This window comes from Anabaena azotica FACHB-119 (assembly GCF_014697625.1).
Taxonomy (GTDB): domain Bacteria; phylum Cyanobacteriota; class Cyanobacteriia; order Cyanobacteriales; family Nostocaceae; genus Trichormus; species Trichormus azoticus_A.
The window spans coordinates 1-57671 of sequence record NZ_JACJSG010000010.1; the positions used below are offsets into that span (position 1 = coordinate 1).

Consider the following 57671-nt stretch of genomic DNA (forward strand, 5'->3'; position numbering starts at 1 on the left):
AGATTAACTCACTGGCTCTTTAAAACCTGCCAATTGCTTTTCATCCCCGCTCTTAGCACGAAAAACGCAACTGCGTTGCTGTTTCTCAGGGGTTTTCAAGCTAACTTTTATAATTTTGGCGATAAGACAACGTGAATTATATGATTTGGGCGTGATAAGTGCTGAAGCGCGGAAGCGGGGCGTTCTGCCCGTGCTGAGGGCTGAGTTGGCAGTAGGCTCAATAAAAAACCCCGGCTATGCAACCGAGGTGAGTAGGAGAAGTCCAAATGTCGATGAAAAATACCGATACCCTAATTTAATTTTGATGAACTAACTACACAAGAAGTATTTCTGAAAGCGGTAAGTAGTTGTATCACAACCGCGTCAAGTAAATCCTGCTAACTTAACTGCCTGAAAGGTTAACGAGAAGTTTTGCAGTTTTCTAGTTTGATAGCTCAACTGTTGTCCTTATGTCAATAATTGTAAAGCAATTGTTACGAATTAGTCAACAATAATTGACACAGAAAAACTTATATATTTTATAAATAAAACTTATATAAATACGAAAGTGAAACACCACAGCAATTGGTGAAAGGCGTAGGGAGGCGCTTCTTTATCCCCCACCATCCACCGTCACGACTGATAACTGATAACTGATTTAAATAGTCAGCAGAACAAGTGGCACAGCGATCGCATAATTACAAACTTAGCCAATGATGATGTAGGTATATTCCGATATGTCTGCGATTTATGTCATCGCCCCCTAATTATCCCCTAAGAATTGAGCTTAAGCTACCTTCCTCCCATCCCCAACTACTAGAAGGATTGGATATATGGTTGCGTTTGGGTTTGATCAGCGATACCCAAGTTAGGCAAATATGTAGAGAATTTCTGGTTTGTCGGGTAGAGTTAGAACCCCAGTTTTCCCCGGAAGAGGAACGGGTAGGCGCAACTATCACAACACCGGAAAAGCCATTAGCCCAATTACCACCACCAAGAAAACAACCAGCACAACCCAACATCCTCTCCAGAATGTTGCAGTCGTTGGGAGAGGAATTAAGTGTACGGTGGCTGTTGTTTTTGGGAGTATTTTTAGTTGTAGTTTCGTCGGGTGTATTAGCGGCGAGTCAGTGGGAAAGATTCCCGGCTTCTGGGCAGTATGGAGTTTTATTAGCTTATACTTTGAGTTTTTGGGGGTTTAGTTTCTGGGCTGGTAAACAAAATAACTTGAGATTGACAGCGCAAACATTATTAATTGTCACTCTGTTATTAGTCCCGATTAACTTCTGGGCGATGGACAGTTTTCGGTTGTGGCACAATCCTTTAGACTGGGTAACAGTAGCGATCGCCGCCCCGATATTAACATTAATCACAACATCATTGTGTAGAAATCGCACAGTTATCAACAACTTCCCTAGAGGGAGATTACCCTTAATAAATATTCTGGGGTTAAGTTATCTGCATTGGGGCTGGAAATTACCAGGATTTCCCTTGATTGCCGTTTATGCGGCAATGATTAGCACAACCATCATCACAATTTATCACAGTCGCCGCCAATCTATAGCCAATCAAGGCGAACAATCCCAGAAACAGATTATTAATATATATGCTGCTGTTATTGTCTATGGTTTATTACTCCTACTATCTCGCGCAATTTTTGTTGCGGGAGTTGATATCACCCAACTAGGTTTAGCCATTGGTATTTGTGGTTGGTTAACAACTTGGCTAGCACAGCAACAAAGAAAAACACAAACATCTCCCCCCACTCCCTCATCTCCCCCATCTCCCCCCACTCCCTCAACCCCCTTCCCCTGGGAAAAACTCGGCGGTATCCTCCTGTTCATCGGTTGGCTAGTAGCAGTCATAGAACATCCAGCCCAAGCGATCGCAGTTAGTGGTTTAATCTTATGGGTTGCAGGATTGCGCCTCTACAGGTATAATTTCCCTGGAGATTTTGTCTTACTGTTTGTCGTTGGCTTACAGGCGATTTGGTTAGGTTGGCGGTTAGTTCCTTCGGGAATGCAGAAATTAGCGATCGCCGTGGGTACGCAATTAACCCAAGCACAAAATGAACCTTGGGCGTTACTGAGTATTGCTTTATTTCCCTACTTAGTTTTCCTAGTAGTAATAACAGAAATTTTTCATCATCACCGCAAGCGAGAATTAGCCCAGTGTGGCGAGTTTTTAGCACTGCTATTTGGCACTTGCCTCACAACGATCGCTACTGTTAATCCTACCTTGCGATCGCTCAATTTATTGTTGTCCACCATCACCTTAGCCCTCGTCAGTCAACGCCGTTCTCCTGTAACGGTTCCCTTGGTGTACCTAACCCACTTCGGCGGATTATTCACACTTTTATCAATCATAGATCAGCTTTTCCCCAACCTAACTTTACCTCTGTGGGCAGGTGTTCTCATCTTGCTGATGTTGGTAGAGTGGGCGTATAGTCTAGGAACTGGATTATGGCGAAGCAGTGCATGGTATATCGGCTTGGGGTTAGCCGTTGTCAGTTTCATGTTACTGTGGAATTACTCACAAACAGCTTGGGCGAGCGAATATAACCAAGGATATTGGGGCTTGATGTGGCTAGCTACACCCCTAAGTCTTACAGGTTTAGCTAGCCGTACAACAGCCCAAAAACGCAGCACCAACAGTCTCTTCAGTATTCTAGCAGTAGGAGTGACACAGTTACTAACATTCTTTCTGCCCGCAACTAGATTGATTAGTTTGTTTGTGAGTACGGGTGTGATGTATGCCAATAGCCGCTACCTTCCCAGCCTACAAGTTGCAAGCGTGACCATTGGTTTTGGTTTAAGTTTTATTGCAGCGTTGCTGTGGGAAGGTGTACCGGGTTTACCGCGCTTGGCAATTGCGGGATGGTATCTTGTGGGTGCGATCGCCACCTTCAGTTTATGGTTAGGACGCACAGTCTTATTACGCCGTAGTCAGGAATTGGCAAGAATATATGCTGATGCGGCGGATAAATGGGCGATCGCTTTATGTGGCGGTGAATTATTTATACTGACCTATCATTCCTTGGGTGTTTACCAAGATTTTGCCCAGCCGGGGATTTTCTACCCAATTGCCACAGCCATCACTTTAGGGGCAATTACTTATCGAAGTTGGCGAGAAGCCACAGATTGGGCATTTTACGCCATTGGTTGGTGCGTCGAGTTATTGGTAGCCCAGGTACTAGGATTTGGCGAACCGGCAATTATTCATATAGCGATCGCCAACATTGGCTTAGGTTTATTCAGTCAATTATTCGGAGAATGGTGGCGAAGACGTTACCAATTAACCGAACTCCCCAGTAGTTTCCACATCTTACCCCTATTTTACGGTGTATTGAGTGTGCTGCTACGGTATGACACCTTTAGCGATTGGTCTGGGTTGTGTTCTTTAGGTGTAGCATTAGTTTTTATTGGTGTAGGACGACGTAGCCCAGACTTCAAACCCTTGGTGTACCTGGGGATAATTGGTATATCTCTCTCAGCTTATGAGATTTTGTTCTATCAAATGTTACAAGCCTCTGGCGGTGGCTTGGGTGATGGTTTGATTGCGATGGCGGCCCTTGGTACAAGTATTATGTCTGCCTACCGCATCCTCACCCCTTGGCTGAAAAACTACTCAGGACTTAGCACCCAAGAACTGCAAGTTACTGCACATCTCCATTGGTTCTGGAGTAGCGCCTTACTGATGACAGCAATTAGCTTTCCCATTCAAGTTAACCGCCTGGTGGGGTTAGGAACGGGAGCATTTTTAATTGTCTACGCCATTTTGCAAGGTAAGAATACAGCAAATTCATCGGTTGAGCGTGTCTTGGGACGCATCACCACAGCAGATTTATGGGTTTACCTGGGCTTTTTATTAGCATCTGGGATGAGAGTTTATTGGCGGGAAACTGCCGTAGGACAATTAATCACAGGTGTTTTAGTTCCTTGGAATGGTGCGATCGCCTGCGTATTTGCCTATTTCTTATATATCTTACCCTGGCAAAGTTGGGGATGGTCACAAAAACCTTGGAAACAAGCCGCCTATATCATCCCACTAATAATTTTAGGCGAAACCAGACTCGACGTTCACCCCATCACTTTACTCATAGCCGCCAGTTTCTACATCTTCTTAGCCAGAGTAGCCGCAAACATCCGGTTTACTTATATCAGTATACTGTTGATAGATTGGGCATTATTTAACTGGTTTGTTCAGTTAAGCCTCATCGATATATGGTATGTGACAGTGGTTGGTTTATCACTGCTATATATTGCCCAAGTAGATCCGCAACTGACACAGGCGGATAATAAACTAGCTCGTCATAGCTTACGCATCTTAGGTATTGGTGTAATATGTGGCTGGGCAATCCTATTTCATCAAAATGCGCCACTTATACCTGGAAGTTTGGCTTTAATTGCCATTTTCGCCGGATTAGCCTTGCGAATCAGAGCTTTTCTTTATGTTGGTACAGCGACATTCTTCATCACTAGCATATACCAGTTAGTAATTTTTAGCTTACGTTACCCGTTTTTGAAATGGGTAGTCGGTTTACTGGTGGGTATTGCGTTGATTTCCATCGCCGCCAACTTTGAAACCCGTCGCGCTCAACTAAATTCTATACTGCGTAATACTAGTAATCAGTTTCAGGAATGGGAGTAATATCAAGTTCGGATAGGGAAATTTTTGTAGTCAATAAACTGTATGCCTCAAGTGTCGATTGTCATTCCTACTTTAAATGAAGCAGTGAGTTTAGGGCGGACAATGCGCCAGCTAACTTTGCTTAACCCGCCTGCAAAGGAAGTGATAGTAGTAGATGGTGGTAGTGAAGATGAGACAATAGCGATCGCTAAACAACACTTTGAGTTATTTCCACCAGTCACAGATGTACAAGTTATCTTCTCTGTGCGTCGTGGACGTTCCATACAGATGAACTACGGAGCATCATTTGCTACTGGAGAGATTCTTTGCTTTCTTCATGCAGATACTTGGGTTCCCGATGACTTAGTTGCTGTCATCGAAAACACTCTAGCAGAACCAAAAGTTACCTGTGGCGGATTTATTTCCCTCATGAGCGGCCCTCAAACCACTCGCTGGGGTATTTCCTTACACAATTACCTCAAAACCTACTACGCACCTTTATTATTTAGACCCCATTTATTTTTCCGAGGGTTACGCCTTCTATTTGGGGATCAGGTAATGTTCTGTCGTCGCACTGACTTCTGGGAATGTGGCGGCTTCAACGAAGAATTACCCATCATGGAAGACGGTGATTTATGTCTGAAATTGGTAAAAAAAGGACGCATTACTTTAGTAAACCGCATTGTCCAAAGTAGCGATCGCCGAGTAGCACGTTGGGGTAGTTGGAAAGCCACCGCCATCTACCTCTACATCGGTATTTTATGGGGAATTGGTGTTGATGCCAATTACCTCAAGAAGTTTTATCAAGATATTCGATAAGTTGACTGTTAACTGTTTACCCTGAGCGTTCGCGTAGCGTCTCCGCTCTTGAGAAGCCGTTCGCGGAGCGTCTGTCTACGACACGCTATCGCGAACGCAGAGAAGGGTTGACTATGGACTAATTTGGTTTAACGTGAGTTCGATGAACCTCTCCCTCCCAACCTCCCTCTCCTAAAAGGCGTTCGCGTAGCGTCTCCGTCAGGAGAGGGAGGAGAAACGAAAAAATCACCAAGCCCCGTTGGGGCGGGGTGTGGGGTGTAGGGTGTGGGGTTGCAGGATCGAGACAGCCCCAACAACCAGAGGGTCAGAAACCCCGCCCTTTCAGGGCGACTGCGCCCTATGGGGTCAGAATCCTCTTAAGAGCGCCGTTTTCACTACCCCCTACACCCTACACCCTACACCCTGTTCAACGTCTTACTCCCCTCTCCTCGAAGGAGAGGGGTTGGGGGAGAGGTCAAAACAACGCTTGTCGAACTCACGTTGGTTTAGGTTCCAGTCGTAATCAAGATAGGATATTGGTGTTGTGGCTGTTAAATTGGCATCTATTTTTAAGTATAAAGCAATATATTCTGGAAGTGAAGGTGCAACTTTTAAAAAATCTTGACGATACCACTTGAAGATTTTATTACAGTAGAGTGTTTGAGATGAAAAATCATAACGCACTTTCTCAGGATTATTAATGAAGCGGCTAGCATCTTCCTCTAATTGCTGCATAACTTGCTCAGGAAAATAAGCCCCTGCACGCAGTAAAGGACAACCAACAGAAGCACAAACAATGGCAAAATGTATCCGGGGTTCTGGCAATTTTTCTCTGAGAATTTGATGTTCAATTTGTCCTAAACTGTAATACTCACCAAAGATGTAGTAAGCTTTTCTTTGAAAGAACCACAAAAAAGCCAGCCAGTTAGGAATGCCAAGGAACCGAGGCAAAATTGACTCTAGAGGATACCGTTCCAAAATTGTGGAAATAGTAAAAGCATTGTAGAGATTAATCCATAATGCTAATTGTTCTAAGTTATTGTCAGATGCAAGTTGCCAATGTTGATAATTCTGTAACCATTCACTGATTGCATGGGGTTGTTCTTGTTTCCATGCTCGATAGTTTACTCGCCCTTGTGCATCAACATATTGACGCAGCAACTTATCCCAAGGTTCAAAATCAATCATAATATAAATTCAAAATTGCGTAGGGTGGGCTTTGCCCACCATAAAAATAATTAACCGCCGATACAAGCCTATAAAACAAAAATTTTATTCAATTGAATGGCTTTATTTTTATATAAATTTATCCTTTACTTAACTTTATTTGATTTCGCCGCCTTATTATCAGCATTTGGTTCTCCTGGTGTTCTGGCTCGTGGCACAATTGGAATGTTTCACTACGACGAAACCAGAACCCTAGAAACGATTAATCTACCTGTGTTGGTGGTTTCTGGTGCTGCTGATATCGCCACTTTACCCCAAGCAAGCGATCGCATGAACGCAGAATTACCCAACTCTCAAAGGGTCTCCATCAAACCAGGTGGACACATGGCGTTGATGGAACAAAATCAGCAATTTAGTCAGGTTGTGCGGGAATTTTGCACTGTCCACTCATTAATTTAACCTGAGTTCGACAAGCGTTGTTTTGACCTCTCCCCCAACCCCTCTCCTTCGAGGAGAGGGGAGTAAGAGGGTGATTTTTTCGTTTCTCTTCCCTCTCCTTGTAGAAGAGGGAGGTTGGGAGGGAGAGGTTCATCGAACTCACGTTAATTTATATCTTGCACCATTATCTTCCACTCGAAAATCTGAGCTTCAAAACCCTTATGATTTCGTAGGGTGGGGAGTGCAGGAAGCCATGTGCTTATTGAGAAGGTGCAAGATGTCAGTTAATTTAACTGTCAACTGTCAACTGTCAACTGTCAACTGATTTAAGTCCAATACAAAATCTTCGCCTTGGGAAAGCGCTGTTGAATCTCACTTTCAAAAAAGCGCTTCATTGTCTTCATTGTGTCAGCATCGTAAACATATTTCACCCCACCGAACTTGTTGCGCTTGATGGTGCGTTTCTCCTCATCCATGTCGAGTTTGGACTGTGGATACCAAGTCTGCAACACTTCTTTTGACCCTGGTGTAAAGCGGTGGGAAATTAGCTCAAAAGTCAGGTCACAGTCCATATCCAGCGCGGTACTAATCATATCAAACAATCGACCGTATTGCATTTGCCAATCATCTATGGGCATAATTGGGGCAATTACCAAGCCTACAGGATAGCCACCACCGCCTTTTTCTCGCGGTAAAGCTAACTTACGCAATGCTTCAAGTCTTGATGTAACCGAAGCTGTACCGCCTTCAAATTTACCCGAAATTGGTGCAGCATTCACACTTACACGGCAACGAGTATGACCATTATGAGGTAGGTCAAGTAAACTATCAACCGCATCAAATTTGGATACCCAACGTAGATGTCCATCGCTACGAGTCCCAAAATAACGGATGCACTCGGCAAGGCTACCTGTCAGATGTTCAATTCCCAGAGGGTCAGTGTAACAACTCACTTCGTAAGTTGTCATCTGTCCCGGTTGCTCGTATTTAGCTAAATTCTCTAATATTTGCGGTAGGTTAGCGTAGGCGCGTATCACTGGCGGCCCCGACAAACTCCCAGCCAAGTAACAGTATTGGCAATGTGCAGGACAACCTTCAGCAAGATGGAATTGCCAATCAGCAGAGGGGGGAATGGGACTCAGTTTCAACTGACTTGGCGGTGCAGTCACAACTGCGAGAGTCCGCTTGGCGATATCATAAGTCTGTCGTTCGCTTTCACCACGCAAACCTGTCAGTCTGTTCCTTGGTAACTCTTCTATTGGTAGGTTGAGTGACTGCACACGCTTGTAAATTTGCTGTCCCCAAGGTTCATCTAACGCCGCAGGTGTAAATATTACCCGTTCAGGTATCCACAACCTTGCGGGTTTTGTAGACACAAGTTCTGCAACTGTATTCACTAACATCTTCCCTTCTGTGATGTCTGCAATTAATTCTTGAAAACTTACTTAATGTATCGCTCTAACAACTTACTTCTATTGTAAATTCTCAATCAAAATCTTTGCAGTAGAAATGAGGCGGCTTCTACTCATGTAAAGGTAGTGGTTTCTTATCATAACTCTGTGCCTCCGTGCCTCTGTGGTTCAAAATTCTTAACCACGGAGACACAAAGACACAGAGGAAAATTTATTCTGCTTCTTCTTTATTAAATAACAATAGACGGGCGGCGAGAACTGCAAAGCCTACAGCCGCGATCGCTTTTAATATCCTTGTTGGTAATAATTCGGCTACGGCTCCGCCTGCTAAGGCTCCTAGTAAACTTGTCAATAGGAGTGCGCCAGCCGCGCCAAAAAATACAGTTTTCACAGACTGACCACGACCAGAAAGTGCGATCGCTGCTAACTGACTTTTATCACCTAGTTCTGATAAAAAGACTGTAATAAAACTTATGCCTAAAAGATGCCAATCCATAATTTTGGGGAGTATAGAGTAGATAATTTGTGATCAACCGTGAAATACATCCCAAAATAGGGTGAGGGAGATGAACAACAGCAAAAATCCGGTTGATTTGTCTAAGGTTTTGGGGCTTAAGCGTTTAGATATCCAGCTACCTAAAAGTACACCTAGTAAACTTGTGGTAATTAATGCTGCTCCTGAACCTAGAAATACTATCCAGGGTGAATGCGACTCTGCACTCATTAACAACGTTGATAGCTGGGTTTTATCGCCAATTTCCGCACAAAAGATTGTTACAAAGGTTGTAACAAAAATTGCCAATACTGATTCCTGCTTTTTCGGGCTTTCCTCAACAGGCTCAATAATGACAGTAGATAAATGGGATTGGGTACTTTCTTGTAATGCTGACTGGCTCATAGTCTGAGTTACGCCTAAAGGTGTCAAAGGTGCAGAGTCAAGTTTCACAGGTAGTAATTTTTTTACTAGATGGTTTTCATATTCTTCTCATTTTCTCAGATTGTTGTCATAATTGACAACTTTTTTTGGAAATCGTGAATGTCAACAATAGTTTTGTTAGGCGTTGGGAATCATAGATATTGCTGATCATTCTGAGATAAAACTATGATGAATGCGATCGCCCGCAAAGTAACCCGATTTTTCCAGGCTAGGAACAAAAATATCTGGTGGGGATTGGTATGTGGAATTTTGGTATTGTTGCTGGTAGGCTCGCCGGTGCGATCGCAACAACCAAACCCTCAACCAGCATCATTAGTTGTAGCCACCAGAGCCATTCCCCCCTTTGTATTTGATGATCAAGGTCAACTATCAGGATTTAGTATTGACCTTTGGCGTAGCGTCGCCAAGGAAATAGGTACAGAGTTTAAATTTGTCGAGTATCCCACCGTAGCTGATTTACTCTCATCTGTTGAGAGTGGTAAAGCCAACGCAGGTATTGCAGCCATTTCCATTACTGCTGAACGTCAGCAAAAATTTGATTTTTCCTTACCCATGTTTAACGGGGGATTACAGATTTTGGTACGCAACCCAAAACTCAATAGTGGTAGCGCACCAAATATTTTGTCGCTATTTTTCTCAGTGACGCTTTTACAAGTCATAGGCTTGGCTCTATTACTCATGGTAATAGCAGCTCACATTATTTGGTTATTTGAACGTCATCACCCAGAAGCTATGATTCCCAAATCCTACTTTCCGGGAATTTTTAAAGCCTGTTGGTGGGCTGCGGCTACCTTAGCCACTCAAGCTGATGAAATGCCCAAAGGTGTTATCAGTCGAGTGTTAGCTATTATTTGGATGTTTATCGGAGTGCTTTTTGTGGCTTACTTTACAGCTGCTGCTACCACCTCATTAACTGTGCAACAACTACAAGCAGATATCAACAGTTTAGAGGATTTACGCGGCAGGTTAGTAGCAACAACAACTGGCAGTACAGCAGCCACATATTTAAAAGAAAACAGAATTTCTATCTTAGAAGTCCCCAAAATTGAGCAGGCTTACGAGGCATTAGAAAGTAAAAAAGCTGACGCTGTTGTGTTTGATGCTCCTGTACTGCTATATTATGCTGCCAATCAAGGTCAAGGAAAAGTAGAGGTAGTAGGCAGTATTTTTCGTGAAGAAAACTACGGTATCGTTTTGCCCAATAACAGCCCCTACCGCAAACCTATCAACAGCGCCTTGCTGAAATTAAAGGAAAATGGCACTTATCAGTTGCTTTACGATAAGTGGTTTAGTGTGAAGTGAAAATTATTGAATAATAATTTTTACCTCCCTTTGCAGACCCAATTAACAATAGTAGGGTGCGTCAGATGTGGAAAATCCTTGAATCTGTACGAAATTATTGGGGCTGACGCACCCTACAGTTAGTTTGATGATGACACTTGCATATGTCCTATCAACAAATCACTGTAGCGCTATCCTCCTGGGTCAATCAAATGTCATTCGTCGAATAACTGAGGTTGGAGAATCAAACATCGCTACCTTTATTTTTAGTTTTTCTTAACCTCGTTAAAAAAAGAACAAACAACATTGACTTTGCACATATCGGTTCCAAATCTACAACTCTTGGAGAAACTTGAGGAGTTCCTTAAACGAAGGACAACGCTCAGAACAAAGCTCTAAATTTAGTTTTTCGGCTAATTCAGCATTCATGTTGGTGCTATAACGAGGTTTTCTATTTTCACCGATTGACAATCTAATTAAAGACTCTTTCGGTTTTGTAATTAGGTGAGGGTTTAAGTTGGCTTCACCTTTGCCTCGTCCAACGTATTTTATAACATCTGGGTCTGACCAAAACCAAGCTTCTAATTCCTCAATTGGAATACAGATATGTTTGTTAATATTTTGAAACTTAGAAGCTGCTGATTCCAAAGTCTCTCTCAGTTTCGCTTCATCATTAAGGGAATTATTTTGCGGGTTACGATCTAAATCATGGACGATAATAAAAGCATTGCAGCCTTCATTAGACATGACTTTGAGTTTAGCTGATAGCTTTCTTTTTAAGGTGCTACTACCTTTAGATGCCCACGATTTTGTCCTAGTATTCTTGCCAAGTACACGATGTACAATTTTCCGAATTGTGTCACAGTCCGTATCGTCTTCAGCAATTAAGGCAATCAAGCAGTTACTCATCGATAATACCACTGTAAAGCCAATCGCCTAAATCTCCTTCTTCGCAAAGATAATCCACAACTTTCTGGATCTCTTCTTCATATAGTTTCCGAACATTTGTTCTTCCATTATTTCTATAGACTAAGTTGATTTTTTCTGGTTTAGTCCAAGCCACAACTTGCGGTGAATGAGTAGAGAGAATTAAATTATCCGTAAAAGTATACGTCTCAATTTCATTTAGTAACTTTGCTAGCATTGCAGGATGAATTTGTGTCTCAGGCTCTTCAATTATTGTCGTCGCATGAGGACGTGAGGAAATTATTTCCAGCAGGATTGATAAAACCCGAAGTGTTCCATCCGAGAGCAGACCAATATTGACATCATCTAACAAGACAGAAGCAAGATATTCTTCATCTTTGTCTTTGTTGCTTGCTCTTGCTTCTCCACTTAAAATAAATTTTTGTATTGTTATATTTCTTCCAAGTCCAATTCGCTGACAAACACTTTCAAGTTCATCAAGTTCTCCCATCTCTATACGACGGAATATTTTTCGCGCTAGCTGATCAGCTAGCCCAAAACTGCTAAAAGAAACGCCTTTACTTGAAACTCGTAAAACAGAAGGGCGACGTATTGATGCTTGACGGATAGGTTCTTTTCCAAGAAAGTGAACTCCCCTCAAAACAGCATAAACCCATTGCATTTCTTGAGGTAGCTTTAGACGCGCATTCTCTGGGAGATGTGATTGTCGAAGCGAGGTAGTATCCCCAAGAATGGTAACAGATGGATCGCCGTTATTGTTTAAAGTTGTCACTCCAGCTTCAGTAGTCCATAAAAGCTCTTTTTCTCCGTCAACATACTGGCAATGTTCATTCCAAGAAAATTGGCTCTCGTCAGGAGTTTCACTTGTGGAGTCATCTATATCTAGGTTATCTTTAGAAGTGGGTAGAAATATAAGCTCATACCTATATTGAAGTCGTCGCTGAGTTGGTGTGGAAATTTCGATATCCAAGATTTTAGGAATGCTATCACTATCAATTATCCGAGATCGAGCGTACCTACCAATAGCTAATGATGAGAGCGCTTCAAATCCTTCAAGGATAGCTGATTTGCCAGCCCCGTTTCGACCGACTAAGACCGCAAGTCCGTCACACAGAGATATAGAAACTTGACCGCCTAGAGCAGTCCAACCATCAATGGTAAAAGATAAGAGACGAAGCTGACTTATATTAGTCAAAATAAAGTTTTTTCTCCCATGCTGACCATCTCAGTAAATTCTAACTGATTACATCTATATTGTCTGTTCGCACCTGTACGTTAATAGCAGTATGTGCGATCGCTAGTCTCGTGCTGCTTGCAGCCCCCTTCACTCAATGTGGAGATATCTTTGTCGGCATAACCTTGTGAGTTCAGTTTTAGGCGATCGCCTTACAACACCGTCTTAGCATTGTATCAGCAGACAGCGACTTGAGGAGGATTCAACAAGTGAAGACATTAACCGTTGAATCTTGGTTGTAAACCCATTCCTTATTTATTAAGAAACTGAGTAATTAATTTTTTGCCAAGGGTTATCAGAAGCTAGGGAATCTCAAGGTTTTGCAGAGACCCGACTGCATGATCCTCTTGCTCGGTCGCTGCTAGGATAAAATTTTGGAAAATTTTGGAAAACTGAGTTTTAATTAAATAAACTTATACAGTTCTCTGTGTTGGCTATCAATCTGAATGTGAGTGAGTTGAAATTTACTATAACTAGGCGAACTTACAATCCGTTATATCCTCTTGTGCGCTATCTTAAAAGTAAAATCAAGCCACCTTTTGGCAGCTTGATTGGGGCAGTAGAAGATTTTAGATTTAATTTAATCCCCAAAAATCTGTTGTATCGAATTTAAAGGTAAGAACTAACTAATAAGATTTGCTTTAATATCCTTCAGTGGAATCATCAGTGTTAGTGGTTCTATCGGTGATGGTTGAAATTTCCGTTTTAAATAAAACTCTTTAGCTTCTTCATCTTTAGCATGAACCAAAACACACCTAATACCCACAATTTGAGATGCTGATACAATGCGTGTAATAGCATCCCTTAATAAACCAGACCCTATTCCTTTTTTTTCCCAATCAGTATCTACAGCTAATCTACCAATTAGCATACAAGGTATTGGGTCTGGTGCATTTCGTTTGGCTTTACTTGTCGCTGTTATATGAGCAACAGAAGCAGTGGCTAAACAGTAATAACCTATTACTTTATTTCCTACAGTTACTACATAAGTTCTTGCAGTATCCCCCTCTTTTTTTAAAGCCTTTTCCTTCAGCCATGTATTCAGAGCATCTGATCTGGATTTAAACTCCGATACATCATGCTCTGAAGTAATTAGCTGAGGAGCAGTAATAGTTTGAGTTTGTTCCATTAGTCCCACGGTGATTTACTCGTTAAGAATTTACGAAGTTCTTCATCCGCTTTAGGTGGTGAGTCAAGAATAGCAAGGAATTCTTGATATCTTTCCTCGTCTAATGCGAAGAAGGTTTTGTCACAGATGACACTCTCCGCTTCTCGACAAGCCGCATCTAACACAAAGTCAGTACGTGTTTTGCCTAAAAGAGAAGCAGCGTAATCAATTAAATTCCGTTGTTGATCTTGAACCCTAATGTTAATTACTTGGTTACGACCAAGGTTGTCCATTTTAGAACGGGTAACCATCTTCTAATCAGCATCCAGTGTATATATCTCTAAAAGGCGTGCTATAGGATTCCTACTTAATTTTTGAAAAGATCCGTAGATATGTAGGGTGTGTTAGCGACAGCGTAACGCACCTAGCCTGATGCTTTGGGTGCATTACAGCTTACACCTAACACACCCTACATATACTCAGATTTTTTCAGAAATCAAATCGGATTCCTATATTGCCTAATCTTTAATATAAATGATTGTATACACACTGTCAACACAATGCCATTTTTTCTGCCCAATCTTGTTTATCAAGCCCACACAGCAAAACTGCGGCGGTTAAATCGACGTTACCCAATAGCGATCGCCGCAGCCTTGAACAACAGTTACGATTAATTTTAGATGATTTTCGAGTGCGACAACTGAGTTTAAAGGAAACCCTCCTACAGGAGTGGTTTCACTGCCTTGACACCCTCTGTTTTTTTATGTATCTTCAAAGTATATACGTTAGACAAAGATTATTAAAAAGGTTTTGCTGCAAAAACACAAAATCCGGCGTGTAGATTGCTAACAAAGCGTTTGGAGAAGATGATGACAGCAGTAGTTGCTAAATGGGGAAACAGTTTAGCTGTGAGGATTCCTAAATCGATAGCTGAACAAGCAAACGTCAGCGAAGGGACAGATATAAGTTTTAGTGTCGAAGGCAACAGTATAGTAATTACACCAAAGAGACGAAAAAAATATACGCTTGATGAGTTACTTGAAGGGATGACCCCTGATAATTTTCATCCAGAATTTGCAACAGGTGATGCTGTGGGGAATGAAGCTTGGTAGTAAAGCCGCCTTACTTTCCTGATAGAGGAGACATTGTAAAAGTAGAGTTTGGCTCTGCACAACAGTTCACTGCTGAATCAATTCGACGTGTATTTACCCTCCATGATTCTGGAATGTCATTTGATGATATTGCCATAACACTAAATAACGAGCTACAACAAAAAGGGCGTGAGCAAACTGGCTATCGCCCTGTTCTTGTCATATCTCCAATTAAGTACAATCAAATGGCTTCTTTAGTTTTAGCTTGTCCTATAACTACTAAATCAAAAGGTCTTAATTTTGAAGTTCCCCTTATTGAAGGAATGGAAACAAAAGGGGTTGTGTTAGCAGATCAAATTAAAACATTAGATTGGAAAGCTAGAAAAGCAAAATTTGTTGAAACTATTGCACAAGATTTATTAGAAGAAGTACAAGCAAAGCTGGAAACATTAGTTTTATGATTCTGTAATTGTTTTGGTAAACGCGATCGCGTTTACTTATTTTCAGCTTTTGGGTTTGTTGGAGTAGACGCTGACTGGTGCGATCGCATACCATCTCACAAAGTTCAAATATCATAGTCAACAGTCAACAGCTAAAAATCAAGGCTTTTAACTATGGACTATTGACTATTGACTATGGACTATTGACTAATCCCAAACACCGACCCAACCGTTGACTTAATCGAATCCCTCGCGTCCTTAAGAGTCTGCGTAATGGGGTGTTTAGACTGCAAAAATACCCGCGCACAGTTGCGTCCAGGCATTCCCGAAATTGAACCACCGGGATGGGTTCCCGCACCTGTGAGAAATAGGTTTTCAATTGGGGTTTTGTAGTTCGCTATTTCTGGCAAAGGGCGGAAAAATACCATTTGATCCAAAGTCATATCGATATGGTAGTAATTACCCTTGTATGCACCCAATCTTTCACCCAACTCTGCCGGACTTTCCACCCGACGGGCGATAGTTGCGGTTTTCACATTTGGCGCATAGGTTGCCAATTTATCAACCACCTTATCTGCAACTTGATTCTTCAATTCATCCGTCCAACCAGTACCTCTCAAACCAGTACCTTCTGCACCAGCAATTTGATAGGGGGCGAAAAATTCAATCCATACTGTATGTTTGCCTGGGGGTGCTAAGGTGGGGTCAAGAAAGCTAGGCATGACTACATACATTGATGGGTCACTATCGGGTATCTCTCCCAAGGTACATCTACTATGGGCTTGTTCCACATGGGCAACAGAATCAGCAATTAAAATAGACCCAACTAGGTACTCATCTTTATGGGCGTGGAAGGGAAAGCGCAGGGGTTCATCTAATGCCAAATCTATCTTGAGGATGGTTTCATTGTTATTGACAATACGGCGTTCCAACCTTTCCCATAAATCTGGGTCGGCTGCATCCACCTCGCTTTTATCGGTCATTTGTAAGAATAACCGTTTCGCGTCAATATTAGAAATTACCCCATATTTAGCTCGATATTCTGTACCGCCAGCTACCCTGACACCTACGGCTTTACCATCATCAATTAAAACTTTCTCAACCTGCTGGTCTGTGAGAATTACACCGCCTTTACTCGTAACCAAATTCACCAAAGCTTTGACTAAAGCACCAGTACCACCGCGAGGTCTAGCCATACCTGGATTATGGCGCATAGCCATCATAATCGCACCGATCGCGATCGTTTTTTGTGATGGCGGCGCACCGAGTTCTGCTGCTAATCTGGCCAAGGGTGCTTTGAGAAATTCCGAGTCAAACCACTCGTTGAGAATATCTTCCGCACTGGTCAACATATTGCGGATAAAGTCGAGGGTTTTGTTGGGTGAACCAATGACTGAAAATAAGTCTTTAAGTTTGGTGATGTCGTAGTTACCAACAATATCGATGATTGATTTTGGTGGGGCGTTAAACATGGGAACCATTGCCCCTAATGCCCGTTGCCAATATTCAGTAAACTCGGCGTATTTTTTGGCATCACGTTCACTATAACGGGCGATTTCTGCACAAGTCTTTTCTAGAGATTTATGCGCTAAAAAATACTTGCCATCAGGATGAGGACAGAAAACAACTGGGTCACATTCTAAATATTCTAAACCATATTTTTTCAGTTCCAATTCCTCAACAACTGGCCCCAAATGTATAAATTCATGGTCAATGGCACACAAATTAAATTTAAATCCAGGCGCTTCTTTTGGTAAGCATTCTTCCGTTGTGGCTGCACCACCGGGAACAGAGCGTTTTTCTAAGAGGAGAACGCTATATCCAGCCTTGAGCAAATAAGCAGCACAAACTAGTCCGTTATGTCCTGCGCCAATAATTACAACATCATATTCCTGCATATTCTTAACTTATAAATAGAGTGGTTTGCTAATTCTACAAATGAGATGAACAAATGACAATCTTAATGGTATCAAACTAGTTATTAGTTAATTAAGATTCAGTAATTTCTGCAAGTGCATCTGGTATTTGCCTCACATTAGCATCGAATAACAATATTACACTTCCTTGTTGAATATCCATATCTTTAACACGAATATTAATACCATCCCAGGTAAAGAAGGGAAGGTTAAGTAATTCTTTAAATTTCTGCATTACTGCCACGACTAATTCTAAAGAAATGCCTTCGCCTTCTTGACAATGAAAACTTTCTAATCTCAGGGGCTGTTTGGAAGTGCGGGGGCGGATTTTAGCTAAAAAACCTAAAGGACGAGTTTCACCTTTCTCATGTACTAAAACTTTTCCTTGGCATTCCAGGCGACCATCACCTGGTAAAAATATTTGGATTTCCTGTAGCTGTAAATTAACAATTTCCCCATCTACATTTAAGTCGTAATTTTGGGCAAACTTCCGGGTAAAATCTGAGGCGAGAGCAGAATTAATATCCGCTTGGGTGAGTGTGACACGGGCGCTCAAATTTAACGGTCTATCTAGTTGTACCTCACCAAAAAGAACACTTAGGGGATTAATGGCAAGGGTATCTGTTTTTAGGTGAATTTCTTGAACACGGATATTTTGTTTAGTTACTAATCCTTGCCCAGCCACTGTCACTGCATTAGCTTGACCTTGAACTATTTTCAAGATATCTGTTTCTACATAAATATCAATTTGTTCTGCGGCTTCTAGCTGATTCGATATACTTCTTTCAGCTACCTGAGATACGATTTGCGCTTCTAAATTTTGCTTATCTGACATGAACTCATACTTTTATCATCTATTATTAGCTACTTTAAACTCTGAGTATCTATGAAGGAATCTATAACATGGCATAGATAGGAATTCGGTTTGTGTAGGTAGGGAATAGGGGACAGTTATCAGTTATCAGTTATCAGTTATCAGGTTATTTCCACTGTTCACTATTCCCTGTCCCCTGTCCCCTGTCCCCTGTTATACACAACCAAAAAAGTGAGATACTATTGGACAAATAATCCAATCAGGTAGATGCAATATATGCAGCTTTTTGGTATGCCAGCAGAAAAAGGCAGATGGTTGCTAATTCCCCTTGGTGCAACCGTTTTACTCTGCCTGGGAACTGTCTATTCTTGGAGTATTTTTAGAAAACCTTTAGAAAAGTTACTGAGCATTAATGCTACGGAAAGCTTATTGCCGTTTACGGTTTTGCTAGTGCTGTTTGCGGTATTAATGCCAATTACGGGTTTCTGCATCAACCGCTTCGGTACTCGTACTGTCACCGCCGTAGGTGGGGTAATTACGGGACTGGGTTATATGCTATCTAGTCTGGATGGTAATTTACAATTGCTGACTTTTACCTACGGTGTCATTGCGGGTGTGGGTGTGGGTATAGTTTATGGAGTCCCTTTAGCAGTTGTGGCTAAATGGTTCCCTGATAAAAAAGGTGTAGCTGTAGGCTTAACTGTAATTGGTTTTGGTTTGTCGCCGTTAATTACTGCACCTCTGGCAAAATCTCTCATCGATAGCTATGGAGTACGGCAGACTTTTGTGATTTTAGGCTTAGTTTTTACAGCTATTATATTAGCGATCGCCACCGTATTAAAAACACCGCCACAAGACTGGACACCCGCAGGTTGGAACCCAAATGTAGCAACAAGCGGCGGTGCATCTAGCAGCAATCAAGGGACAATGTTACAAAGTCAGGGATTTTACGGCTTATGGCTATGCTACACCATCGGCACGTTCTCAGGACTGGCAGCAATTGGGATTTCCAGCCCTCTAGCCCAAGAAATTATTCAACTAGATGCAGCCACAGCAGCCAGTACAGTCTCATTATTTGCTGTATTTAATGCTTTAGGACGGATATTTTTCGGTTGGTTCACTGACCGCTTTAGCCCTAAGATGGGGGCAATTGTTTCTTTTGTCTTAGTCTTAATTGCTTCGTTGATCATGCTGAGGGCTGGACAGGGTGCAGTAGCCACCTACCTAGTAGCCTTTGCCCTATTTTACTTTGCCTTTGGGGGATGGCTAGCGATCGCACCCACCACCACCTTAATTCTATTTTCCTCAGCAGACTACGCCAAAAACTACGGTATCGTCTTCACCGCTTACGGTGCAGGTGCTTTAGGCGGAACTCTGCTTGCTGGCAGAATTAGAGATATCTTCGGTAGTTACACAGGTTTCTTCTACCCAACAGCAGGATTAGCAATTTTGGGTATCGTCTTAGCTGTATTCATGCTAAAACGCAGCTTTTCTCCTTCCACCGTCGCCCAAGTTTAGGAACTAGTCAGTTATCAGTTATCAGTTTTCAGTTATCAGGGGATGTTCACTGTTCACTGTTCACTGTTCACTGATAACTGTCCCCTAACAAGGTATCAAAGCATCTAACCTACCCAACACCGCCATATCTTCTGCATCTAACTCTAGGCGTGTACCACTACGAATTAGTTCGGCAAAGTCTTCATTGGGAACCATAATTGTTAATGTGTACAGGCGACTATTGCCTGTATTTTTAATTAGATGAGTTCCTGTTGGGGGTACTAATAAACTATCCCCGGCTTTGATTGGGACTTTTTTGCCATCACACATGGCTATTCCTTCGCCTTTGATGACAAAAAACATTTCTATCGCCCATTGATGACGATTTGGTGGGGTTTGTCCACCGACATCAAAAATTTCTACGCAGCAAGTGAGGGAAGTATTAGCATTTGTGGAATCGAAAATAATTGCTAACCGATTTGTATCGTTGGGACTAATACGATATACTTGATAGTCCTTGGGTGATTTAATAACAGGAATTACGCAACGAGTAGCTCGCATTTATTTATCCTCTCCTGTAGCTTCAGGATGATTGAGGGCTGTGAAAATTGCTTGTGAATCACTAACAAAACCAAAGCATTGTTTAACGTTGTATAACGTTGCTAGCCAGCAATAATCGGGGGAAGTTGTCGCAGTACAATCTTGTAATAAAATGCAGTCATAACCCAGGAAGTTAGCATCACATAAAGTAGTCATAACGCATTGATCAGCGTTGACTCCAGTAAATAATATTGTAGTAATTCCCAGGTTCCGTAAAATACTATCTAACGCTGTGTCCCAAAAGCCGCTCATGCGGTATTTATCCACACAAATATCTTCTGGTAATGGCTGGAGTTCGTCTACGACTGCTGCCGCCCAACTACCTGCCATCAGTACTTTAGCACCATTTTTAGGTAAGCGATCGCCTAACCCCACCCCGTCACCTGTAGGATTGTAAACATGAAGCACATTACTATGAATATTCATTAAGTCGGGACGATTACCCCAATTTAACCAAATTACAGGCACACCAACCGCACGCAGTTGAGGCAGTAAAATATTTAAAGGTTCGATAGGTTTACGGGCTGGTGTCACATCTACGCCGATATGCGCCAACCAACCATCAGGGTGACAAAAATCATTTTGCATATCTATGACAATGATGGCGGTTTTTGCCAAGTCTAGGCGCAGAGTTTTAGTTTCTGTTGATAAGATAACGGGTTGTGGGGTCTTTTGCGGACGAGTGATATCTGCGATCGCTTGATTCACCCGCCAAGCATTCGGCGCTATACCCAATGTGCGTAAAGACTGATCCATAAAATTGCTATGCCCAACACAATTACTATTTTGTACCCTGAAATTCTCTTGAGCGTGTGATTACTTAATTAAGGTTAAAAGCTATGAGTTTCACTATCAAAAATGTTTTACTAGCTACTGATGACGGGTATACCACCTCAGATGTGCAGGTAGTAGACGGTAAAATCACCGCCATTGCCTCTAATTTAGAGGTTGTGGGTAATGCTATTGATGGGAAGAATAAGCTGTTACTCCCTGGTTTCGTCAACGCCCACACCCATTCATCAGAAATGTGGCAAAGAGGGGTAATATCTGCTTATCCATTGGAGTTATGGCTGGCTGAACTGTATGATTTTGCACCCATAGATACAGAGAAGGTATATCTCAGCGCCTTGGGTACGGCGGTGGAAACTTTACTGTCTGGGGGGACGAGTGTAGTAGATCATCTCATATTGATCCCTGGGGAAGAGTTAGAAACTATCGCCTGTGCAGTCCGCGCTTACAAAGAGGTGGGAATAAGGGCTTTTGTCGCCCCCCTAATTCAAGATGAATCCCTCACGGCTGGTATTCCCTCTGGGGAATCTAGCCAAACCCATGAGCCTTTTTTCCGTTCTACAAAAGCCACCTTACAATTGATAGAGGAGGCGGTGAGACAGTTTCATCGTCCAGAGGAAGGTGTGAATATTTTAGTTGCACCTACGGGGATTCAGTTGTGTACTGATGCTTTATTTGAGGGGTGTATTGAATTAAGCGATCGCTATAATTTATGTCGTCACTCTCATTTATTAGAAACCAAAGCCCAAGAAAAACTCGCCCAGCAAAAATACGGTTGTACTGCTGTTACCCATCTTAAACGCATTGGTTATTTAGGCGATCGCACTTCCTTAGCACATTGTGTCTGGTTAAATGATGCCGATATCGCCATCCTCGCCGAAACTCAATCTACAGTTGTTCACAACCCCTTAAGTAATTTACGCTTAGGTAGTGGCATTGCCCCCATTTTAAAATATCGCCAAGCCGGGGTAAATGTTACTTTTGGTTGTGATGGTGCTTCCAGTAATGATTCGCAAGATTTGTTAGAAGCCATCAAAATTGGTTCTATTCTGCACAACGTCACCGATTTTGATTATCGCCAGTGGATTACACCCAGACAAGCAGTAGAAATGGCATCTTTAGGTGGTGTCAAAGGATTAAATTCAGCAGATCAACTCGGTTCTATTACCGTAGGCAAACAAGCTGATTTAGTCATGTATGACCTCACCAATTTATCATTACTTCCCCGTACAGACCCTATAGGTTTATTAGTTTTAGGTCGTCCTACAAATGTTGTGAATAGTGCTTGGGTAAATGGCAAACAAATTATTGCCAATGGTCAAGTAACTACAATCAACGTTGATAAATTGCGAGAAGAGTTATTTAACCTGAGTGAATGGGTTAGTAAACGCCAATCTCAAACCGTTGGGCAAATTGAACGTCATTATCGCACAGTCATGGGTTTAATTTAACGTGAGTTCGACCAGTGGGGTTTTGACCTCACCCCCAACCCCTCTCCTACGAGGAGAGGGGAGCAAGAGGGGTAGAGAGAGGGGCAGGGGAGCAGGGGGGAGCAGGGGAGCAGGGGAGCAACCCACCCCTAACCCCTCCCAGGAGGGGAAAGGAGCAGAGGGGCAGGGGAGCAGGGGAGCAGAGGAGCAGAGAAGAAAAGCTATGGACTGTTGACTAATGACTAATGACTATTGACTATTGACTATTGACTATTGACTAATAACAATTTCTGCTTTCATCACAGTTGCTTCGTTGGTGCGTTCTAGTTGAAAACCGAGCTTTTCACAAACTCTTTGCATACCATAGTTATCAGCAAGGATTTCAGCTGTTATACGTTCGATTTTCTCATCGCGTCCAACTTGCAGCAATCGCTCTAACAATTGTGTACCTAAACCTTGACATTGATAGCGATCGCTTACTAACATAGCAAACTCAGCTGTCTTGGTTCCATGTAGTTTACTTAATCGACCAACCGCTAAAATTTGCCCTGGCGATTCCACAACCAAAGCCATTTCCCGGTCATAATCAATAAAACAGATGCGCGTGAGGCGTTCGTGGGTGATGCGATGACTCAGTTTTATTAGATGGAAGTAACGAAAATACACACTTTCTTCTGACAGTGTTTTATGAAACTCAACCAACAAAGGCTCATCTTCAGGACGAATCGGACGGATAGTTACAGGAGTACCATCTTTCATTGTCCACTGTCCTACATATTGTATAGGATAAGGTCGAATCGCTAACTTTGGTAGTTGGTCTTCTGTCACATCGGCTTCATGCAGCACAACCCGCGCATCTAAAGCAATTAATCCTTCACCACTGTGATTTAAAGGATTTGGTGGAATAGCAAGCAAAGGGTTGATATCAATCTCCTTAATCCAACGCTGTTCGACTACCAACTGACTAAACGCTACCATCAGTTGTTCTAGTCTTGCCATATCAATACTTTGCCGTCCCCGCACACCTTTGAGCGCCTTGTAAATTTTGGTGTGTTCCATCATCCGCCTTGCCAAAGTAGTATTGAGGGGTGGAAGTGCGATCGCTCTATCTTGAAATACTTCCACTAACTGTCCCCCTGTCCCAAACAACAGCACTGGCCCAAACTGGGGATCAAGACTACTCCCAATAATTAACTCGTAGCCGTCCATTTTCACCATTGGCTGGACAGTAACACCCAAAAAATGCTCCTTACCTGCCTTTTCGGCCACTGACTCAGCAATAGTACGATAGGCACGCCTGACTGCATCTGCATCTGGGAGGTTCAACTGCACACCACCCACATCAGTTTTGTGGGTAATTGTCTGGGAATAGATTTTGACAACCACTGGATAACCAATACCCTCAGCACATCGCACCGCCGCATCCTCAGTTTGCGCCACGCAAGTAGGTACAATTGGGATACCATAGGCTGCTAAAATTTGCTTAGATTCATACTCAGTTAAAATTGTCCGTCCCGCCTGACGTGCCGTGGCAATCAACTTCTCTACTAAACTGCGGTTGGGTATACCCGATGCAGCATCAACAGCAGGTAATACAGGCGTTTCGTAGATACCACGTAGGTTGTAACTAGATTGCCACATATAACTAAACACCCGCGCCGCCGTATCAGGGTAAGCGTAAGTAGGGATACGTTGATGGTTGAGAATTACCTCTCCCTCCTCCACATCTGCACCCCCCATCCAACTCGCGAGGATGGGTTTCCTGGCTATTTGCGCGTAGGGTTGCAATTGTTCCGCCGTTTGGGTGGGGTCGGTCATGGCTTGGGGTGTGAGAATTACCAATAAACCATCACTGTTAGGGTCTTTAGCCGCAATTTCTAGAGCTTGGGTGTAGCGTTGGGGGTCAGCATCACCGAGAATATCAATGGGGTTGCTATGACTCCAGTGTGTAGGCAGGATTTCGTTCAGGGAATTAATGGTTTGCTGTGCAATTGGTGCAAGTTCGCCGCCAGCCTCAATTAAAGCATCCGTAGCCAATACTCCAGGCCCGCCAGCATTGGTCAAAATCGTCAGTCTAGGGCCTTGGGGACGGGGTTGTTTTGCCATTACCTCCGCCATATCGAACAAATCGGAGATACTATCCACCCGCAACACCCCACAACGGCGAAAAGCTGCATCTAACACGGCATTACTACCCGCCAATGCCCCAGTGTGAGATGCGGCTGCTTTAGCTGCGGCTTCTGTACGACCTGCTTTAATCACAATTATCGGTTTGCTGAGTGCTACTTCTCGCGCTGCGGAGATAAAAGACCGCGCATCACCAATCGATTCCATGTATATGACAATACTTTTAGTTTGCGGGTCATCACCAAGATAGTAAATCAAGTCACCCCAACCCACATCTAACATTGAGCCGATGGAGACAAAGGCACTAAAACCCACATTTTCCCGCACACTCCAATCAAGGATAGCTGTACATAACGCACCACTTTGACTGAGAAAACCCACATTCCCAGAACGCGCCATAGAACTAGCGAAAGTAGCATTTAAGCCAGTGCGGGGACTCATCACCCCCAGGCAGTTCGGGCCGATGATGCGAATGTTACCGCGACGCGCCTGTGTGAGAATTTGCTGTTCTAAGGCAATACCCTCAGCACCAGCCTCTTTAAACCCGGCAGAAATGATGATTACACCTTTCACACCCGCATCCACACATTCAGAAATAATCCCCGGTACTGTGGGAGCCGGGGTAGCAATAATTGCCAAATCAACTACTTCGGGAATAGCGGCAATTGCGGGATAGGCTTTAATTCCCAAAACACTATGCCGTTTAGGATTGACTGGGAAAACAGTCCCGCCAAAAGGACTGCTAATCAAATTCCAGAGGATGGTGCGTCCCACACTACCAGCCTTTTCACTAGCACCAATCACAGCGACACTCCGGGGAGCAAAGATGGCATCAAGAGGATTTAACTTCTCTGAGTGCAAGATATCATAGGTGCGATCGCCTGGCTTGAGAGATTTCTGCATAATTAGTAGTTCATAGTTACACTATGGCTCTATTTTCAATCCAGAGATTGTTCACTTTGTCAAGAAGTTGGACAATCTTAACTAAAGCGATCGCACAGCCTATTTCCGCAGTTTGAGAGATGCGATCGCCAAATTCAAAATTAACGCCAGGGACTCTCACCCACCAAGCCGAAGGACAACTACCATAGATAGCCGCAGTCAAAGCTAAAAGCGATCGGGGATTGCCGATATGTAAATTACTATCAATATCACAAGCAGGTGAAAGTGACTGTACCTGTACATCAAAGTTATCCACTGGCAAACAAGCATCAACAAAAATAGCCAAATCAGTCCTTGCTAACGATTCCGCTAAATCAGGAGTAAGTTGATGGACACAGACAGATTTGACAGAAGGTAAATGCCAAGAAGCGACCTCATCAGCTATACGTTGTCCAATACCATCATCACTGAGCAAATCATTACCATATCCAATCACCATTACATTTTTCTTCATGATTTTTGCTTCTCACGCAAGTACAGCCAAGGCATAAATTTGTCCCCCTAACGAGTAGCCTTAATTGGAGTAGCTTTATGTCTGAGAATAAGAGAAAAACATGAGGAACTCGTGAGGAAGCCAGTTATCAGTTGACAGTTATCAGTTATCAGTTGACAGGTGACAGGTGACAGGTGACAGGTGACAGTTATCAGTTATCAGTTATCAGTTATCAGTTATCAGTTGACAGTTGTTCTCCCCAATCCCTCATCTCCCCCCTCTCCCCCCACTCCCTCATCTCCCCCATCTCCCTCATCTCCCCCATCTCCCCCCAATCCCTCATCTCCCCCATCTCCCTCATCTCCCTCATCTCCCCCCACTCCCTCATCTCCCCCATCTCCCCCCAGTCCCCAGTCCCTATTTCCCAATATCCTCATTCCACAATTCAGGATTAGTTGCAATAAACTCACTCATCATCTGTTCGCATTCATCCAAATCCAAATCAATCACTTCCACACCGTGAGACACCATAAAATCTTTAGCACCGGGGAAAGTGCGAGATTCGCCGACAATTACCTTTTTAATTCCAAATTGCACCACAGCCCCAGCGCACAAATAACACGGCATTAAGGTTGAATATAAAGTAGTACCTCTGTAGCTGCCAACTCTCCCCGCATTACGGAGACAATCGATTTCGGCATGAGTTACAGGATCACCATCTTGTACACGCTTGTTGTGTCCTCTGCCGAGAAGTTTACCATCCTTGACAAGAACCGAACCGATAGGAATTCCCCCTTCTTGTCTACCTTGTTTGGCTTCTTGAATAGCAGCCTGCATAAATTCATCCATATTTTTATCTCCTAACATGACAAAACAACTCGTATTAATGGATCACGATGGCGGTGTAGATGATTATCTAGCAACTATGCTGCTGTTGACGATGGATCATATTCAACTGCTTGGCGTTGTCGTCACACCAGCTGATTGCTATGTCCAACCCGCCGTTAGTGCTACAAGAAAAATTATCGATTTGATGGGATTCTCTCACATACCAGTAGCAGAGAGTACAGTACGCGGTATTAATCCTTTCCCTCAGTTGTATCGTCGTGATTCATTTATTGTTGACCATCTGCCAATTCTCAACCAAAACGATACGATTCAAACCCCTTTATTGGCAGAAACAGGTCAAGATTTCATGGTAAGAATCTTGAGGGAAGCACCAGCACCAGTCACCTTGATGGTAACAGGGCCATTAACAACAGTTGCGATCGCCTTAGACAAAGCACCAGATATAGAAGCCAAAATTGACAAAATTGTTTGGATGGGTGGCGCTTTGAATGTTCCTGGTAATGTGGAAAAAAGTTTAGAAGCGGGACAAGATGGTTCCGCCGAATGGAATGTGTATTGGGATGCAGTTTCCGCCGCCAGGGTATGGCAAACCCAAATTCAAATTATTATGTGTCCCTTAGATATAACTAATAATGTACCTGTGACATCGGATGTTGTCTACAAAATGGGAAAGCAACGTCATTATCCCATTTCCGATTTAGCCGGACAATGTTATGCCTTAGTAATTCCCCAAGATTATTATTTTTGGGATGTATTAGCCACCGCTTATTTAGGACACCCAGAATTTTATCAACTACGCGAATGGGAAACAGAAATTATCACCACAGGTTTAAGTCAAGGACGGACTAAAGTTGTCCCCGGTGGACGCAAAATTTTAGCTATGGATCAAGTAGATAAAGAGGCTTTTTATTCGTACATTTTGCAGCAATGGGCTAGATAATATAGCAGTAGCCACATAGGTTAGGACATTGATGAATCACAAAATCTTTGTAGTAAGCAGGTCTTGAACCTATGAAAGGGGTGTAGGGGGAAGGGTGTAGGGTGTAGGGAACCCCATAATTAAATAATGGGGTTTCAAATAAGGACACTGTATTTCTCGCAAGTTTCTTGTCTCGAAATACATCTTTTTTTCTGTTTCCATATTTAAAAATAGAGAGAAGTCAGATCGCCGATTTCCGGCGATCTGAACTTCGGAGGGCAAGGAAGCTTGTAGGGTGTGGAATTGCGTTTTCCCCTACACCCTACACCCCACAACCCACACCCTGTTCTCGGTCACCTGTCCCCTGTCACCTTTCCCCTGCCATATCAATTAAAAATTAAAAAAGGTGGGCATTGCCCACCCTACAGTTGTCCATAAATCAAATCTGATTCCTATTGACCTGGCAAGACTAAACTTGTGCATTAGCCAACAATCTAACATCTGCGTTTATCTGCGTCCATCTGCGTTCAATTTTTTTCCAATCTAATGCCACATTTTAGTCTTGACACGCCACTACAATTTAAGGTTTACTTTATAAATAATCTCTTACTGTGCTGTATAACCACCATCAATCGCAACAGATTGACCAGTAATAAAGCTAGCGCCATCTGAACAAAGCCAAATCACGCTCTTTGCTATTTCTTCTGATTGACCCAATCGACCAATAGGATGTAAAGTAGCCAACTTAGTCTTACCTTCTTCATTAAAAACACGATTTATCAGATCAGTTTCAATAACAGCAGGACAGACGCAATTTATTCGGATATTGTCTTTAGCATGTTCTAAAGCTAGTGTTTTGGTTAAACCAATCACACCATGCTTGCTAGCAGTGTAAATAGAAGCGTTAGGAAAACCAATCAGTCCAGCTATAGAAGCATTATTGACAATGACACCGCCACCTTGCTTTAACATTTGTAATATCTGATATTTCATGGACAGCCAAACTCCTTTGAGATTGGTATCAATAGTCAGATCCCACATTTCCTCTGTTTGTTCAATTCCGGGAGCGTATTGTCCCTCAGTGCCAGCATTATTAAAGGCATAATCAATTTGACCATAAACGGCAACTGTTTTCTCAATTAAATTTTCAATTTGCACAGCTTGAGTGACATCAGTTTGGATAAAAATAGCTGTACCGCCATGATCTTGAATTAGTGAAACTGTTTCTTCACTCTCTTTAACTCGACGGCTAGCAATTACTACCTTTGCGCCTTGTCGAGCAAATTCTAAAGCAGTTGCGCGACCAATACCTGAACTGCCACCTGTAATTAATACAACTTTGTTCAAAAACTCTGGCATATAAACTCACTTTTCCCTAATTGAAATAAACTTAATTGACCAAAAAGATGTTCTACAACATAACAAAAATTAGATGTTGACCATCAGAAAATTCTGCTGAAATATCTGCTCAAATTGCTAGTAAGATATCAAGCACAATAGTAGGGTGCGTCAGATGTAGAAAATCCTTGAATGTGTACGAAATTATTGAGACTGACGCACCCTACAGTTAGTTTGATTATGAAACTTGCGTAAGTCCTATTGAAAATTAAAACTTACTGTGCTGTATAACCACCATCAATCGCAATAGATTGACCAGTAATAAAGCTAGCGCCATCTGAACAAAGCCAAATCACGTTCTTTGCTATTTCTTCTGATTTACCTAATCGACCAATAGGATGTGCAGATTTGATTTGACTCGTACCTTCTTCAGTCCAAAAACGAGTTAGCATATCAGTTTCTACACCACCAGGACAGACACAATTTATTCGGATATTGTCTTTAGCGTGTTCTAAAGCTAGTGTTTTGGTTAAACCAATCACGCCATGCTTGCTAGCAGCATAAATTGAACCATTAGGAAAACCAACCATTCCAGCTACAGAAGCATTATTGACAATGACACCGCCACCTTGCTTTAACATTTGTAATATCTGATATTTCATTGACAGCCAAACTCCTTTGAGATTGGTATTAATAATCAGATCCCATATTTCCTCTGTTTGTTCAATTCCAAGATTTCGAGTTCCCGCAGTGCCAGCATTATTAAAGGCATAATCAATCTGACCATAAACGGTAACTGTTTTCTCAATTAAATTTTCAATTTGCACAGCTTGAGTTACATCAGTTTGGATAAAAATAGCTGTACCGCCATTATCTTGAATTAGTGAAACTGTTTCTTCACCCTCTTTAACTCGACGGCTAGCAATTACTACCTTTGCTCCTTGTCGAGCAAATTCTAAAGCAGTTGCGCGACCAATACCTGAATTACCTCCTGTAATTAATACAACTTTGTTCAAAAACCCTGGCATATAAACTCACTTTTCCCTAATTGAACTAAAATTATTTAACCCCAAAAAGTTGTTCTACAACATAACAAAAGTTAGATGTTTACTATAAGAAAATTCTGCTGAAACATCTGCTCAAATTGCTAACAAGATATCAAGAATAGATAGAATAATTGTTGGCACTACACTACTAAGTCAATTAATAGGGAGTTTAAAAAAATCAGGACTTAAGCAACTGGCACTTGGGGTAGGGTGCGTCAAGTCGCTTCTCTACGAGACGCTACGCGAACGCTCCAATTCAAAATTCAAAATTCACGCATTACAATCCCCATAAATAAATTTAGGCGGCTCAAGACAAGGAATTTTTTGCCTTGTGCTTACGCATCTCAGCAAAATTGTTTCTACATTGTCCATAAATAAATTTAGGGGCTTGTATCCTTTTCATCTTCGGTCAGATGTGGAAAATCCTTGAATGTCTACGAAATTATTGGGGCTGACACAGCCTACAGTTAGTTTGATTATGACAATTGGGTAAGTCCTAAAAATAATTATTCCATCATTAAAAACTTTTATAAAGTGATATAAATATCACTTCATTAGCCTTTAAAACGAATTTAATTGAAAATGGGCAATAAGGCAACAGAATTTATACTGATACCAATTCTCTATAAAGTTGCAGCAAATAAATAATGTAGAGACTATTATGGCAATCTCTACAAATCAAGTCCGGCTAACGGGACTTAGACAAAACGTAGCCAGAAAAACTACTCAAATGTATACACAGAAGGAATTTGACATCGTTTTGACTAATTTCTTGCTATATCTGGGTTTCAAGCATTTTTGAGCCTGTGGTGTATTTTCCTTGTCCTGTATGGGTTTGAGGTTTATTTCTGCCTCAAAAATGTTTAAGTCCCGCTAATTACTGACGATATATAGCAGGGGAGAGGTGATAGGTTACAGGGGACAGGCAAGAGAAAGCCCTTGCAGTAAAGATTTGATGATTCCTCATTGTCCTAACCTATGTGGCTACTGCTATAGTTACTTTAATAGGTAATGGGTAATAGTAAAAAACAATTACCAATTCCTAAGATATAATAAGTATTTAAGCGGACATAATATTACCTATTTCTGCGCCCTATAAACTGGAGTTGGCTGACGATAAGTATTCAGTAATTGCTGAAATTTATCAAAATCAAAACTCAAGGGATCTACTCTTTGGTTGGAACGGTCTACCGCTTTATGGGTGGTGATGCGGTCTTCTGGTACTTGACTTTGAGCTATTAACCAAGCTAGAGAATTATATTGTGCTTCCGTGTAACCACTATGAGATTTTAAGAAATTATTGCCCCTGCCATCTGGTGGAGTTTCCAAAGAAACATGATAAGCAAAGTTATTTACAGATGGTGGTAAGTTAGGATTAGTTTGCACGGTTTCGGCTCCATCTGTCCCCTCAAAAACTGAGTTAGCAGCACCAAATGCCCGCTTTTCTGGAGGTACTAAATATAAAACCGTTCCATCTAATTTAATGATGGCATGATAACTTGCTTGGACGTTCTCATCTGTATGAGGTGTTTGAAAGAAGTTAACCGCGCTAGCAGCAGAATTACTAGTTTCGTGAATAACTATAATTGGTTGATTATTTACAGGTATACCATTAACATCTTGAGCAAATCTTTCACCATAATTGCTGGGATCTACCGCCGCAATTTCTAATCTGGGTTTATACTTATCAAAAGCTAGAGTAGTTGCATATTTACCAACAGCCTGATTTTTTGGCGCTGGGGGTTTAATGATATTTACTGCTTGATTTTTTTGACTTGTGAATGAATGGACTTGAATTTGGGGATATTGTCGCCAAGTTGTATCTGACGTTGATGTTGCTGCGCCCTGGGGTAACTGTCTAGCCTTGCCAACTAGTAACGCCAATATCAAAGCGGCTAACATCAGAAAAATGAGCGTAACTCTGGTAGCCCAGTCACGAAAATTCATTATTTTATACTTAAAATGCTGCCTTAACTAATATTAATATACTTATCTTTGTATAAAGTTGGCTAATATCTTTCCTCACCCCTCCGCGCCAACCTCTGCGAACCTCCGCGTTAAGAAATTATGACTTAATACCCTTAAACCGTTCCTTGGCGTGAGCAAAAGCTTCCTGCATCACAGACTGAATCTTTTGCGGATCAGGCTTATTACCACCCATTAAATCACCAAAGTAGACGCAGGCTGTTTCCCCTAAAGACCAAGTGTAGGCTGCTGCCCAAGAGGCGGCGATCGCACTCCCAAATCCTGGTACAAATTTAACTAACTCCCTACCTATAGCTTGGGCTAAAAACCCCCCGGCGATCGCACTCACAATTCCCCCAGCTTGAGATGGTGTGACTGTTTGACCGTATAATTTTCCTAACATTGTCACCATCGATACTTGCAAAGCTGTCAGCACTGGCATGGTAGCAAATGGCAATGGTACAGCCGCCAATGCCGCCGCCATCACCGCAAAGGATAAGGTGTAACGCCTGCCAATATCCCGGTAGAGATTGCCTAATTTCTCACCCGCTTGCTTATCTAATAACTGATAAATAGCTTTAGCTTCTGCTTCTGGCAGGAGTTCAGCCAGACTATCCCTGAGTGCATCTAAACCGTAAAATACCGGATTATAACCATCTTCCTCTAAAGTAAAATCAATGAGAATGGCACGGTCATAAACTCCCGCAAAAGCTGCTTGTATTGCCGCAAAAGCCCGGCTAACTTCTTCATAATTTGGCGGATAAGCTGGATGATCCTCTACATCAGGGGGATAAACTTCATGTAAACAAGTGACAGCCAGTAAACAAGGTATCTCTGGGTACTTCTGACGTAAATTTTGAGCAATTTGCCGTAGGGTATCAGTAGCAAAGTCATCAATTTTCACTGTCAAAATCAAGACTCTGGCGCGTCCGCTTTTTTCCTTCAAGTCCCCGACTAATTCCTGAATAACTCCCTGGGTTTCCTGGTTGATATCACCTAAACCCACCGTATCAGTAAAAACCAATAACGGCAGGTCATTAGATGGATAGGCATAGCGTTGGGTGTGTTGGGTGTGGGGACGAAAGCCTTGTCCGACAATTTCCGCAGAAACTCCCGTCAGTCCGCGTACAATCGAACTTTTACCAGCTTGTGGCTTACCTAGTAGTAAAGCCTCTGTAGTTGGCAGTTCCTGACGCACCTTGTCCAGAATATCAGCAACTTCCGCCTCACTCACACTGAACCACTGGACAAACTTCTGTGAAACCTGTTCCACGGGTAATATCTGCACTAAACTATCTGTTGCCTTTTGCCAGACACCAGTAACACGTTCTGCCCAAGAATTATCGCCTCGCCTAGTCATCGCAATTAATTATTGAGGTACACCCATATCTATTCTAATTCTGCATCACCGCATCTAATAAAACATCAGCACCAAAGCGGACGACATCAGTGCAAGGTAAACCAGTTTCTGCTATTGTTTGGGCGATCGCCTCTTGTGCTGCATCCTCATCTAAATGGGCAGTATTCAAAGCTATACCCACCACCGGCACAGTCCCAAAAGCCCCACCCGCACTAGCCACAGTTTCATACAGGTGAATTACTTGCGGTAATGGTGGTATGGGTACATGAGGATTATTCTTATTGTGGGTTTGTCCAGCACGGTGTACCAGCAGTAATTGCGTAGCTTGGGAACCCCGAATTAGAGGTAAGGTAGCAGTAGAACCAGGATGCAGTAAGGAACCTTGCCCCTCAATATGCAGAATGTCATAGTCTTTGCCGTAGCGCATCACCATCTGTTCCACCGCACCCGCAGCAAAATCTACCCGCACCGCATCCAAGGCTATACCATCCCCTGCCAACATCACCCCAGTTTGCCCAGTAGCCAAAAACTGAGAACGCAAACCCCGCAACTTAGATGCCCGATGTAATTCTATACTGGTGGACATCTTCCCTATTGCCATATCTGTCCCCACCGTCAACACCCGCCGACAGGGGAGAGTCCGCGCCGCCGCACTAGCCACTTCTAAATTAGGCGGTTCTTTACGGACATCCCAAATTAATTGTCCAGGTTGGAGAAGGGCATTTAATTCGGGGATATTTGCCAAGGGTGTGTGTAAACCATTCACCAAAGACATCCCAGCCCCTAACGCCGTTTTCAATTCTATCCAGTAATCTTCAGGTATCGCCCCACCTTTTGGGGCAATACCAATAACTAAAACTTGGGGCTGGTATTGTAAAGCATCTGCCACCGACTCTACAATCGGTACATCACGCTGAATCCCCGTAATTTCCCTCAAAGATTTACCCGCCGCATCACGGTCAATGACAGCAACAATAGGGTATTCACTGTAGCGTAAAAGTGCTAACCCTGTTTTGCCAACAGTTCCAGTAGTTCCTTCATGTAGCAAAATTGCTACTCGTTGATTAAGTGGCAGATGCACTATATTTTACCCCCAACCCTGGTAAATCATTTGGTAACACTCGCCCCTCTTGTAGTAATGCACCTGTAAAGGGGTCATCACTTAAGTTGAGGTGACTATCTAAGTCTAAATAATCAGCTAGGGGCGCTAGTTGTGCCGCAGCCGTATTTGATAGTGTACTGTCAGAATAACAACCAAACATCACTTGCAACCCACAAGCCTTTGCTGTATGTACCATCCGCAGGGCTTCAGTTAAACCCCCTGATTTCATTAATTTGATATTAATCCCATCCACATAATTAGCTAAACGGGGAATATCGGTACTGTTGAAGCAACTTTCATCGACAAATATGGGTAGGGGAGATTGTGCTTTGAGTTTTATTAAATCCTCTTCCTGTCCCCTAACTAAAGGCTGTTCCACATACTTGATCCCCAACTCAGCTAGCCAATTGCACATGGCGATCGCATCTGCTAAACTCCAACCCCCATTAGCATCGACAAAACATTCTTGTGCTGTTGCTTCTTGCTGCACAGCTAACAGCATTTCTTTGTCTGCTTCTATACCATGAGGGCTACCTAGCTTTACTTTCAACAAACGCACATCTGTAAGTTCTAGCCAGTCTCTTGTGCGTATTTTTGCTCTTTCTGGTGTATCAATCCCGATAGTAACTGAAGTCGGGACTATAGCCTGGCGATCGAGTCCCCAAATTTGCCACAGGGGTAAACCCACCCGCTTACCCAGCCAGTCGTGCATGGCAATATCCAACGCCGCCCGCACACCCGAAGGAACCTGATTTTTCACAAATAATTGCTCGATTTCCTGTCTCTGCAAAGGGCTAAATGGTTGCAATAATGGTGCTAATTGCTGCAAGTAGTCTTTGATTGTCTCCGTAGATTGTCCATAATTACCCACCCCAAATGGTGAAGCTTCACCCCAGCCTTCGATGTCATCATGGAGAATTTTCACCCAAACATTCGTTGTCTTTGCTGTAGTCCCGCGACTAATGGTCAAAGGAAACCTTTTATTGACCGTAAACAAATTAACTTCTACCTGCATAACGATGCTCAATCTTTGCTGAGAGCAGAAACAGTGTAAACACAAATTTTAGCTTATTTAATGTATCTGTTATACTTTTTTACATTCAATCTGAATCGCTAAAACTTGAGAAAATAAGAGCTAAATAAATGAATCTATAGAAATGAAATTTATTTCGTAAATAAATAATTATCTGTAGGGCGTTGCAATGCCCAGCAAAATCATCATACCCCAAAACAACTAACAAATATGAACAAATTACAAAAATGGCAAATAATCAACTCAAAAATGGTCTTAAATCATCGTTGGTGTCAAGTGAGACAAGATGAGGTGCAATTACCAAGCGGTGATGTAATCGATGACTATTTTGTACATATTAAGCCTGATATTGTCCTAGTTTTTCCTATCACCGTTAATAGAGAAGTTATCTTTGTGCGTCAATACAGGCATGGGGCAGAAGACTTTTTTATAGAACTGCCTGCTGGGAGGTTTGAGCCAACAGAAGAAAGTGCTGAAGCTGCGGGTTTGAGAGAATTACAAGAAGAAACTGGTTATACAACTAAACAACTAATAAAAATGGCTACTCTCTACGATAATCCCAGTAAAGAAACTAATCAAATTCACTTATTTTTGGCAGAGGATGTGATGAAAGTAGGAGAGCAGAATTTAGATGTTACAGAAGAGATTGAAGTTATATTGATTCCTATAGAGTCAATTCTAGAGAAAATTACTCAAGGCGAAATTTCCGTAGCAGGAACTGTTGCAGGTTTATTTTTAGGATTAAGGTTTATTAGTGAGAAACAATTTATCAAGTAAATATAGCAGGTGACAGGTGACAGCATTTGGGGTAGGGTGCGTCAGATGTAGAAAATCCTTGAATGTGTACGAAATTATTGCGGCTGACGCACCCTATTGGCGTGACCAGACTAAAATGTGGCATTAGATGGGGAAAAATCGAACGCAGATGGACGCAGATGAACGCAGATGATAGATTGCTATTGCACTATTTTAGCCTAGACAAGCCAGTAGTGGCGCGACCGGACTAAAATGTGGCAATAGGTTTAAATAAAAAACCGCCGATGAACGCCGATGAACGCCGATGAAACGGATTTTTTATTACACTATTTTAACCTAGACAAGCCAGTAGTGGCGTGGCAAGGCTAAAATAGTGCAATGAAAATAAATCTTGTGGTGTGGGCATCTTGTCCGCACCGGACGGGCAAGATGCCCATCCTACAAGAAAGGAATAATGCAACATTTTAGCCTTGCCAGTCCAGTAGTTTAGCAAGGCTAATGCGTCCTGTTAGGGACTTCCAGAAAATAAACTATGCAATTTATCTGCATCAAAGCAACTGTCTTTCCCCCTGCCCCCTTGCCATCACAGTGATAGTAGATTTTTTTATTGGAAGTCCCTTAATAAACGCGCTTGCTGTGCGATCGCATTTATTTCCGCGCTTGAATTACCTGTAAACTACCACCTGCATACAAGGTTGACTTATTTACTTGCAAACCAATTTCACTCAATAAACCAGCTAAATCTGTTTTTAATAACTGCCAAGCTGTCTCTGTTTCAAACAGGAGTAAAAATACTGTCAACCCAGGCCAAAATATGGGATTTGTCGGCTTGTGGAAATCTACTAAGGTAAACACCCCTCCCGGCTTCAATACTCGATAAACTTCTTGAATAATTTCGCGTAATTGTTGCGGCTGCATTTCATGTAAAGCGGCGCTGGTATGCACTATGTCAAACTGATTGTCTGCAAAGGGCATTTTTTCCGCAAAAGCTTCTACATAATTAGCTTGTGGTACATTCTGCCTAGCCCTTTGTAAAGATAAGGGAGAAGCATCTAGTCCTGTTACGTTTTGTGAATATTTCACTAAGAATTGCGTCGCCTGACCACTACCGCAGCATACATCTAGGATAGAAGTATTTGGGGCGATCGCTAAACCTTGCAAAGCCAATTCCCGAAATCTGGCTTCTCCACCCACACTGAGGGCGGCTACACGAGATATGGCATCGTACAGCCATTGATAGCGATAACTTAAGTCTCTGAAAATTGTTGCCATTGTACTATTCCTAACTGTTAAGCTTTATATTTAATAAAGATATATTGTTAACATTAGTAAAAAATCTGAAAAGGTTGGGGGACAATTACTGCTATGGGTCGTGTAGGCGTATTATTACTCAATCTCGGTGGCCCCGATAAGCTGGAGGACGTAGGCCCGTTTTTATTTAATCTATTTTCTGATCCAGAAATTATACGCCTGCCATTTCGATGGTTGCAAAAACCTCTGGCTTGGTTTATTGCATCACGGCGCACTCAGACTTCGCAAGAAAACTACAAGCAAATTGGCGGTGGTTCGCCACTGCGACGCATTACGGAAGCCCAAGGGGAAGCTTTAAAAGAACAGTTGCACGAATTGGGACAAGAGGCAAATATTTATATCGGGATGCGTTATTGGCATCCTTACACAGAAGAAGCGATCGCTCTCATAGCTCAAGACAACATCGACAATTTAGTAATTCTGCCCTTATATCCCCAATTCTCCATCAGCACCAGTGGTTCTAGTTTCCGTTTACTAGAAAGACTGTGGCAAGAAGACCCCAATCTACAACGTCTTGAATATACCGTAATTCCCTCCTGGTACAAACAGCCAAATTATTTACAGTCGATGGCGGAACTCATTCGCCAAGAATTAGACCAGTTTCCTAACCCTGACGAGGTTCATGTGTTCTTCAGCGCCCACGGTGTACCCAAAAGCTACGTTGAGGAAGCTGGCGACCCCTATCAACAAGAGATTGAGGAATGTACTGCATTAATTATGCAAACTCTTAATCGTCCAAACGCCCATACCTTAGCTTACCAGAGTCGCGTCGGCCCGGTTGAATGGCTGCAACCTTATACTGAAGATGCACTCAAGGAACTAGGCGCACAAGGCATAAAGGATTTAGTCGTTGTACCTATCAGTTTCGTCTCCGAACATATCGAGACATTACAGGAAATTGACATTGAGTATCGAGAAATAGCTGAGGAAGCGGGGATTCATAATTTCCGACGTGTACCCGCACCCAATACCCATCCAGTATTTATTAAAGCTTTGGCGGACTTGGTAATTGATGCACTCAACCAACCCAGCTTTAAGCTTTCCCAAGCCGCCCAAATGAAGAAAAGGGTGAAAATGTATCCGCCGGAAAGTTGGGAATGGGGTATGACCACTAGTGCAGAAGTTTGGAATGGTCGTATTGCCATGTTAGGTTTTATTGCTTTAATTATCGAGTTGATTACAGGTCATGGTCTACTACACATGGTAGGACTTTTGCAGTAATTGGTAATGGGTAATTGGTAATGGGTAATTGGTAATAGTAAAAAACAATTACCAGCTAAACCAGATATGTCGTAAGTAATTGCCTCTGGTCTTGATATCCAATATTGATTGCAATTAAAAATCGGGCATTGATGAATATTCAATGCCCGATTTTTTATTTCTAATGAATAGGAGAGATTCCTTCAAAAGGTAGGAATAAAAGCTTGACAATAACAAAGGAAATATCCCATTAGCAGGACGTATTGAGCGCTGAGATTTCCTAAAGTGGAATTAATTTGGCTGATCAACTGCGTTATACCAATTCTCCAGAATTAAGCAACAGATGTAGCCCTGGAAACTATACCTACATCTAAGTTTTTTCATGGCTAATTGGTATTAATCCTGATTGAATGTATCTACGAGGAGATTGAAATGAAGAGATTAATTTGGTTATCAACAATGAGTTTAGCGATCGCTGCAACTAGTCTACCAGTTGTAGCCCAAACACAGGATTCTCCACAAACACCAGGAACTCAATCACCAGAACTCCAAACACCAGGAGAACGCCAAACACCAGGACTGCAAACGCCAGATACTCCAGCACCAGGAACTCAAACACCGGGAGTTCAACCAGAAACTCAGATTCAACAAACAACACCCTCAGCCGACGCTAGCATGGGTGCGCCTAAAATTAAGGGTACAAGTGCATTACGTGATGCTAATTACATCAGCTTGTACACAGGTAGTCAGCCTTTATCCTATGTAACAATCATGCCACCAGACTATATTGGTATAGGCGACAATATTACAGTTACAGATCAATCTGGTCAAAACATTCAAGCCAATGTTACCAGAGAAGGTGAGAAAGTGAGAATTAACTTTGCTCAACCAGTAGCCCCTGGAAGCACCCTAGAAATCGCCCTGACAGATTTGGCCTTTGGTTATCCTTATCCTTCCAAGAGTACCTTTGGTTATGAATTAGCTGGCGGCTATACTGGCTTCAATCGAGAAATTCCTTACGGTTTAGCTCAGTTTCAAGTGTATTAATTACTTTGATTAAAAGGGGACAGGGGACAGGATAACCTGAAACGTCATCAGGACTTACGCACCAAGGTTATCTGTTGAGACAGGGTGTGGGGGGGTAAGGGTGTAAGGGTGTAAGGGTTTTAAAGATTTACACCCCTATACCCCTACACCCTTGCCCAAACCCTTGATTTTTCGTTTTTATGCGTAAGTCTTAGTCATATGTCCTAGCCTATGTGGCAACTGCTATCAAGTCAATCCTCAGTCCCCAATCCCCAATCTACAGCTTCTTGTGATACCATTGATACCATTCTTTAGCACTACGTACTGCAAACCACAACAGAATTAAAGCAATTACGCCTCCTTGCCAAGGTGCATCAAAGGCAAAAAGCACTAAAGCTATACACAAGGTATCTTGCAGAAAAACAGCCCAAAGTGGCAAACCACGCAAGCGATAAAACCAGCCGATCTGCACTAATTGAAGAACTAAAGCTAGTAAACTGCCAATTAAAATAATTAGCCAATGTGGGGTGGCTGTAGCTGAAGCTACGGCTAAACCCATGATTGCCCCTACAAGGGGAGATAATAATAACTGAATTATTTGTAAAATTCTTTGCCCCCATAGTTTTTTGGAAGCAAACAGTTCTACTAATGACCAACTAATCAAACAGCCGAACAGAACAGGTGAAGAAATATTAGATAAAACTGGAACGTTTGACCAAAAGTTACTCCCCTGCCATAGTCCCATAATCAATAAAGGTACGCCTATTCTCATTCCTGCGGCCGCAGAAGCAGAAAGTGTCGCTAGGATTTCTATCATTAGGGTGACTCAAATAACAAGTAAATATGTATTTACTATTGAGATTACCCATTATTTTTCATAATTCCGCAGGAAGCTGAAATTACTTATCAAAGCTGAATAAATTACATACTTGTACTTAAATGTGTTACAAAAACGTGTAACTAAGTGAACTATTACGTAGAAATACCGTTTTGTATACACAAGTTGTGTTTTTTGTCAAACTTCATTATTGCTTAGTTTAATTTATACTTATTCTTCACAATACATCTGTTAATAGTGAACTACCTACACTGACCTGACGGTGAGCGTGTAGGCTTCCTGTCCAACAGAAAGCGTAGTAGTAGATTTCTTGCGTCCTCTATTGCTGCGACTTACATCTGGGCGACAGGCTTTATCCCCCGTTCCAGAGGAGCCAGTGCCGTGGGCGGGTTTCCCGACTTGAGGCAACTGGCGTGTCAAAATCCGTAGTCCCTCATCTCTGAGGTTAATAGCTGCGTTCACATCCCTATCATGCCTAGTTTGGCAATTTTCACAAGTCCAAAATCTTATATCAAGAGGTAAACTACCAGCTTGATTAAGGCAAACATGACAGGTCTTTGAACTGGGGAAAAATCTATCGACTTCAAGATAAATCTTTCCTTCCATTTCTGCCTTGTATTTCAACATGGTGCAGAACATGCCCCAACCAACTTGATGTATAGACTTGGCAAGTTTGTGATTCTGCATCATGCCTTTAATATTGAGATTTTCAAGCACTATAACTTGGTTTTCGTTAACTATTCTACGAGATAGCTTGTGCAGAAAATCTTCACGACAGTTAGTTATGTTCTATTAAGCGGTCTGTTGGGTAATACGAATTGAAAATTCGCTTATTAAGAGATTTTGCTCTCTGTGTCTCTGTGACTCTGTGGTAAAAATAATTTATTAAACCACGGAGGCACAGAGTTAATAGGTAACAGAGGAATTTCTAGACTAGAATTTTCTATTCACCTTAAAGCTGTCTTACTAGTGGTTGACCGTCTTTGACTTCGCCTACTAATACGATGTCTGCACAGTTGACGAAGATACCATTTTCTAAAACCCCAGGAATGTTATTTAAGGTTTTTTCTAGGTTAACTGGGTCGTCAATTGAATCAAATCGGACATCTAGGACAAAGTTACCTTGGTCGGTGATGACTGGGCCGGCTTTTTTCACACCCATACGCAGTTCTGGTTTACCGCCTAGCTGCTTTATTGCGTTGGTAACTGGGGTTATAGCCATTGGAATGACTTCTACTGGTACTGCAAACACAGAACCCAAGCGGTCTACTAATTTACCACTGTCTACGACGACAACGAATTGATTGGCTAAGTAATCAACTACTTTTTCGCGGGTATGCGCTGCGCCACCACCTTTAATTAAATTTTTCTGGGGGTCAACTTCATCAGCTCCATCAATGGCAATATCAATGTGGTCAACAGCGTCAAGGGTGGTGAGAGGAACGCCGTATTGCTTGGCTAGCACTTCTGACTGAAATGAGGTAGGAATACCGACGATATCTGTCAGCTCACCAGACTTGAGGCGATCGCCTAAATACTGAATCGTGTATGCTGTAGTTGACCCTGTACCTAACCCGACTATTGAGCCGGATTTTACCAAGGCGGCGGCGGCTTTACCGACTTCTTGCTTCATCAACGTCACGGGGTCTGCTGAAACGGTCATTCCCAAAACTCCTGAAATATCGACTAAACAGATGGCACTATCACAGCAGACTATACTATATTCAGGGTAACGTTGACGGTTAACTGTTAACTGTCAACCGTCAACAGCTTACTGAAGTCCGGCGATGATTTCCAGAATTTGCTGATAGCTTTGGATATTGCCCTCTTGAGAATATAGGTCAGCAGATTTTTGAAAGTCGGCGATCGCACTTTGATACTCTCCACGATTACGGAGTATATCGCCTCGGAGGAGGTAGGCTGAAGCCCAATGCGGTTGATACTTCAGGGCTTGGTTGAGGTCTGCTAGGGCTTCTTCCAAGTATCCTAAGAGTAAATAGCTACGTCCTCTGTTGTACCAGTCTTCGGCATAACTGGGATTGATAGCAATTGCTTGGGTGTAATCTGCTACTGCCTCTTGATAGTCTTGTAAGGCATAGTGGGCGTGGGCGCGATCGCTGTAATATCTGGCAGAATCAGGTTGCAGTTGCAAGGCTTGGGTATAATCGGCGATCGCACTTCTATAGTTTTGTTGGTCGTAATACAGTGAGCCTCGATTATAGTAGGCTTCGCTCAGTTGGGGATTGATTCTCAATGCTTGATTGTAGTCTGTTACAGCTCCCTTGACATCTCCTAATTGGCGGCGGGCATTGCCTCGATTACAGTAAGCTGGGGCATAATCAGGTGATATACGGATGGCTTGAGTATAATCTGCTATGGCTCCCATCAAGTCTTGTAGGGCTTCGTGGGCAATGGCTCGACCGTAATAAGCTTGAGAAAGATGAGGATTCAGATGTAAGGCTTGATTGTAATCGGTAATTGCGCCCCGATAATCACCCAAGCACCGCCGGGATGTAGCGCGATCGCAATATCCGGCGGCGAAGTTGGGTTCTAGTTCCACTAAGCGATGACTATCAGCTAAGGCGCTGGGGTAGTCTCCTAGTTGGCGGTAGATATTGGCGCGGACACCGTACACTACCGCTAGGTCAGGGTTGAGTTGTAATGCTTGGTTATAGTCTGCTAAGGCTTGGTGATCATCTTGCCAAGCCTCGTAAATTAGCCCCCGTTGATAGTATGCTTGGGCATCATTGGGGTTAAATTTTAAGACTTGGTTGAAGTCGGCGAAGGCTTGGTGATAATCGTTGAGACAGAAACTAATTACGCCGCGATTATAATAGGCTCCCATTTGCTGGGGGTCAATTTCTATTGTGCGGTTGTAATCGGCAATAGCTTGTTGATAGGCTCCCAAGGCATAATGTGCATTACCTCTATTTTGGTAGGCTTGTGCTAGGTTGGGGTCTAGTTGTATTGCTCGTTCGTGGTCGGCGATCGCTTGCCGATATTCTCCCAAGTTATAGTAAATATTGCCGCGAATGCTGTAAGCTGCGGCGAAATAAGGATGCCATTGTAAAGCTTGCTGTAAATCTGTGATTGCTTCTTGATAATTGCCGCGATCGCTGTTCTGCACACCCCGGTAATAATAGGCTTGTGCAATATCTTCATTTATATTACTAGCTAACAGAGGGTCAAACTCGATAGTGCTGATATAGTCTGTAATGGCTCGGTCATAGTTACCTTGAGCCAAGTAAGAATTACCTCGACAATAATAATATTCTGCGAATGTAGGATTTATTTGTAAGGCGCGGTCATAATCTGCGATCGCTCCTGTAAAGTCTGCTAGACAATAACGAGCATTTGCCCGATGATAATAGGCTTCGGCATAATTGGGTTTAATTTCTATTGCCAGATTAAAAAAAGCGATCGCCCCTTGATAATCCTTCAGGTCACGGCTAAAAGTGACACCTCGTTTACAGTAATTTTCTGCATCAGCCCTGGGATTGCTGGGCTTAGTACCACCAGTCACCGTTCTTTGATATTCCCTCGATAAGTTATCGGGTAATCCTTGGTTAAAAAAATAGTCAGCATTCATCTATTTTTTCTTGTTAATATACTCCCTGAAAACTATGATGTAGGCAAGAATTGCCCAGCTACTAGTTGGAGTAGTTTAAACATCATTAGTAATAGAGTAAGGTATTTGTCTTAATTAAACAATTGATTTAGTCATAATGCTTTTGTTAGAGTAAAGTTTATCTCATTCCATTGCATTCTATGAAGATATATGCCATCCAGGTATCATCCAAATATATCTGAAATATACAACTTTTTCCCCAGCTATGGGGCTGGATTTGGGCGATGGAAACGGCAAAATGTACAGCAAATAAGGCATTCAATCTATTAATAGACAGCATGAATATATCAACTTGCCTATACAAAAGCAAAAATTCTCTACTCTCACTAACAGGACATAGAAACAGCTAGAGCTTGGGAAAAGTTGCTAGCTCTGGTGGTAAAATCAAAATCAAAGCTAACCGATGTTAAGTAGCAAGTACCTTGCTAATTGGTAGTTACTTACTTATATACTTACTGGTCATTAGTCATTGGTCATTGGTGATTACTCTAACAAAAATCAGAGGCTGTGAAGTATTAACTATTGACTATTGACTGTTGACTATTGACTGTTGACTATTGACTATTGACTGTTGACTATTGACTATTGACTCATTCACATATTCCACAACTAAAGGTACTAGTTTAGTTTCTAGTTGAGTGACAATTGTACGGTCTGAGTCTGACCAAATACGACTTCTACCAAACACACAAGGCTGTAAAACTCCCCAGAGTTGACCATTATGGCATAGGTGAGCGTGAATCAGCGCCCGATGACCAAAACTTTTGCGTTCAAACTCCTTGTTAAGCACGGTAGGATCTGCGGTTTCCACATCTTCAACGTAAATGGAAGGATCTGTCCGCAACGCAGCAGCAAACATAGGGTCTTCTTGTGGTAGTGATGGCGGTTCTAATTCCCACTCAGGACTACCAATATCTGGTATATCGGGATTACGTCGCCAGCAGTGAGTAATTCTACTTAATTTTGTGTCTGGATGTCGCAGGTATAAAAAACAGCGATCGCACTTCAAAATTTGCCCAAGCATTGGCAACAAAGCAGAAAATAAAGCATCAGGTTCGCTATATTTATTGAGAACACTTTGGATAGTCCCAGGTAAAGCTATATCTGTCATAGGAATGCAAGTTAAGTTCTTACATATCTTCTCAATAACCAGGAATGAAGCACATCAATCCCACGACACAGGCGCACACAGTAGTCAGATTTGATTATTGAATTCGGGCGCGAACAAACAATAGGAAATATTATATTTTTATACTCAATTGCAGGTAGGTACACCATCTATAGATAGATGAACTAAAGTAATAGCAAAGTTAAATTAGGAATGTATGGTAAACTCTTGGTATGTATGGGCTTGGGTCACGTACAAGCCCATTTTATAAATTTTTTTAGAAAAAATCGCATTCATTACTCCAGCAATAATTATGCAATTTTTTATAACTATGATCACTTCCCAAACACAGGTTGATTCATATCAAATCTTTCTTTAGATGGGAGTAAGGAAAAGAGTAAAAAGTTATATTTTTATCTGTTAATGCCTGAAAAACGTGTGTTTACCCTGGAGTGTAAGCCAGGGTTTTCTTTTTTAACAGTGAACAGTTATCAGTGAACAGTTATCAGTTAAATACAAAAGGCACAATAGTAGGTTGCGTCAGATGAGGAAAATCCTTGAATTTGTACAAAATTATTGGGGCTGACGCACCCTACAGTTAGTTTGATTATGACACTTGCGTAAGTCCTATATTAGATTGAAATAAGTTGTTAAGCACAGCAATTATCAAGATTTGGTCAAAAACCAAACCTTTTTGTATGTAGTCAGGTGATACATATCAGTTTTCAGGAAATTTGCCTACAGCCTAAAGGTAGATGAACTTAAGCCATAGAAGGTTTAAATTAGAATTGGTGTAGTAAATGCTTGGTATACATAAAGGCTTGGCTTGGTCAAGCCTTTTTTGTTTTTGTCGTCGAATAACACTTTGTTTGCCGTTGTTAACAGATTAACGTGGCTGATTGTCTTTAATTACTGCGATCTTTGGCGACCCAGATGTAATTTACTAGTCCGTTTTATGAGAGTATTTTGTGAGCAGCACAGGATTTAACCCGACGGCCGTGTTCGTCTACAATACCTGCATTCCGGCTTTGATTGGTGATGACATCGAAGCAACTTGCAAAGCTGCATCAGAAAAAATTAACTTGCTTGGTGATGCAAGATACAAAAAGGTTAGCTACACTTGACCGCAAAAACCCTCTTGCTTTAATGAAAGCTAGTAAAATGGCACTGAGGTAAAAATGAGTTAGGTATCAAAATTCTTACCAACTAGCAAAGCTTAGGTATTTCTCATTGTACTCATCTTCAATCAGTACCTTTGCGGTACTACTAAGTTGTGGACTATCAGTGACAAACCAGATAAATGTATGAGTATCGAGCAAAAATCTCATTCCATATATTCCTTGAAATCCTCAAGCGGTTCTTCAAAGTCCTCAGATATCCAGACTTGCCCTTTAGCACTACCAGCCTTAGCAGGACGACGCTTTTTTACTTGTTCTACTACAGTCAGCTTTACTACAGGTTGATTATCTTTGAGGATGACAACTTCTTCACCCTGCAAAGCAGCTTCCACCAAACGAACTAACTCTTCTGATGCGTCTGCAATGGGTATTTGCATGATACACCACCTTTGAAAATTATATCCTTATTCTATGCTTTAACCTTCCGATTCCGTTACTTTCTTCTGTGTTATGAAAATTTGGGTGTAGAGCATTGAGTAAAGTTGTTTGGGTTGGATGCAAAGTATGATCGCTTATTGCAGTAAGCTGGGTTTCCTTGCCAGCACTGACCAAAAGTGCGATGGCGTAACCGCCCAGCGTAGCTGATCGCATTTAAGACTGTAACCGTGGAAGCGATTCGCTAAATTGTACTAAATAAATTAATTCATCTTTTTATTCAGCAATGCCACATATTTTATGTATAATCTAATGTCACTCTATTTTGACTATAATCAGCAACTAAAATAAATGATTTCAACCATCGAGAACCTAATAAAATTTCCTGTATTTCATCCCCAGCAAATACAGGAATTTCCCATTCTTGATTATCTATGATAACTCTACCGCTATAAACATCAAATTCAGTTTCTCCTTGAGCAGTTCTCAATTTATCTTGATTTAAAAACTGCCAATCAAGACTCTCTACATCTTGTTTGTTCATAGCTAAAAACTCAGTGAATCCTGTATCTAACATTGTTTCTACAGGAAAACTCAAGCCATCCCCGCCGATTAAATCTATTTCAAAATAAATTTGTCCATATTCTCCAAATCTACCCTCAATCATATTCTGCCACTAACACCTGTTTGATTAATGCCAAAAATATGATGAATGACTTGAGGGTATTTTTCTCTAGCCATTTTACTGGCTACTTCTTTATCCTGATCAATAAAGTAATCACCGCTATCTGGTTCAATGGCAATATACCAGCCATAATATTTATCTAGAAGTTCTGGTTTTAAACGCTCAAAAATCGCCCAACAACGCTCATAAAATGCTTGTCTTCTGGCTCTGTCTTGGGCTTTTTGTGCTTCTGTCCACTGAATTTCGGGGAATACTCTTCCACGTCTCACTATTCTTTCGGGTGAAGAGTGTGTCATATTTTTACATGATGGAGATGTATTTTTCATATTCTATTATAAAGCGATGTCTGGGGCGGGCAAAGCCTACGCCCTCATAATTTTCCAAGAGCTTAGGCTTCTACTGCCACAGGCATCGCTTTTTTTTGAATATTTACTCTCTTATACCAATTTTATATGAGGTTGCACATAATATAAAATCCATTGATTTATCCGCGTTTATCTGCGTCCATCTGCGTTCAATTATTCTCGACATATTATTCTATGCAGCTTCATATTAATAATTTTTACATCAGCAGGCTAGGAAACGGGGGACTGGGGACTGGGGACTGGGGACTGGCAGTGCATCGCCAAAACCATGATATGGTGGGCTGTGGTATCAGTCTTTGCAAAGTTGTAGAGACGTTGCACGCAACGTCTCTACAGGATGTATTTGGTGCTTAACGAATTAGGAATTACCTCAAGCTACAGGCGCAAACTCAGATTTGACCGTTGCATAAGCCCAATCCAACCAAGGAAGCAAGGCTTCAATATCCGCAGTTTCTACTGTAGCGCCGCCCCAAATTCGCAGTCCTGGGGGTGCTGCACGATAAGGTGCGATATCATAAGCTACTTGCTGTTTTTCCAGTAGTTTAGCTAATTTCTTGGCAAACTTGGCTTGGTCTTCTGCACTCAAGCTAGCAAAAGCTGCATCGACAATTTTTAAGCAAATCGAAGTACAAGAACGAGTTTCTGGCTTTTCTGCGAGGAAATCTGCCCAGTTGCTTTGTTCCACCCATTTGGCGATCGCAGCTAAATTACCCTCACTCCGACTAATCAACCCAGACAAACCACCAATACTTTCAGCCCAAATCAAAGCATCTAAGGCATCTTCTACACACAACATCGATGGTGTATTGATGGTGTCTCCCTTAAATATACCTTCAATCAGTTTGCCTTTCTGGGATAAGCGGAAAATTTTCGGTATAGGCCAAGCTGGTTGATAGGTTTCCAGTCTTGCCACCGCACGAGGAGATAGGACAATTATACCATGCTGGGCTTCTCCACCTAATACTTTTTGCCAAGAATAAGTCAGCACATCGATTTTTTCCCAAGGAATATCCATTGCAAACACCGCAGATGTAGCATCGCAGATAGTTAAACCTTGGCGATCGTCTTTAATCCAGTCACCATTGGGGACTCTCACACCCGATGTAGTGCCATTCCATAAAAACACGACATCATGGTTAAAATCAACTTCATCTAAATTCGGTAAACCGCCATAGGGTGCTTTCAACAGGCGGACATCGGGTAACTTCAACTCATCTACAACATCTTTAACCCATTCTTGACCGAAACTTTCCCAAGCCAAGATATCTAAAGGTCTTTGTCCTAGTAGTGACCATAAGGCCATTTCTACCGCCCCAGTATCGGAAGCTGGTACAATACCCAAACGATAATCAGCAGGTAAACCGAGAATTTTTTTAGAACGTTCAATTACGTCTGCTAATTTAGCCTTACCATCTTCAGACCTATGGGAACGACCCACACAGGCGTTTTGCAGACTAGACACAGACCAACCAGGACGTTTTGCACAGGGGCCAGAAGAAAAATGCGGAATATGAGGCTTAGTTGTTGGAAGCGTAAGATGCTCTGACATTGTTGTAGGAGGAAGCTTTATTTAAGTAGTAATGTAAATACTACATTAGTCAGTGGACAGTTATCAGTTATCAGTTATCAGTTATCAGTTATCAGGTTATTTCCACTGTCAATTGTCAACTGTCAACTGTCAACTGTCAACTGTCCCTAACCCCTCCTAATCACTCCCTTGTCAAAAACCCGATTATTTGTGGCGATCGCACTCACTTCTATCCTATCTGGGTAAACTTCATAGGTGGCGAAACTTAAGTCACTGGTGGAATACTCTGTCCATTGCGATCGCCCTACAGGACGATTACCCGCGCCAGCACCGCAAATTAAATAAGTTGTCCCATCAATGGCGCGAGTGCGTTCGTAACTGTGTTCATGTCCATTGATATAAAGTTGGACTCCATATTTCTTAAACATGGGCGTAAAAGTTTTTATAAAAGCTTCATTACTTCCATACACACCCGATGAATAAATCGGATGATGTCCAAATACTATCTTCCAACGAGCATTACTACTACTTAATTCTTTTTCTAACCAAAATAATTGGTTTTTCCAGTCTGCATTATTATTAGTATCTAAAGCGAAAAATTGTATATCTTTACGGCGAAATGTATAATACCTTTTCCCATTCATATTAAAACCCGGATAGCGGACTTGCGGATCACCGTTATCAGTGCGAATATCGTGATTACCTAAACAAGCTTGAAATTTCACTCCTTGTTTGAGCAAATCTTGATAAGGACGCTCAAACACTGCATTAATTTTTTCAATTTCGCCGTTATTATAAATATTATCACCAGCTAAAACCACTAAATCATAAGGATTTTGCTTGTGATAAAACGTCATTGCCTTAGCCACAGCATACTGTCCTTTTGCCCCTGTTCCTGTATCCGCCACCGACACAAAACGCAACAGTAAATCCTTTTTAGGTGGTGTAGCTACAGCAACATCAGCACTGCCGAATTTTTGATGAGCAAATTTCCAAGAGAATAACCCAGCACCAAATGCGCTCAAGCTACTTAAAAATAAAAACTGACGGCGTTTTAAACTCATAAATTCCCCAATTTATCAACTTCTACAATTGCTATTAGAACTGTTTAAATAATCTAGTATTTGTAGGGCGCTGCACTGCCCACCAAAGCCATGATAAGGCAGTGCAGCGCCCTACGTATATTTCCAAAACCAGACTCATATATAGTGTATATTCTCTCTCTTACCTCTGTGTCTCCGTGCCTCTGTGGTTAAATCATGTAACATTTTCATTTTTGTTAATCTAATTTAAACTTTACATTATTGTATTATCAAGAGTTTTCCCCTAAAGTCGCCTGAAAAATTTCTTCAGCCGTCAACTTTAATTCTGGAAAAATAGATGATTGAATGCGGTCATTTCCCCGAAACTGAGTTAGCTGATATTCGCCCTCAACTAAAACATAAACAGATATTGTTGGTTGTTTAGAACTACCGATGAACCGCTTGCCACCAAGACCAGCATAATCAACAATCCAATATTCGGTAATACCAATTTCTTCATATTCTCCAAACTTCAAGAAATAATCATCACGCCAGTTTGTACTAACAACCTCCACGATTAAAGGAATTGATTCTGCTTGAGAAACCGTAGATGATTTTTTCCAAAGCGGCTCATTAACTAAGTTAGGAAGATTCAGTACCAAAACATCAGGAATATAACCTGATTTCTTATCTACCGCTTTAACTAATGCTTGGCTAGGAATTGAGTATGCAAGCCTTAATCTACGAATTTCAAAATAGAGTTCTCTAATCAAAAATCCCCTAACTAACTCATGTTCCCCCGTTGGCTGCATTTCTACTATAATCCCTTTGTGTAATTCATATCGACCATTTTCTGGTTTCCACTCTAGGAACTCTGCAAATGTTATCGGTTCTACTAAAGGTTGAAACATAATATTGTTTCCACAATTGCTGCTATTATACTAATCTAGTCATTGAGGTCATGGTTTTGGTGCATCCCCTGTAGTCCCATGTCACAAGATAATCGTCCCGAACAACCTAATCAACGCCCCCAAAGGACAGTCCAGCCTGTTTGGAAAGCCGCAATTATCACTGTGCTGCGAGGAACGATAGGGGTTTTAGAAACAACTGTAGAGAAACTGGAAACAGCACCGCCTCCGGGTGCGGAAGCAAGTCCCAGCTTTTTACAGCAGCTAGAATCGAGATGGAGTAGGTTTTTACTCAAAACCCGTGCATTTATCCCGTCCAACCTGTCAACTAAGTTATCAGATACAGCTTTGACTGGGATTATTGCTGGGATCGCTGTAGTTTTAGTTTGGACAACTACCAATATCTTCACCAGCAAACCTACCGAAGTCGCCACAGTTCCCACACCAACACCCACAATTAGCACTCCACCAGAGGTAATTCCACCAGAACCGCCACCAGCAGAGGAAATTACCCCGGAACCAGAAGCGCAAACCCCAACACCAGAACCGGAAGCGGAAACTTCACCACCAGAACCGGAACCAACTCCCACACCAACGCCAACGCCAGTTATACAATTAACCCCAGAACAAATCTTGATTGCATCCATTGAGAAACAACTGGCGGAAATTACCAGTGAGGTACGCCCAGCAGCAGGTGATGCGATCGCCTCCAACATCGTAAAATCAATTCAAGCCAATTTCCGCACCAGTAGTCTCACTGTAAAAATCAACGATGACTGGTACAGCCTCAAAGAATCAGAGCAAAATCAAATAGCATCCCAAATACTACAACGTTCTCAAGAATTAGATTTTTCCCATCTAGAAATTGTTGATTCTCAAGATAAGTTGATAGCCCGTAACCCCGTTATTGGTAATGAGATGATTATACTTCAACGACGGGTAATTGGTAATTGGTAATTGGTAATTGGTAATTGGTTAATGATTTAGAGATTATTTATCAAGTAAACCTTAAATTGTAGTGGACTGGCAAGACTAAACTTGTGCATTAGTGAAAAATCGGCGTTGCTGAATCAAGATATGAATTTGTCTCACGCAAAGGCGCTAAGTTACAAAGAAAAAGGACGGTCATTTTGCGATTTCATATTCTAATTCAGCAACGCCGAAAAATCTATCATCTTGTCATCTGCGTACCCTTCGGGAAGGCTGCGCCAACATCTGCGTTCGATTTTTTTCAAATCTAATCCAACATCTTAGCATTGCCACGCCACTACTTAATATTTACTTTATAGAAAGCAGCTTTTTAACCTGTAACCTGTCCCCTATCACCTGTCCCCTGCTATACTACTCTCTAATTTCTTGAGATGGTATCCAGACGGTGAAAACTGAACCGATACCTACAGTTGATTCAACTTCGATGCGCCCGCGATGTAGTTCTACCAATTGTTTCGTCAACGCTAAACCTAAACCTGTACCTTCATAGCGGCGGCGATAGGGTGTATCGAGTTGTTGAAATTTTTCAAATAATAATGGTAATTGTTCTTCAGGAATACCAATACCTGTGTCTTCTACTTGGAAGATAGCGGTGTCATCTTCTACCCAAATGCGTAAGGTAACGCTACCACCTTCTGGGGTGAATTTAATGGCATTAGTTAATAGATTCCAGAGAATTTGTTCTAATCTGGGTGAATCGGCGGTGAAGCGATCGCGTCTGGGATCTATTTGCAAATCTAGTTTCAGATTTACTTGTTTATCTCTAGCTTTGTCTAATAAAGATTCTATCGTATTTTCTGCTATCTTGATTAAAGAAAATTCGATAAGATTTAAGACTGTTTTCCCCGCCTCAATTTGTGATAAATCGAGGATGTCGTTGATCATATCTAACAAATGTTCGCCACTGTCGTGGATTGTTTGTAAATAATCTCTTTGTCGTTGACTCAACTCACCTATAGGCCAGCGTAATAAAGTAGAAGACATCCCAATTACGTAAGTTAAAGGTGTGAGTAATTCGTGGCTAATAGTAGCTAAAAATTCGCTCCGCAGACGACTAGCTGCTTCCGCCGCCAATAGCGCATCACGTAACGCCATTGTGCGTTCAATTACGCGCTGTTCTAAGGTTTGTTTTTCTTGAGTCAGCTTTCGCGCCGCTTCTTGCAGAGATCGCATTAATTCTGCTTGATGAATAGCGATCGCTAATTGTTCGGCAATAGAAATAAGTAAATTCTTGTCACTTTCAGACCATTGGCGGGAATTATAGCATTGATGGGCAATCAGTAAACCCCAAAGTTTATCTTCAAAAATAATTGGTGCTGCCAATTTGGCTCTAACTTTGCTTTCCCTCAAGAAATTTAACAAGCATTCTTCTAAAGCGTAGACTTTTTCTACATCTTCTACAACCAAAGTAAATCCTTGACGATACTTTTCCCAACAGGGAGAATTACGGGCGAAGCAAGTTTGTTCTTGATAATGTAGTACCGATGGTATATCTTCTGTAGCCAGAGCTTCATAAACGATACAAGCCCCAGATTTTTGCCAGTCTGGGATTTGAGGTGGCGTTGAGTTTTGGCTATTGACCTGGGAACCCTCAAATTTATATATTACCAACCTATCTAATTCCAAAAACTCCCGCACTTGAGCGATCGCAGTTGCCATAATCACTGGCAAATCTAAGCTTTTGCGAATTTGGGTATTAACTTGATTTAACAGTCGCTCTTGGGAAATTTGTTTTTTCAACGCCTCTTCGACTGCTTGACAAGCGTACACTTCTTGATGATTATTTACACTGGGGGATGCCGTCGCTTCCTGGTTTTGTTGAGGTAACAAATGTTCTAATAACAACAAAGTGAATTGACTTTGGAGTGTAGCATCATTAGGTCGAAGAAGTTGCCGATAGCGTTCAAGATGCTGGTGAGTATAGGAATCATGTCTAAACAAGTCTCTCAACTGCGAGAGAAAGGAGGCGATCGCCTCTGAATTAAACGTCAAGCAGGTATTAAGTTCTGTGAGTGGCGCTTGTAGTCCGTTAGCATTGTTGATAGCTGAGTATACATCTTGCTCTGGCGTTTCTCTACTTTCTGCAATGCTTTGATTCGCCGAGGAAGACCTAGCAACCACCCAAGCTGGCGACTCTTGGACTTGCTTTTGCTCCCAACTACCCAGTAAAAGCGCACTAAACCGTTCAGAAACCAGCAAGGTAAACCTTTGACTTTGCCACTCCTTGGGGACACGCACCCGTGACAATAAAGCTTCAGTGATTAACAAAGTAGTATCCACCGATTGAGCCATTTGTTGCAATAATTCCCCCAGTTGATTAAATACAACTAAAGGCAAATTTCGAGAAAAGCTCAAATCAGGAGAACTCAGCATTTTTAATAGTCTGTTAAGAGGGGCTGGGCTGACAAATTATTTAATTACGTTCTAACCACAGTTTAAAGCGGTAATAAAGGATTATGCATCGTATAAATACCACATCGGTAGGATGGAATCAGTCAGAAGGTATTTTTTTTCTGGAACAAACCCCAGCTCCCTTTGTGTTGATTACGGCTGCTGATACCGATATTCAAACCTTGGCAGCTGCAATCCCCAAATTACCAAATTCATTTCCTGCAATTAGAGTAGCGAATTTGTTGTTATTGCAACAACAAATAAGCATAGATACTTATGGTGAACAAGTTTTAGAACTTGCTCAAGTAATCATTTTGCGCCTACTAGGAGGGCGTTCCTATTGGGCATATGGTTTAGAAGTTGTGCAAGAAATCGTGCAACGTCACAATATAACCTTAATTGTAATGCCAGGAGACGATGCACTCGATCCTGACTTAATTTCTCAGTCTACCGTGCCTGCCGCCACTGTTAACCAAATATGGCAGTATTTTAACGAAGGCGGCGTAGAAAACATAGTTAACGCCCTACAATTTATTTCCGACATATCTTTAGCAACTGCATACAATCCTCCCGCACCGCAAAGGGTTCCGCGTGTTGGGTTGCTGGGGACTGGGGACTGGGGAGTAGGAAGAGATGGGGGAGTGGGGGAAGTGGGGGGAGTAGGAAGAGATGGGGGAGTGGGGGAAGGGGGGGGAGATGGGGAAGAATTTCTCCTTACCTCATCTCCCTCATCCCCCTCATCTCCCTCATCTCCCTCATCTCCCTCATCCCCCTCATCTCCCTCATCTCCCTCATCCCCCTCATCTCCCTCATCCCCAATACCCAAAGTCGGGATTCTCTTCTACCGCGCCCACTACTTGGCGGGAAATACCAAAGTAATTGAGGCGTTGTGTGCAGCTTTGTGGCGGAGAAATTTACAGCCTGTGCCAGTATTTATCTCTTCCTTGCGTGATCCTGATGTGCAAGTAGAGTTAACTGAGTTTTTTCAACCTAAAGACTCGCCGCCAATTTCCCTTTTACTCAACACCACAAGCTTTTCCTTGGCGCGGTTAGAAACGGAAACGCCCCAAACTGAACTTTGGGAAAAATTGGATGTTCCTGTATTACAAGTTATCCTCAGTGGCGGCTTTGCCGAACAATGGGAAGCGCAGTTAAATGGACTGTCTCCCCGCGACATTGCCATGAACGTCGCCTTACCAGAAGTAGACGGTAGAATTATCAGCCGTGCCGTATCATTTAAGGCAGTACAAACCCGCAATCCAGATTTAGAAACGGATGTGGTAGTGTATGAACCAGTGAGCGATCGCATCGAATTTGTCGCCCAACTCGCCGCCAATTGGGTACACCTACGCTCCCAACCACCCCAACAGCGCCGCATCGCCTTAATTTTGGCAAACTACCCCAACCGCGACGGACGTTTAGCCAATGGTGTCGGATTAGACACCCCCCAAAGTTGTGTAGAAATCCTCCAAGCATTACAGCAAGCAGGATATTTAGTAGAAAACCCACCCAGCAACAGCGACGAACTAATTCAACGACTCACATCTGGCGTAACCAATGATCCAGAAGGCAGAGAACTACGCCCAGTACAGCAAAGCCTATCAGCCCAAGAGTATCAGGAATATTTCGCTTCTTTACCTATAGCAGTGCAGCAGGGTATTAACGAAAGATGGGGACTGGGGACTGGGGACTGGGAAGTAGGCGAACAACGAGGTAATTCTCCCTCTGCCCCTCTGCCCCTCTGCCCCTCTGCCCCTCTGCCCCTCTGCCCCCCTGCCCCCCTGCCCATCCCCGGCATTCAACTAGGCAACGTATTCGTGGGTATCCAACCATCACGGGGTTATGATAATGACCCTAGCTTGAATTATCACGCGCCGGATTTAGAACCTACCCATGCTTATTTAGCTTTTTATTATTGGGTGAGGGAATGTTTTAGTGCTGATGCGATCGTTCATGTGGGCAAACATGGCAATTTAGAATGGCTACCGGGTAAAAGCTTGGCTTTGTCCCAAAATTGCTATCCAGAAGTCGCTTTCGGCCCTATGCCCCACCTCTACCCATTTATCGTTAATGATCCAGGTGAAGGTTCCCAAGCCAAGCGCCGCGCTCAGGCGGTGATTATCGACCATCTTACACCCCCGATGACCCGCGCTGAGTTATACGGTGCTTTGCAAAAGCTAGAAAATTTAATTGATGAGTATTACGAAGCAGAAAGTTTAGATCCTTCTCGCTTAGGAGCAATTCGCGATCGCATCCGTGATTTAGTCATCCAAGAAAATCTTTATAAAGATTTAGGCATTCAAAACCAAGAAGATATCGCCAATTTTGAAACTTTAATTTTGAACTCCTTAGATGGCTATCTCTGCGAATTAAAAGAATCCCAAATTAGAGACGGTTTGCACATTTTCGGGCAATGTCCCCAAGGCAGACAACTGCGAGACTTAATAGTAGCGATCGCCCGCATCCCCAACCGCCACTCCCCAGGCATCACTAGAGCCTTAGCCGACGCTTGGGGCTTAGATATCGACCCCCTCACCGACAACTTCAACACCCCCCTCTCAACCCAAACTCAACAACTCTTAGCCGACAAAACCCCAAACCCCTGCCACATAGTCGGCGATGCCGTCACCATCCTAGAAGAACAAGCCGCCCTACTAGTAGAAAACCTCATAAATTCAAAATTATCTCCCTCATCCCCCTCATCTCCCCCCACTCCCCCATCTCCCCCCACTCCCCCATCTCCCTCACTCACCACCGTCCT

The 57671-nt window shown here is 42.3% G+C and carries 51 protein-coding genes and 1 pseudogene (1 of these 52 running past the window's edge); 16 read left to right on the plus strand and 36 right to left on the minus strand.

Annotation, left to right across the window (positions count from 1 at the left end):
* Positions 1 to 729 precede the first annotated feature (729 nt).
* Together H6G83_RS08910 and H6G83_RS08915 are read left to right on the plus strand one after the other, a co-directional pair.
* Positions 730 to 4629 (plus strand): DUF2157 domain-containing protein, encoded by a 3900-nt coding sequence (locus tag H6G83_RS08910; RefSeq protein WP_190470131.1) that lies wholly within the window; start codon positions 730 to 732, stop codon positions 4627 to 4629.
* 42 nt (positions 4630 to 4671) lie between these two features.
* A complete protein-coding gene (locus H6G83_RS08915) occupies positions 4672 to 5427 on the plus strand; it encodes a TIGR04283 family arsenosugar biosynthesis glycosyltransferase (protein WP_190470134.1) in 756 nt (251 codons plus the stop codon).
* A gap of 414 nt (positions 5428 to 5841) precedes the next feature.
* Here H6G83_RS08915 and H6G83_RS08920 read toward each other — a convergent pair whose 3' ends face one another.
* Entirely contained in the window at positions 5842 to 6594 is a 753-nt protein-coding gene (locus tag H6G83_RS08920) for a DUF547 domain-containing protein (protein WP_190470138.1), read from the minus strand.
* Between the two features lie 96 nt (positions 6595 to 6690).
* Here H6G83_RS08920 and H6G83_RS08925 point away from each other — a divergent pair, with 96 nt between their 5' ends.
* A complete protein-coding gene (locus tag H6G83_RS08925; RefSeq protein WP_190470141.1) occupies positions 6691 to 7032 on the plus strand; it encodes an alpha/beta fold hydrolase in 342 nt (113 codons plus the stop codon).
* Between the two features lie 305 nt (positions 7033 to 7337).
* On the opposite strand, the gene H6G83_RS08930 is transcribed toward H6G83_RS08925, so the two are convergent.
* The 3 genes from H6G83_RS08930 to H6G83_RS08940 all read right to left on the minus strand — a co-directional run bounded on the left by H6G83_RS08930 (position 7338) and on the right by H6G83_RS08940 (position 9369).
* On the minus strand, positions 7338 to 8360 hold the full coding sequence (locus H6G83_RS08930) for a spore photoproduct lyase family protein (protein ID WP_390821578.1): 1023 nt from the start codon (positions 8358 to 8360) through the stop codon (positions 7338 to 7340).
* A 274-nt stretch (positions 8361 to 8634) separates the two neighbouring features.
* Positions 8635 to 8919: a TMEM165/GDT1 family protein gene (locus H6G83_RS08935; RefSeq protein ID WP_190470146.1), complete on the minus strand. Its 285-nt coding sequence runs from the start codon at positions 8917 to 8919 to the stop codon at positions 8635 to 8637.
* Between the two features lie 33 nt (positions 8920 to 8952).
* The gene (locus H6G83_RS08940) at positions 8953 to 9369 is read right to left on the minus strand and encodes a TMEM165/GDT1 family protein (protein ID WP_190470149.1); all 417 of its coding nucleotides are present in this window, start codon (positions 9367 to 9369) and stop codon (positions 8953 to 8955) included.
* Positions 9370 to 9525: 156 nt separating this feature from the next.
* On the opposite strand from H6G83_RS08940, the gene H6G83_RS08945 reads away from it, so the two are divergent.
* Positions 9526 to 10662: a transporter substrate-binding domain-containing protein gene (locus tag H6G83_RS08945; protein WP_190470153.1), complete on the plus strand. Its 1137-nt coding sequence runs from the start codon at positions 9526 to 9528 to the stop codon at positions 10660 to 10662.
* 312 nt (positions 10663 to 10974) lie between these two features.
* Here the strand turns inward: H6G83_RS08945 and H6G83_RS08950 are convergent, their stop codons facing one another.
* The 4 genes from H6G83_RS08950 to H6G83_RS08965 form a co-directional block, all read right to left on the minus strand.
* Complete coding sequence (locus H6G83_RS08950) at positions 10975 to 11550, minus strand: DUF4276 family protein (RefSeq protein ID WP_190470156.1); 576 nt, start codon at positions 11548 to 11550, stop codon at positions 10975 to 10977.
* Positions 11543 to 12763, minus strand: coding sequence for an AAA family ATPase (locus H6G83_RS08955; protein ID WP_199328376.1), 1221 nt, complete (start codon positions 12761 to 12763; stop codon positions 11543 to 11545). Before H6G83_RS08955 ends, H6G83_RS08950 begins: the two co-directional genes overlap by 8 nt.
* 661 nt (positions 12764 to 13424) lie before the next feature.
* A complete protein-coding gene (locus H6G83_RS08960; RefSeq protein WP_190470160.1) occupies positions 13425 to 13931 on the minus strand; it encodes a GNAT family N-acetyltransferase in 507 nt (168 codons plus the stop codon).
* Complete coding sequence (locus tag H6G83_RS08965) at positions 13931 to 14221, minus strand: type II toxin-antitoxin system TacA family antitoxin (protein WP_190470163.1); 291 nt, start codon at positions 14219 to 14221, stop codon at positions 13931 to 13933. Before H6G83_RS08965 ends, H6G83_RS08960 begins: the two co-directional genes overlap by 1 nt.
* Positions 14222 to 14779: 558 nt before the next feature.
* Here H6G83_RS08965 and H6G83_RS08970 point away from each other — a divergent pair.
* Positions 14780 to 15022 (plus strand): AbrB/MazE/SpoVT family DNA-binding domain-containing protein, encoded by a 243-nt coding sequence (locus tag H6G83_RS08970; protein WP_190470166.1) that lies wholly within the window; start codon positions 14780 to 14782, stop codon positions 15020 to 15022.
* Positions 15016 to 15462 carry a type II toxin-antitoxin system PemK/MazF family toxin gene (locus H6G83_RS08975; RefSeq protein ID WP_190470171.1) on the plus strand — a complete coding sequence of 149 codons (447 nt, stop codon included), beginning with the start codon at positions 15016 to 15018 and terminating at the stop codon, positions 15460 to 15462. Before H6G83_RS08970 ends, H6G83_RS08975 begins: the two co-directional genes overlap by 7 nt.
* A gap of 179 nt (positions 15463 to 15641) precedes the next feature.
* Here the strand turns inward: H6G83_RS08975 and crtO are convergent, their stop codons facing one another.
* Together crtO and H6G83_RS08985 are read right to left on the minus strand one after the other, a co-directional pair.
* The gene (gene crtO, locus H6G83_RS08980; RefSeq protein WP_190470174.1) at positions 15642 to 17339 is read right to left on the minus strand and encodes a beta-carotene ketolase CrtO; all 1698 of its coding nucleotides are present in this window, start codon (positions 17337 to 17339) and stop codon (positions 15642 to 15644) included.
* A gap of 91 nt (positions 17340 to 17430) precedes the next feature.
* A complete protein-coding gene (locus H6G83_RS08985) occupies positions 17431 to 18192 on the minus strand; it encodes an LmeA family phospholipid-binding protein (protein ID WP_190470177.1) in 762 nt (253 codons plus the stop codon).
* A gap of 255 nt (positions 18193 to 18447) precedes the next feature.
* On the opposite strand from H6G83_RS08985, the gene H6G83_RS08990 reads away from it, so the two are divergent.
* On the plus strand, positions 18448 to 19689 hold the full coding sequence (locus tag H6G83_RS08990) for an L-lactate MFS transporter (protein ID WP_242044505.1): 1242 nt from the start codon (positions 18448 to 18450) through the stop codon (positions 19687 to 19689).
* A gap of 84 nt (positions 19690 to 19773) precedes the next feature.
* Here H6G83_RS08990 and H6G83_RS08995 read toward each other — a convergent pair whose 3' ends face one another.
* Together H6G83_RS08995 and H6G83_RS09000 are read right to left on the minus strand one after the other, a co-directional pair.
* Positions 19774 to 20229, minus strand: a complete 456-nt coding sequence (locus tag H6G83_RS08995; protein WP_190470183.1) for a cupin domain-containing protein — start codon at positions 20227 to 20229, stop codon at positions 19774 to 19776.
* Positions 20230 to 21024, minus strand: coding sequence for a cysteine hydrolase family protein (locus tag H6G83_RS09000; protein ID WP_190470186.1), 795 nt, complete (start codon positions 21022 to 21024; stop codon positions 20230 to 20232).
* An 83-nt stretch (positions 21025 to 21107) separates the two neighbouring features.
* On the opposite strand from H6G83_RS09000, the gene H6G83_RS09005 reads away from it, so the two are divergent.
* Positions 21108 to 22508 (plus strand): amidohydrolase, encoded by a 1401-nt coding sequence (locus H6G83_RS09005; RefSeq protein WP_190470189.1) that lies wholly within the window; start codon positions 21108 to 21110, stop codon positions 22506 to 22508.
* A 249-nt stretch (positions 22509 to 22757) separates the two neighbouring features.
* On the opposite strand, the gene H6G83_RS09010 is transcribed toward H6G83_RS09005, so the two are convergent.
* The 4 genes from H6G83_RS09010 to H6G83_RS09025 all read right to left on the minus strand — a co-directional run bounded on the left by H6G83_RS09010 (position 22758) and on the right by H6G83_RS09025 (position 26838).
* Positions 22758 to 25517, minus strand: coding sequence for a bifunctional acetate--CoA ligase family protein/GNAT family N-acetyltransferase (locus H6G83_RS09010; RefSeq protein WP_190470192.1), 2760 nt, complete (start codon positions 25515 to 25517; stop codon positions 22758 to 22760).
* Between the two features lie 16 nt (positions 25518 to 25533).
* Positions 25534 to 26010, minus strand: coding sequence for a hydrogenase maturation protease (locus H6G83_RS09015; RefSeq protein WP_190470194.1), 477 nt, complete (start codon positions 26008 to 26010; stop codon positions 25534 to 25536).
* A gap of 218 nt (positions 26011 to 26228) precedes the next feature.
* A complete protein-coding gene (locus tag H6G83_RS09020) occupies positions 26229 to 26426 on the minus strand; it encodes a hypothetical protein (RefSeq protein WP_190470197.1) in 198 nt (65 codons plus the stop codon).
* On the minus strand, positions 26407 to 26838 hold the full coding sequence (locus H6G83_RS09025; protein WP_190470200.1) for a nucleoside deaminase: 432 nt from the start codon (positions 26836 to 26838) through the stop codon (positions 26407 to 26409). The genes H6G83_RS09020 and H6G83_RS09025 overlap by 20 nt, the downstream gene beginning before the upstream one ends.
* A 16-nt stretch (positions 26839 to 26854) precedes the next feature.
* On the opposite strand from H6G83_RS09025, the gene H6G83_RS09030 reads away from it, so the two are divergent.
* On the plus strand, positions 26855 to 27778 hold the full coding sequence (locus tag H6G83_RS09030; RefSeq protein WP_190470203.1) for a nucleoside hydrolase: 924 nt from the start codon (positions 26855 to 26857) through the stop codon (positions 27776 to 27778).
* Positions 27779 to 28363: 585 nt separating this feature from the next.
* Here H6G83_RS09030 and H6G83_RS09035 read toward each other — a convergent pair.
* From H6G83_RS09035 to H6G83_RS09060, 6 genes are all read right to left on the minus strand, one after another.
* Positions 28364 to 29116: an SDR family oxidoreductase gene (locus H6G83_RS09035; RefSeq protein ID WP_190470207.1), complete on the minus strand. Its 753-nt coding sequence runs from the start codon at positions 29114 to 29116 to the stop codon at positions 28364 to 28366.
* 254 nt (positions 29117 to 29370) lie between these two features.
* A complete protein-coding gene (locus tag H6G83_RS09040; protein ID WP_190470210.1) occupies positions 29371 to 30123 on the minus strand; it encodes an SDR family oxidoreductase in 753 nt (250 codons plus the stop codon).
* A gap of 1098 nt (positions 30124 to 31221) precedes the next feature.
* Entirely contained in the window at positions 31222 to 32088 is an 867-nt protein-coding gene (locus H6G83_RS09045; protein WP_190470213.1) for an N-acetylmuramoyl-L-alanine amidase, read from the minus strand.
* 118 nt (positions 32089 to 32206) lie between these two features.
* Entirely contained in the window at positions 32207 to 33466 is a 1260-nt protein-coding gene (locus tag H6G83_RS09050; RefSeq protein ID WP_190470217.1) for a GTPase family protein, read from the minus strand.
* Positions 33467 to 33500: 34 nt separating this feature from the next.
* Positions 33501 to 34547 (minus strand): DUF1611 domain-containing protein, encoded by a 1047-nt coding sequence (locus H6G83_RS09055; RefSeq protein ID WP_190470220.1) that lies wholly within the window; start codon positions 34545 to 34547, stop codon positions 33501 to 33503.
* Positions 34531 to 35583 (minus strand): dipeptide epimerase, encoded by a 1053-nt coding sequence (locus H6G83_RS09060; RefSeq protein WP_190470222.1) that lies wholly within the window; start codon positions 35581 to 35583, stop codon positions 34531 to 34533. The genes H6G83_RS09055 and H6G83_RS09060 overlap by 17 nt, the downstream gene beginning before the upstream one ends.
* A 228-nt stretch (positions 35584 to 35811) precedes the next feature.
* Between H6G83_RS09060 and H6G83_RS09065 the strand changes: the two genes are divergently transcribed.
* Entirely contained in the window at positions 35812 to 36378 is a 567-nt protein-coding gene (locus H6G83_RS09065) for an NUDIX hydrolase (RefSeq protein WP_190470226.1), read from the plus strand.
* A gap of 627 nt (positions 36379 to 37005) precedes the next feature.
* On the opposite strand, the gene H6G83_RS09070 is transcribed toward H6G83_RS09065, so the two are convergent.
* Entirely contained in the window at positions 37006 to 37629 is a 624-nt protein-coding gene (locus H6G83_RS09070) for a class I SAM-dependent methyltransferase (RefSeq protein ID WP_190470229.1), read from the minus strand.
* A 93-nt stretch (positions 37630 to 37722) separates the two neighbouring features.
* Between H6G83_RS09070 and hemH the strand changes: the two genes are divergently transcribed.
* Both hemH and H6G83_RS09080 read left to right on the plus strand, forming a co-directional pair.
* A complete protein-coding gene (gene hemH, locus H6G83_RS09075) occupies positions 37723 to 38889 on the plus strand; it encodes a ferrochelatase (RefSeq protein WP_190470233.1) in 1167 nt (388 codons plus the stop codon).
* Between the two features lie 411 nt (positions 38890 to 39300).
* Positions 39301 to 39915 carry a DUF2808 domain-containing protein gene (locus H6G83_RS09080; protein WP_190470236.1) on the plus strand — a complete coding sequence of 205 codons (615 nt, stop codon included), beginning with the start codon at positions 39301 to 39303 and terminating at the stop codon, positions 39913 to 39915.
* Positions 39916 to 40171: 256 nt separating this feature from the next.
* Here H6G83_RS09080 and H6G83_RS09085 read toward each other — a convergent pair whose 3' ends face one another.
* From H6G83_RS09085 to H6G83_RS09105, 5 genes are all read right to left on the minus strand, one after another.
* Entirely contained in the window at positions 40172 to 40711 is a 540-nt protein-coding gene (locus H6G83_RS09085) for a DUF4126 domain-containing protein (RefSeq protein WP_190470239.1), read from the minus strand.
* A gap of 267 nt (positions 40712 to 40978) precedes the next feature.
* Positions 40979 to 41518 (minus strand): RNA-guided endonuclease InsQ/TnpB family protein, encoded by a 540-nt coding sequence (locus tag H6G83_RS09090; protein ID WP_313935620.1) that lies wholly within the window; start codon positions 41516 to 41518, stop codon positions 40979 to 40981.
* 166 nt (positions 41519 to 41684) lie between these two features.
* The gene (rpiA, locus tag H6G83_RS09095) at positions 41685 to 42395 is read right to left on the minus strand and encodes a ribose-5-phosphate isomerase RpiA (RefSeq protein ID WP_190470243.1); all 711 of its coding nucleotides are present in this window, start codon (positions 42393 to 42395) and stop codon (positions 41685 to 41687) included.
* A 108-nt stretch (positions 42396 to 42503) separates the two neighbouring features.
* Positions 42504 to 44321: a tetratricopeptide repeat protein gene (locus H6G83_RS09100; protein WP_190470246.1), complete on the minus strand. Its 1818-nt coding sequence runs from the start codon at positions 44319 to 44321 to the stop codon at positions 42504 to 42506.
* Between the two features lie 565 nt (positions 44322 to 44886).
* Positions 44887 to 45471 carry a GAF domain-containing protein gene (locus H6G83_RS09105; RefSeq protein ID WP_190470250.1) on the minus strand — a complete coding sequence of 195 codons (585 nt, stop codon included), beginning with the start codon at positions 45469 to 45471 and terminating at the stop codon, positions 44887 to 44889.
* A gap of 980 nt (positions 45472 to 46451) precedes the next feature.
* Between H6G83_RS09105 and H6G83_RS09110 the strand changes: the two are divergent.
* Positions 46452 to 46547, plus strand: a pseudogene (locus H6G83_RS09110) (nitrogenase component 1); the annotation flags it as partial.
* 120 nt (positions 46548 to 46667) lie between these two features.
* On the opposite strand, the gene H6G83_RS35850 reads toward H6G83_RS09110, so the two are convergent.
* The 4 genes from H6G83_RS35850 to H6G83_RS09125 form a co-directional block, all read right to left on the minus strand.
* Positions 46668 to 46796: a type II toxin-antitoxin system VapC family toxin gene (locus H6G83_RS35850; protein WP_277876298.1), complete on the minus strand. Its 129-nt coding sequence runs from the start codon at positions 46794 to 46796 to the stop codon at positions 46668 to 46670.
* Complete coding sequence (locus H6G83_RS09115) at positions 46793 to 47023, minus strand: type II toxin-antitoxin system Phd/YefM family antitoxin (protein WP_190470253.1); 231 nt, start codon at positions 47021 to 47023, stop codon at positions 46793 to 46795. The genes H6G83_RS35850 and H6G83_RS09115 overlap by 4 nt, the downstream gene beginning before the upstream one ends.
* A gap of 296 nt (positions 47024 to 47319) precedes the next feature.
* The gene (locus tag H6G83_RS09120) at positions 47320 to 47688 is read right to left on the minus strand and encodes an aspartyl protease (protein ID WP_190470256.1); all 369 of its coding nucleotides are present in this window, start codon (positions 47686 to 47688) and stop codon (positions 47320 to 47322) included.
* On the minus strand, positions 47685 to 48002 hold the full coding sequence (locus H6G83_RS09125; protein WP_190470259.1) for a hypothetical protein: 318 nt from the start codon (positions 48000 to 48002) through the stop codon (positions 47685 to 47687). The genes H6G83_RS09120 and H6G83_RS09125 overlap by 4 nt, the downstream gene beginning before the upstream one ends.
* Before the next feature lie 243 nt (positions 48003 to 48245).
* Between H6G83_RS09125 and H6G83_RS09130 the strand changes: the two genes are divergently transcribed.
* On the plus strand, positions 48246 to 48425 hold the full coding sequence (locus tag H6G83_RS09130; RefSeq protein WP_190470262.1) for a hypothetical protein: 180 nt from the start codon (positions 48246 to 48248) through the stop codon (positions 48423 to 48425).
* Positions 48426 to 48441: 16 nt separating this feature from the next.
* On the opposite strand, the gene H6G83_RS09135 is transcribed toward H6G83_RS09130, so the two are convergent.
* The 3 genes from H6G83_RS09135 to H6G83_RS09145 form a co-directional block, all read right to left on the minus strand.
* Positions 48442 to 49620, minus strand: coding sequence for a phosphoserine transaminase (locus H6G83_RS09135; RefSeq protein ID WP_190470265.1), 1179 nt, complete (start codon positions 49618 to 49620; stop codon positions 48442 to 48444).
* A gap of 146 nt (positions 49621 to 49766) precedes the next feature.
* Complete coding sequence (locus H6G83_RS09140; protein WP_190470269.1) at positions 49767 to 50663, minus strand: metallophosphoesterase family protein; 897 nt, start codon at positions 50661 to 50663, stop codon at positions 49767 to 49769.
* Between the two features lie 248 nt (positions 50664 to 50911).
* Positions 50912 to 51532, minus strand: coding sequence for a Uma2 family endonuclease (locus H6G83_RS09145; RefSeq protein ID WP_190470271.1), 621 nt, complete (start codon positions 51530 to 51532; stop codon positions 50912 to 50914).
* Positions 51533 to 51610: 78 nt separating this feature from the next.
* Here H6G83_RS09145 and H6G83_RS09150 point away from each other — a divergent pair, with 78 nt between their 5' ends.
* Positions 51611 to 52486, plus strand: a complete 876-nt coding sequence (locus H6G83_RS09150) for a hypothetical protein (RefSeq protein WP_190470274.1) — start codon at positions 51611 to 51613, stop codon at positions 52484 to 52486.
* 384 nt (positions 52487 to 52870) lie between these two features.
* Here the strand turns inward: H6G83_RS09150 and H6G83_RS09155 are convergent, their stop codons facing one another.
* Complete coding sequence (locus H6G83_RS09155; protein WP_190470277.1) at positions 52871 to 54892, minus strand: GAF domain-containing sensor histidine kinase; 2022 nt, start codon at positions 54890 to 54892, stop codon at positions 52871 to 52873.
* 83 nt (positions 54893 to 54975) lie between these two features.
* Here H6G83_RS09155 and cobN point away from each other — a divergent pair, with 83 nt between their 5' ends.
* A protein-coding gene (cobN, locus tag H6G83_RS09160; protein ID WP_190470279.1) for a cobaltochelatase subunit CobN crosses the window boundary here: on the plus strand, positions 54976 to 57671 show its 5' portion. 1525 nt of this gene lie beyond the right edge of the window; only the first 2696 of its 4221 coding nucleotides appear in the window; it begins with the start codon at positions 54976 to 54978; the stop codon falls past the right edge of the window.

Bases quoted from the DNA above. Each gene is read 5' to 3' on its own strand.
- H6G83_RS09140 (WP_190470269.1), bottom strand. From the start codon at position 50,663: ATGAGTTTAAAACGCCGTCAGTTTTTATTTTTAAGTAGCTTGAGCGCA.
- H6G83_RS09010 (WP_190470192.1), bottom strand. From the start codon at position 25,517: ATGCAGAAATCTCTCAAGCCAGGCGATCGCACCTATGATATCTTGCAC.
- H6G83_RS09035 (WP_190470207.1), bottom strand. From the start codon at position 29,116: ATGCCAGAGTTTTTGAACAAAGTTGTATTAATTACAGGTGGCAGTTCA.
- H6G83_RS09150 (WP_190470274.1), top strand. From the start codon at position 51,611: ATGTCACAAGATAATCGTCCCGAACAACCTAATCAACGCCCCCAAAGG.
- H6G83_RS08935 (WP_190470146.1), bottom strand. From the start codon at position 8,919: ATGGATTGGCATCTTTTAGGCATAAGTTTTATTACAGTCTTTTTATCA.
- H6G83_RS08950 (WP_190470156.1), bottom strand. From the start codon at position 11,550: ATGAGTAACTGCTTGATTGCCTTAATTGCTGAAGACGATACGGACTGT.
- H6G83_RS09015 (WP_190470194.1), bottom strand. From the start codon at position 26,010: ATGAAGAAAAATGTAATGGTGATTGGATATGGTAATGATTTGCTCAGT.
- H6G83_RS09145 (WP_190470271.1), bottom strand. From the start codon at position 51,532: ATGTTTCAACCTTTAGTAGAACCGATAACATTTGCAGAGTTCCTAGAG.
- H6G83_RS35850 (WP_277876298.1), bottom strand. From the start codon at position 46,796: ATGAGATTTTTGCTCGATACTCATACATTTATCTGGTTTGTCACTGAT.
- H6G83_RS09050 (WP_190470217.1), bottom strand. From the start codon at position 33,466: ATGACTAGGCGAGGCGATAATTCTTGGGCAGAACGTGTTACTGGTGTC.
- H6G83_RS09020 (WP_190470197.1), bottom strand. From the start codon at position 26,426: ATGAGGATATTGGGAAATAGGGACTGGGGACTGGGGGGAGATGGGGGA.
- H6G83_RS09120 (WP_190470256.1), bottom strand. From the start codon at position 47,688: ATGATTGAGGGTAGATTTGGAGAATATGGACAAATTTATTTTGAAATA.
- H6G83_RS08910 (WP_190470131.1), top strand. From the start codon at position 730: ATGTCATCGCCCCCTAATTATCCCCTAAGAATTGAGCTTAAGCTACCT.
- H6G83_RS09085 (WP_190470239.1), bottom strand. From the start codon at position 40,711: ATGATAGAAATCCTAGCGACACTTTCTGCTTCTGCGGCCGCAGGAATG.
- H6G83_RS09000 (WP_190470186.1), bottom strand. From the start codon at position 21,024: ATGGATCAGTCTTTACGCACATTGGGTATAGCGCCGAATGCTTGGCGG.
- H6G83_RS08995 (WP_190470183.1), bottom strand. From the start codon at position 20,229: ATGCGAGCTACTCGTTGCGTAATTCCTGTTATTAAATCACCCAAGGAC.
- H6G83_RS09130 (WP_190470262.1), top strand. From the start codon at position 48,246: ATGCAGCTTCATATTAATAATTTTTACATCAGCAGGCTAGGAAACGGG.
- crtO (WP_190470174.1), bottom strand. From the start codon at position 17,339: ATGCAGGAATATGATGTTGTAATTATTGGCGCAGGACATAACGGACTA.
- H6G83_RS09105 (WP_190470250.1), bottom strand. From the start codon at position 45,471: ATGACAGATATAGCTTTACCTGGGACTATCCAAAGTGTTCTCAATAAA.
- H6G83_RS09135 (WP_190470265.1), bottom strand. From the start codon at position 49,620: ATGTCAGAGCATCTTACGCTTCCAACAACTAAGCCTCATATTCCGCAT.
- H6G83_RS09060 (WP_190470222.1), bottom strand. From the start codon at position 35,583: ATGCAGGTAGAAGTTAATTTGTTTACGGTCAATAAAAGGTTTCCTTTG.
- H6G83_RS09115 (WP_190470253.1), bottom strand. From the start codon at position 47,023: ATGCAAATACCCATTGCAGACGCATCAGAAGAGTTAGTTCGTTTGGTG.
- H6G83_RS08960 (WP_190470160.1), bottom strand. From the start codon at position 13,931: ATGGAACAAACTCAAACTATTACTGCTCCTCAGCTAATTACTTCAGAG.
- H6G83_RS09040 (WP_190470210.1), bottom strand. From the start codon at position 30,123: ATGCCAGGGTTTTTGAACAAAGTTGTATTAATTACAGGAGGTAATTCA.
- H6G83_RS09080 (WP_190470236.1), top strand. From the start codon at position 39,301: ATGAAGAGATTAATTTGGTTATCAACAATGAGTTTAGCGATCGCTGCA.
- H6G83_RS08965 (WP_190470163.1), bottom strand. From the start codon at position 14,221: ATGGTTACCCGTTCTAAAATGGACAACCTTGGTCGTAACCAAGTAATT.
- H6G83_RS09125 (WP_190470259.1), bottom strand. From the start codon at position 48,002: ATGACACACTCTTCACCCGAAAGAATAGTGAGACGTGGAAGAGTATTC.
- H6G83_RS08985 (WP_190470177.1), bottom strand. From the start codon at position 18,192: ATGTCAGATAAGCAAAATTTAGAAGCGCAAATCGTATCTCAGGTAGCT.
- H6G83_RS08920 (WP_190470138.1), bottom strand. From the start codon at position 6,594: ATGATTGATTTTGAACCTTGGGATAAGTTGCTGCGTCAATATGTTGAT.
- H6G83_RS09025 (WP_190470200.1), bottom strand. From the start codon at position 26,838: ATGGATGAATTTATGCAGGCTGCTATTCAAGAAGCCAAACAAGGTAGA.
- H6G83_RS08990 (WP_242044505.1), top strand. From the start codon at position 18,448: ATGCAGCTTTTTGGTATGCCAGCAGAAAAAGGCAGATGGTTGCTAATT.
- H6G83_RS09070 (WP_190470229.1), bottom strand. From the start codon at position 37,629: ATGGCAACAATTTTCAGAGACTTAAGTTATCGCTATCAATGGCTGTAC.
- H6G83_RS09100 (WP_190470246.1), bottom strand. From the start codon at position 44,321: ATGAATGCTGACTATTTTTTTAACCAAGGATTACCCGATAACTTATCG.
- H6G83_RS08925 (WP_190470141.1), top strand. From the start codon at position 6,691: ATGGCTTTATTTTTATATAAATTTATCCTTTACTTAACTTTATTTGAT.
- H6G83_RS09005 (WP_190470189.1), top strand. From the start codon at position 21,108: ATGAGTTTCACTATCAAAAATGTTTTACTAGCTACTGATGACGGGTAT.
- H6G83_RS09155 (WP_190470277.1), bottom strand. From the start codon at position 54,892: ATGCTGAGTTCTCCTGATTTGAGCTTTTCTCGAAATTTGCCTTTAGTT.
- H6G83_RS09030 (WP_190470203.1), top strand. From the start codon at position 26,855: ATGACAAAACAACTCGTATTAATGGATCACGATGGCGGTGTAGATGAT.
- rpiA (WP_190470243.1), bottom strand. From the start codon at position 42,395: ATGACCGTTTCAGCAGACCCCGTGACGTTGATGAAGCAAGAAGTCGGT.
- H6G83_RS09065 (WP_190470226.1), top strand. From the start codon at position 35,812: ATGAACAAATTACAAAAATGGCAAATAATCAACTCAAAAATGGTCTTA.
- H6G83_RS08945 (WP_190470153.1), top strand. From the start codon at position 9,526: ATGATGAATGCGATCGCCCGCAAAGTAACCCGATTTTTCCAGGCTAGG.
- H6G83_RS08970 (WP_190470166.1), top strand. From the start codon at position 14,780: ATGACAGCAGTAGTTGCTAAATGGGGAAACAGTTTAGCTGTGAGGATT.
- H6G83_RS08915 (WP_190470134.1), top strand. From the start codon at position 4,672: ATGCCTCAAGTGTCGATTGTCATTCCTACTTTAAATGAAGCAGTGAGT.
- H6G83_RS09045 (WP_190470213.1), bottom strand. From the start codon at position 32,088: ATGAATTTTCGTGACTGGGCTACCAGAGTTACGCTCATTTTTCTGATG.
- hemH (WP_190470233.1), top strand. From the start codon at position 37,723: ATGGGTCGTGTAGGCGTATTATTACTCAATCTCGGTGGCCCCGATAAG.